The sequence below is a fragment of the Burkholderia sp. MSMB1078WGS genome, assembly GCF_001528895.1.
Lineage (GTDB): Bacteria > Pseudomonadota > Gammaproteobacteria > Burkholderiales > Burkholderiaceae > Burkholderia.
The window spans coordinates 1-56,748 of record NZ_LPDI01000038.1; the positions used below are offsets into that span (position 1 = coordinate 1).

The following is a 56,748-nucleotide window of genomic DNA, read 5'->3' on the forward strand; positions in this document are numbered from 1 at the left end:
TCACGACGGTGCAGGATGTCGCGCAGACGGTGCTGTTCCTGTCGGCATTCCCGAGCGCTGCGCTCACGGGCCAGTCGTTCATCGTCAGCCACGGCTGGTTCATGCAGTAACGCCGGCGCTTTCCCGGCGGCAGGCGCGTTTCCGCGCCGCCGCCATTCTTGCGATGGCGTGCCGTCGTCGACCGACGCCACGCCATCCATCACCGCCGTCCACGGCGGGATTTCTCGGAGCAACTGATGAAACCGCACGCGCGTACAGAAAAGCAGGCCGTCGATGCGGCGGACCTGCACCACGAAGCCGGTGCGCCGGCCGCTGCGCGGTCGCTGCCGTACGAAACGATCGCGCTCGTCCTGCAAGGCGGCGGCGCGCTCGGCGCGTATCAGGCCGGCGTATTCGAAGGGCTGCACGAAGCAGGCATTCCGCTCGACTGGATCGCCGGCATCTCGATCGGCGCGCTCAACACCGCGCTGATCGCCGGCAACGCGCCCGAGCATCGCGTCGAGCGCCTGCGCGAATTCTGGGAAACGATCTGCCAGCCGGCGTTCTTTCCGGCGATTCCGGCCGCGTTCGAATTCGCGCTGTTCAACAGCATCGATCAAATCCGCACGTTCTTCACCGCGTCGCAGGCCGCCAGCGCGATGATGCAGGGCCAGCAGGGCTTTTTCGTGCCGCGCTTTCCGCCGCCGCTGCCCGGCGTGTCCGACCATCCGGAAAAAATCAGCTGGTACGACACGTCGGCGCTGCGCACGACGCTGCTGAAACTGTGCGACTTCGACCGGATCAATTCGGGCGAGACGCGCGTGTCGGTCGGCGCCGTCAACGTCGGCACCGGCAACTTCGTGTACTTCGACAACTCGCGCATCCGTCTCGCGCCCGAGCATTTCATGGCGTCCGGTGCGTTGCCGCCCGCATTCCCGCCCGTCGAGATCGACGGCGAGTACTACTGGGACGGCGGTGTCGTGTCGAACACGCCGCTGATGGAAGTGCTCCGTGCCCGGCCGCGCCGCGACACGCTCGCGTTCCAGGTCGACCTATGGAGCGCCCGCGGGCCGCTGCCGCGCACGATGGCCGACGTCGCCGAGCGCACGAAGGACGTGCAGTATTCGAGCCGCACGCGTTTCGTCACCGATACGCTGCAGCGCGAACAGCGCTACCGCAACGTGCTGCGTCACGTGCTCGACCAGGTGCCGGAAGAGCAGCGCAAGAACGACCCGTGGTGCGTCGAGGCCGAAGAGATGTCGAGCGGGAAGAAGTACAACATCCAGCACCTGATCTACCAGCAGAAAGCGTACGAGCATCACTACAAGGACTATCAGTTCGGTCTGTCGACGATGCGCGACCACTGGTCTGCCGGTCTCGACGACATCCGCAAGACGCTCGCGGTGAAGGACGGCCTCGCGCTGCCCGTCAACGACGCGGGCTTCGTCACGCACGACATTCACCGCCGCCGGTAATGCCGCGTGCGACGGGCCGGCGCGCCGCATGCGCCGGCCCGGCCTCCTTTCCGATTCGACATGCCGATCTTCATTGCGCTATTCGCGCTCATCGCCCTGGGATGGGGCGCCGTTCACCTGTTCCACGTCATCGCCGCGCAGTTCGGCCAGCCGGTCGCGATCGCGGCCGCCGTGCTGGCCGCCGCGCTCCTGATCGCACTGATCGCGTGGTGGCTCAAGCGCCGTCGCGACATCGCACCGAACACGAAGGAACAAGGCTGGACGCATATCGTGCATCGCGCGTGGGGCGAGTTGCGCGTGTCCGCGACGCAAGGGCTGCTGTGGCTGTCGCATGACGGCGCGGACGGCCGCTATACGCTGTCGCAGCTCGACGGTTGCGAGGCCGCACCGATCGACGGCCGCTGGCATCTCGTCGTGCGCGTGCGCGACGCCGTGCGCGGCGAATGGAAGCTGCCGATGATGGACAAGCGCGATGCGCAGCGCTGGGCGCGCGTGCTGATGCTCGCGAAGGACAACCGGCTCTGAACGCGCGTTCGGGCCGCACGGCCCGGCCGCGCGACGGCCTGCTATCGCGCGCCGAGCGCCCGCAGCGCATCGAGCACGTGCTGCGTCGCCCGTTCGACCGGGCCGGCTCGATGGGCAATCCCCAGCTCGCGCCACAACGCCGGACGTAACGGCCGCATGACGATGCGCGCATCCGGCAACGGGGCGCCCGCCTCGTGCGGCAGCAGCGTCGCGCCGTAACCTGCGGCGACCAGGCTCTTGATCGCATCGTTGTAGTTGAGCGCGATCCGCGGCTCGGGCCGGTGTCCGCCGAGCGCGAACCATTCGGTCGTGAGCCGCGACAGGCGCGTCGTCGCATCGTTGAGAATCAGCGGCCGCGCGGCCAGATACGCCGGCGTCACCCGGGCCGGAAGCGGCCAGTCCGCGGGCAGGAAAGCCATCACCGGATCGCGGCGCCATGGGCGGATCGTCAGCCCCGCGACCGGCGCTTGCGGCAGCGCGACCAACCCGACATCGAGCGTGCCTTGTGCAATGCGCGACAGCGTGTCGTGCGACGTGAGCACCGCGATCTGCACATCGATATCCGGATGCTTCGCACGCAATCCGGCCACCGCCTGCGGCAACAGATGCGCGATCGCCCCGGTGGATGCGCCGAGGCGTACGCGCCCGGTCAACCCCTGCACCTGCCGCTGCACGTCGTCCAGCGTGGATTCGACTTCTGCCAGCAGGCGCCGCGCCCGCTCCACCAGCACTTCGCCGATCACGGAGGGGCGCACGTTGCCGCGGGTGCGCGACAGCAGCGGCGCGCCAACGCGGCTTTCGAGCTCGGCAACATGCAGGCTGACGGTCGGCGGAGCAAGATGAAGCCATTGCGCCGCCGCCACGAAGGAGCCCTGGTCCGCGATCGCGACCAGCGTACGCAGGCGGTCCAGACTGATTTCGCGCATCACACACCTCTCGTTCAGGAAAGCTGAATCGGACGGTCAGCAAATTCAACTTTTCCTATTCTAGGCTTTCGGTGGACGATACGGCTTCCCCCGACGACCGAACGCGACGAACACGACCATCATGAGCTTCCCCACTGTCTTCATCGACGGCGACCAGGGCACGACCGGGTTGCAGATTCACGCGCGTCTGCGCGACCGCAGCGACGTGCGGCTGCTCACGCTTCCCGCCGCCGAACGCAAGGCCCCCGCGCGGCGCGCCGACGCACTCAACGCGTGCGATATCGCCATCCTGTGCCTGCCCGACGCGGCCGCGCGCGAAGCGGTCGGCTTCATCCGGAATCCGGCGGTACGCGTGATCGACGCCAGTTCAGCGCATCGCACGCAGCCCGAATGGGTCTACGGCTTTCCCGAGATGGCCGACGGACAGGCGCGACACATTGCGCAGGCCAAGCGCGTGACCAATCCGGGCTGCTATCCGACGGGCGCGATCGGCCTGCTTCGCCCGCTGCTGCAAGCCGGGCTGCTGCCGCGCGACTACCCGGTGAGCATCCATGCGGTGTCCGGTTACTCGGGCGGCGGGAGGGCCGCCGTCGATGCATTCGAATCGGGCGACGCCGCCGCACGCGCGTTGCCGCTGCAGGTCTACGGCCTCGCACTCGAGCACAAGCACGTGCCCGAGATCCGGCAACACGCGGGGCTCGCACACCGCCCGTTCTTCGTGCCGGCCTACGGTGCCTATCGGCAAGGCATCGTGCTCACCATCCCGATCGAGCTGCGCCTGCTTCCGGCCGGGGTGACGGGCGAGCGGTTACATGCCTGTCTCGCGCATCACTACGCGGATGCGCGTCACGTCGACGTGATGCCGCTCGCGGACGCACGCGCGGCAACGCATCTCGATCCGCAAGCGTTGAACGGCACCAATGATCTGCGGCTCGGCGTGTTCGTCAACGCAGACGGCACCCAGGTGCTGCTGTCCGCCGTGTTCGACAATCTCGGCAAAGGGGCATCCGGCGCCGCCGTGCAGAATCTCGACTTGATGCTCGGCGCGCGACACGCGGCGTGACGCGCCCGCAGGCATCGTCGACGGTGCCTGCGCACGCCCCCGTAAAAGCTCACCTTTAGCCGGTTTCAGGCCGTATCGTCACCCGCGGCGGCATCCAGGCCGGCCAACGCCTCCACCAGAAAATCCACGCACACGCGCACCTTCGCCGACGCCGCGACGCGTTCCGGATACACGGCCCAGATGTTCGCGGGCTGGATCGCATCGGGCAGTACGCGACACAATGCGCCGCCCTCGATCAGCGGCCGGGCCTCCCAGATCGAGCGCAGCACGATGCCGCGCCCGGCCAGCGCCCATTGCACGGCCACCTCGCCATGGTTCGTCGACAGCGCGCCGCCGACCTTCACCGTAGCCGTTTCGCCGCGCACGTTCAGTCGCCATACGCCGAACGGATGATCGCGCTCCTTGATCGCGAGACAGTCGTGCGAGGCCAGATCCGCGAGCGAGCGCGGCGTCCCGCGGCGGGCGAGATAGTCGGGCGACGCGCACAGCACGCGATGGTTCGCGGCAAGGCGGCGCGCGATCAGGTGATCGGCGATTTCGTCGCCGATGCGCACGTCGAGGTCGTAGCCCTCGCCGGCAACATCGACGAGCCGGTCGAACAGATCGAGCCGCACGTTCAGTTGCGGATAACGCGCGCTGAAGTCGAGCAGCGCCGGCGCGACGACGTGCCGGCCGAAGCCGAAGCTGCTCGACATGCGCAGCGTGCCGCGCGGCACCGTGCGCGTGGTCGACACGTCCTCGACGAGATGATCGACGTCGTCGAGAATCTTTTCGGCGCGCGCGAGCACGCGTTCGCCGGCTTCGGTGACCGTCATGCGGCGTGTCGACCGATGCAGCAGGCGCGTGCCGAGCTGCGCCTCGAGCATCGCGACGCGCTTGCTGACGTACGCGGGCGACACCGCGAGCTGTTCGGCGGCCGCGCTGAAGCTCGCGAGGCGGACGACCACGCTGAACACGCGCAGGTCGTCGAGGTTCGGCGATTTATTCACGATTCGTGGAAAGTCGATTAACTTTTGCGCGATTTTAATCCATATGGAAATAAATAGAATGACGTGACGGGCCGCTGCCTTCCCGGCAGCCGGCCGAACAGCCAAGGAGATTTGCATGACCGACAGGACTTACAGGATTGCCGTGATCCCCGGCGACGGCATCGGCCGCGAAGTGATGCCCGAGGGCGTGCGCGTGCTCGACGCCGTGACCGCGCGCTTCGGCGTGCGTTTCGACTTCGTCGAGATCGACTGGGCGAGCTGCGACTACTACGCGCAGCACGGCACGATGATGCCGGACGACTGGAAAGCGCAACTGTCGGGCATGGACGCGATCCTGTTCGGCGCGGTCGGCTGGCCGGCGACGGTGCCCGATCATATTTCGCTGTGGGGCTCGCTGCTGAAATTCCGCCGCGAATTCGACCAGTACATCAACCTGCGGCCCGCGCGCCTGTTCGACGGCGTACCGTCGCCGCTCGCCGGCCGCCGCGCGGGCGACATCGATTTCATGATCGTGCGCGAGAACACCGAGGGCGAATATTCGTCGGTCGGCGGCACGATGTTCGAAGGCACCGAGCGCGAAGTCGTGATGCAGCAGTCGATCTTCACGCGGCACGGCACCGAGCGCGTGCTGAAATTCGCGTTCGAGCTCGCGCAGCGGCGCGCGAAGCGCGTCACCGTCGCGACGAAAAGCAACGGCATCGCGATCAGCATGCCGTGGTGGGATGCGCGCGCGGCCGAGATGGCCGAACGCTATCCGGAGATCGCGGTCGACAAGCAACACATCGACATCCTGTGCGCGCGGTTCGTCCTGCAGCCGGACCGCTTCGACGTCGTCGTCGCGTCGAACCTGTTCGGCGACATCCTGTCGGATCTCGGGCCGGCCTGTACGGGCACGATCGGCATCGCGCCGTCGGCGAACCTGAACCCCGACCGTACGTTCCCGTCGCTGTTCGAACCCGTGCACGGTTCGGCGCCCGACATCGCGGGGCAGTACATCGCAAATCCGATCGCGATGATCTGGTCGGCCGCGATGATGCTCGACTTCCTCGGTAACGGCACGGGCCGCGAACGCGACGCGCACGATGCGATCGTCGCCGCGATCGAGGACGTGCTGCGCACGGGGCCGCGTACGCGCGATCTCAGCGGCAACGCCGGCACGCAGGAAGTGGGCGAGGCGATCGCCGCGCGGATTGCGGGTTGAGTGAGGGTTGTGCCCGGCGTTCGCGCCGGGTTGCGCTGCGCTCAAGCAGCCGTCTGCGGTGAGCGACACGCGATGCGGTTACGCACTTGTGCGGACTCCACCGTTGCGTCGGCGGTGAAGTCGAGCGATGAGCAACGACACATCGCAACGCGCACGGCTCGTGCGGTTTTCCTTGAAAAGTCGAAAGACGATCCGATCGGTGAGTTGCACGTCGCGCTCGCACACACCGATCGTCGATGCACGATCGCTTCGGCGCGATCGGTGAGATGCATCGCGCAGGGAAGCACACCGCAGCACTTCGACGCATGCCTCGCTTTACTCATGCGATGTCGCGTCGATCTGTTCAATGCACACAGCTCGACGCGACATTTCACCTCGTCCCGAAAAATCTCACCTTCAGCGGGCGGCTCCCGAATTTCCTCACCATTGAACCCGGCCGATGCGTTCGCCGATCCGTTGAACGTGTACGAGCATCACAGCCCGAGGTCGGACAACCCCGGATGATCGTCCGGACGACGGCCGAGCGGCCAGTGATAAAGACGGTCCGCCTCGCGAATCGGCAGATCATTGATGCTCGCGTGACGATGCGCCATCAGGCCGTTTTCATCGAACTCCCAGTTCTCGTTGCCGTACGAACGGAACCAGTTGCCCGCGTCGTCATGCCACTCGTACGCAAAGCGCACCGCGATGCGGTTGCCGCCGAACGCCCATAGCTCCTTGATCAGCCGGTAGTCGAGTTCGCGCGTCCACTTTCGCTGCAGCAGCCCGACGATCTCGTCGCGGCCCGTCACGAACTCCGCGCGATTGCGCCAGCGGCTTTGCGGCGTATAGGCGAGCGACACGCGTTGCGGGTCGCGCGTGTTCCACGCGTCCTCGGCGGCGCGCACCTTCTGGCGCGCCGTTTCGAGCGTGAAAGGCGGAACGGGCGGACGAACTTCGGGGGAGGCGGACATGGGTTGCTCCTGTTCAGGGTTCGGGCTGCGAATGCACACAGCCGGTTCGGATGCGCTGCGTCGGCTACCGCGATACGGTATCGAGCAGCAGTTCAGCGGTCGCGCGCGCATCGCGCGCGGCGTTTGCATCGCCACTGACGAGCGCCACGCCGATCGCGCCGTCGATCAACACGAGCCACTGACGCGCGAGGCGTGCGAGCCCGCGGCGCTCGATGCCGGTTTCGTCGGCATGGGCGTCGAAGCGCTCGCGCACGAACGCCAGCAGGCGTGCCTTGTGCATGCGGGCCACGACGCGCACGGGATCGTCGGCGTCGGGTATCTCGCCCGATGCATTCAGGAACGCGCAGCCGTGAAAGTCGGGCTGCCCGAACCAGTCGCGCAGCACGTCGAACATGCCGAGCAGTTGCGCGCGCGACGTCTTGCCGCGCGCCAGCGTCGCGTCGACGAACCAGTGCATCCAGCGCTCGTCGCGACGTTCGAGCGCGGCGACCACCAGCGCCTCTTTCGATTCGAAATGCGAATAAAAGCTCTTTCGTGCCGCACCGGATCGCTTGACGATCGCATCGACACCGGTCGCATGGATGCCGCCTGAATAGATCAGCGCTTCGGCCGCGTCGAGCAGCCGGTCGCGAACGCCGGGTTCGCCGGCGGAATCGAGAGGTGTGTTCATGGGTTTACGGTAGAACGATTGTTCTCCGCCGTCAATACCCGGATGAAAAGTCCCTGCTGGTGGGAGGGGCGAATCGTGCCCGACGCGCCGGCGCGTCATGTCGAGCCTTCGGCCCGACACGAGCGGATCGAAGGGTGAACGGATCAGGTAGCGGCCTACGCACCGATCGAGGACGATCGATGTGGATGGCATCGTGCATTAGTGAGTCGCGACGCTGCATGCGACTCACTGTTGATGTGCCGGATCGGCACGATATCGCACACGGTGGCGTGCGAGCGCTCGCACGCCAAGTAAAGCTGGGGAGGGTGTGGAAGGGGAGAAACGGGCGCCGAATGGCGTGACGGAAAGCAGCGACGCGTGTATCGACGGGTGAAGCGAACATGCAATTGCACGTCACCGACGTGGGATCGCGTGGCGATTCGGCGCGCAGACACGGCTCCCGAATATTCTCACCTCAAGCGTTGAATCGCGCTTCCGAGGTTCGACGGTGCGCGTACGAACGAACACGGGGCAGGCGGCGAACGCGCCGCGCTGCCCCGTCTCGACACGCGACTCAGACCGTCCAGTCGAGAATCACCTTGCCGCTTTCGCCGGACAGCATCGCGGCGAAGCCTTGTTCGTAATCGTCGGCCGCGAAGCGATGCGTGATGATCGGCGACAAGTCGAGGCCGCTTTGCAGCATCGCGACCATCTTGTACCAGGTCTCGAACATTTCGCGACCGTAGATGCCCTTGATCTCGAGCCCCTTGAAGATCACCTGATTCCAGTCGATCGCCGTCTGCGCGGGCGGGATGCCGAGCAGCGCCACCTTGCCGCCGTGGTTCATCGCCTCGAGCAGGCTCGTGAACGCGCTCGGCACGCCGGACATCTCGAGACCGACGTCGAAGCCTTCGGTCATGTGCAGGTCGGCCATCACGTCGCGCAGCGACTCGCGCGCGACGTTGACCGCGCGCGTCGCGCCCATCTTGCGCGCGAGCGCCAACCGATAGTCGTTGATGTCGGTGATGACGACGTTGCGCGCGCCGACGTGCTTCGCGATCGCGACGGCCATGATGCCGATCGGGCCCGCGCCGGTGATCAGCACGTCTTCGCCGACGAGATTGAACGACAGCGCCGTATGCGTCGCGTTGCCGAACGGATCGAAGATCGACGCGAGATCGTCGGAGATCTCGGGCGGAATCTTGAACGCGTTGAACGCCGGAATCGCCAGGTATTCGGCGAACGCGCCTTCGCGGTTCACGCCGACGCCGACCGTGTTGCGGCACAGATGCCTGCGCCCGGCGCGACAGTTGCGGCAAAAACCGCAGGTGATGTGGCCTTCGCCGGACACGCGATCGCCGATCGCGAAACCGCGCACTTCCTGCCCCATCTCGACGATCTCGCCGACGTATTCGTGGCCGACATGCATCGGCACCGGAATCGTCTTCTGCGCCCAGTCGTCCCACTTCCAGATATGGATGTCGGTGCCGCAGATCGCCGTGCGACGGATCTTGATCAGCACGTCGTTGTGGCCGACTTCGGGGCGCTTCACGCGCGTGAGCGTGAGGCCGGGGCCGCGTTCGAGCTTTGCCAGTGCTTTCATGGTCGCGCCTCCGTCAGACGATGCCGAGCGACTTGCCGACGCGCACGAACGCGGCAACCGCCTGGTCGATCTGTTCGGGCGTATGCGCGGCGCTCATCTGCGTGCGGATGCGCGCCCGGCCGCGCGGCACGACGGGGAACGAGAAGCCGATCACGTAGACGCCCTCGCCGAGCAGCTTGTCGGCCATGTTCGTCGCGAGCTGCGCGTCGCCGAGCATCACCGGGATGATCGGATGCGCGCCGGGCACGAGCGTGAAGCCGGCTTCGGTCATCTGCTTGCGGAACCGCGCGCCGTTCTCGCGCACGCGCTCGCGCAGCTTCGCGCCCTCGTCGCTGCCGAGCAGTTCCAGCACCTTCAGCGACGCCGCGGCGATGCTCGGCGTGAGCGTGTTCGAGAACAGATATGGGCGCGAGCGCTGGCGCAGCAGCTCGATCACCTCGCGACGCGCGGCGACATAGCCGCCCGAGGCGCCGCCGAGCGCCTTGCCGAGCGTGCCGGTGATGATGTCGACACGGCCTTCGACGCCGCAGTGTTCGGGCGTGCCGCGGCCGTGCGTGCCGATGAAGCCGACCGCATGCGAATCGTCGACCATCACGAGCGCGCCGTAACGATCGGCGAGATCGCAGATGCCTTTGAGGTCGGCGATGATGCCGTCCATCGAGAACACGCCGTCGGTCGCGATCAGCTTGTGGCGCGCGCCTGCGGCATCGGCTTCCTTGAGCTTCGCCTCGAGGTCGGAAAGATCGTTGTTCTTGTAGCGCAGACGCTTCGCCTTGCACAGGCGAATGCCGTCGATGATGCTCGCGTGATTCAGCTCGTCGCTGATCACAGCGTCGTTCTCGTCGAGCAGCGTCTCGAACAGCCCGCCGTTCGCGTCGAAGCAGCTCGAATAGAGGATGCTGTCCTCGGTGCCGAGAAACGCGGCCAGCGCGCTTTCCAGTTGCTTGTGAACGGTTTGCGTGCCGCAGATGAAGCGCACCGATGCCATGCCGAAGCCGTCCTGGTCGAGGCCGGCTTTCGCCGCGTCGATCAGGCGCGGATCGTTCGCCAGACCCAGATAGTTGTTCGCGCAGAAATTGAGCACGCCGGCGCCGCCGGCGAGCCGCACGGCTGCCGCCTGGGGACTCGCGATCTCGCGCTCGGTCTTGTAAAAACCGTCCGCGCGGATCTGGTCGAGCGTCCCGCGCACCTGGGCGAGAAAGGCATCACGCATCGCAAAGCTCCTGACAGGGATTCGCATTCCGCAGCGCACGGCTCGTGGCGGCGCTGCGGCCTGCTACTGTTATAGTCGGTCGTTCGGTTGACCGCATTTATCCGATATTCCGAACTAGAATTCGAAATATCGAACAACTCTAAGCGAACGGAATTCAAATGGCAAGTTCCTCCGGATCGCGGCGCACGCGTGCCGACGCCGCCCCGCAGCCGCCGGCCGCGACCCCGCCGCGCGTGGGCGAGCAAATCCAGCGCCTGCGCAACGAACGCAAGCTGACGCTCGACGACCTGTCGCGCGCGGCCGGCGTATCGAAATCGATGCTCTCCGAGATCGAACGCGACAAGGCCAACCCGACGATCGCCGTCGCGTGGCGGCTGACGAACGCGCTCGGCATCACGCTCGACGAACTGTTCTCGCAGCCGAAGGCGCCCGAGACGATCCGCGTGGACGGCCCGCACGACATTCCGACGCTTGCGGGCCACGACGGCCGGTACCAGTTGCGCGTATGGGGCCCGATCGATCTCGCCGGCAAGTTCGAGTGGTACGAGCTGACGCTGCCGGGCGGCGGCGCACTGGTATCGAACGCGCACGAACCCGGCACGCGCGAGCACCTCACCGTGCTGCAGGGCGCGATGGAAATCGAAGCCGCCGCGGCCAGCCGGCGCCTGAAGGCGGGCGACACCGCGCGCTACCCGGCCGACGAGCCGCATGCGATCCGCAATCCCGGCAAGACCGAAGCACGGGCCTTGTTGATCGTGATACATCGCTGACGGCGCGTATAGCCGGCCAAAAGGCCAATCGCGGGCCAGTTGCGGAAAGTACTGTATGTTTGTACAGTAAACGGACATTCCGCCATGCAAGGGCCGGAGCTGGCGCACCGAGGCGCCCGCCCCGGTCGACAGGAGCCTGCAATGACAGAAGAACAAGACTTGGCCGCGCTCAGCTTCAAGGCTGCCGCGCACGACCTCGAATTGATCGTTCGCCATATCGCCGGACGCTACATCCGTCAGCGCGTGCCGCTGACGTGGCGCCTGCTGCACGCGATCGAAGCCGAAGCGCTCGCCGATCTCGGCTTCGCCAGCCGGCACGACGCTGGCATGCGTCAACTGTTCGAACGGCCGTCGGACATGACGTTTCCCGAAACGGACGATCCGATCGACTTCGGGCGCTCGAATGCGTTGCCCGCGGTCTTTTCATTCGCCGTTCTCGCTTACGAAGCCGCGGCAACGACGCACGATACCGCGCGTCCCGCGCGCGCTCACCGCCAATCCAAGGCGTGGGGCGACTGATGGCCCAGCCCCGGCCGCGGCGCACTGCGGCCGGCTCACCCGTTTGCCGCCCGATACGTTGCGGAAAGGGCTACCATATACGCAACTAACGGAATTAATGCCATGTCCCTTCCCGCCTCTCCCGACACCACCGCCCCGCCGGAAGAAAAGGATCTGTTCGACCGCGATGCGTCCGACTGGGTCGTCTCGCCCGAAACCGCGTTCGACGCGTGGCTGGCGATGCAGGACTATCGCCGCTCGTCGGCCGATGTCTATCGCGCGCAATGGGGCGCGTTTCTCGCGTGGATGCGTGCACATCAAAAGAACCTGGCGACGGTCGATACGCCGACCATCGCGAACTTCGTCGGCGAGTTGCCGATCAAGAAAACGCAGCGGATGCGCTATCTTCGGCTGATCGAGCGTGTGCTCGATCATGTCCGCCGCACCGAGTACGCATCGACCAACCCGGCCCGCTTCATTGCTCAGGATGGCGAAGCGAACTGGCGAAAGGCCCGCGACAACGAACCGACCGGTTTCCTCACGCCGGCGGAACGCGCGACGTTGCTCGCGTATCTGTTTTCGCCGATCGGCGTATCGGGTTCCGCGTACTGGAAGGAACGCCGTGATCGGGCGCTCGTCGCCGCGTTTCTCGGTGCCGGCATCAAAACCGGAGAAGCGCGCGCACTTACGATTAGTTGCATCAATACGAGCACGACGTCGCTGCGGATCGAGTCGACGCATCCGGATTACGCACGCGAAACCCATCTGGCTTCGTTCGCGATCGCCTTGCTCGAAGCCTGGCTCACCGAACGCAAACGCCAGCAGATTCCGGGGGAGCTCGTCTTCCCCGCATCGCATGCCGGGCGGCCGATGCACAAGGCGACGATGCTGCGCGCGATCGACGCGATCGTCGAATCGGCCGGGCTCACGTCGTCACGCACCGCGCGTGCAAGCCCGCAAACATTGCGCAATACCTACGCGGCCGAGCTGTTCGAACACGACGTGCCGCCCGAGCGCGTCGGCAAATGGCTGGGCTTCATGCGGCCGATCTCGTCGAATCGCCTGCATCGCGCATGGAAAAACTGGCGTGACGGGCTGGCCGACGGCAGCGGTGATGCGTCCGACCGCGACGAAACTCACTGATCGGAAACGGCTGCTCACGCGAATCGATCCGTGAGCAGCCTTGCGTGGCGCAGCCTCACCCTTTCACAACTCCCGAAAATCCTCACCGCGGGCTTCCCGGATCCTCTCACCTGTGCGGCGTTGCCGGCCTTCGGGTCAGGTATGCGCGAAACGCGCGGCGGCTTCGAAGCGGGACGGCCATGCGCCCGACGCGTGCTCGCACTCGGGGCACGTGACTTCGAAACCCTCGTCGCCATGTGACAGTTCCGGTTCGCCATCGCAATGCGGACACCGGGTCGGCGCCGGAATCTCGTGATCCAGCGAGGTGCCGATCGCGGCATACGCATCCGCATCCAGTTGTCCGGCGTCGGCCAGGCGCCGCAGCAGCTCGGCGATTTCCGGATTCATTCCGCGGTTCGCACGCAACGAGCTCATGTCGCGCGTTGCGCGGTCCAGTTCGTCGCTCTGGGCGCGCAACTGTTCTTCGAGCCGGTCGGCACGCGCCTTCGCCGAACTCAATTGCTGCAGGAAATCGAACTCCTTGCGCTGAACGTCGCGCAACCCGCTCTGGTAGGTCGACGCCATGCTGCGCAACGAGTCCAGTTCGACCAGCATCGGTTTGACACGGCGTTCGGCTTCGGCCACCGCATCCTTGATTTGCTGCGCGTAGTGCTCGGTGCGCTGCTGCAATTCGGCTTGCAGCGCATCGATGCGGTCGCGCAGCGCGGCGTTCTGTGCCTGTTCGGCATCGATCCGGCTGGCAGCCGCGGCCAGTTCCTTTTCCAGTCGGGCGACTGTGGTGAGCAATGTGGCTTCGCTTGCCGAACCGTGGGTGGTTTGCGACGCAAGCTGCACCTCGAGTTCGGTCACCCGCGCCTGCAATTGCTCGTTTCTCGCTTCACCGCGCGCGAGCGCTCCCTCGAGCGTTTCCTGGCGAACGGTTGCGTCCCGCAATCGCTGCTCGGCGTCCGCCATGTCGGCGCGAACCTGTTCCCGATCTCCATCGAGGCTGTCGCGCGCGGCTTTCAATGCCTCTTCGTAGAGTGCGCCGAGCAACGCGCCGGCCTTTTCCTCGACGGCTTTAGGAATCGCCGCGCCGTCGAGCCTGATTTTGGACGCGGAACGGATGCGTTCCCAGAAGTGATCGATGTCTTTCGGGATGTCGCTAGCGCTGCCGGTCTGGGTGAGATCGCGGACGTTCGCGGCCGACGGCCGGATACCGAGATCGAAGAACAAGCGCTTGCACGCGTGCAGCGACAATTCCTGGCGCCGTGCACCGCTGGCGCGCAGCGATTCCAGTTCTTGCCGAATGACTTGACGCATTTCGTCCAGGGTCATGGTCACACTCACAGACAATGAAATGTGGCAATCATAACGAAATACGTATTTATTGATACTTGTTTCGAGGGTCCGTTGTGAATTTACGTCGCTTTGCACAGAAATCGGGTTTGCGAGCCGATCTTGCTGACGGAGGCCAGGGATTCCGTGAAACAAAGCGAAGAAAGTCGGCCAAGCCCTTGTTCTACAAGAAATTTCCGGCGGGCCCCCAATTTGCGCATTTGTTTCACATGACGGCGAATCCGGTTGCCCGTGGGTGTTCAGGGGTTGGGGTGTCTGTGGAAAACTCGTTGGCCGATGTCTTGAGAGTATTAGAAGTAAACACCCTTGAACCCTTAGTTAAAAACGTTAACGCCACGGCACAGCCTTATGGGGCAAGGCTTTCCGGCCGACAAGGTGAAGTTTTACGGGAGCCAAGGTGATCTTCTGCGGGAGCTGACGTGATGGGGTTCAGGGAGCTGCGTGAGCCGTTGCGGGAAAGGTCGTGAGCGGATTCGGGATCACAGTAAAACACGAGTTTTCCCTCAGGTGAGGGTTTTCGGGGCCACACAGCCACGAAACCCGCGCGGCGCCTGACTGCACAGTTTTCTGCCTGTGCAGACATAGGTGAGAATTTGCAGGACCTGATTTGCGCCCCGATTCTGCCCATCTTTTGGGCAGATTTGGCGAAAGGTGAGGTTTCACGGGACTCCACGGGAATTTGCTGTGAGGATTTCCGGGAGGCGGACGCCATTTTGCACAGCAAAAGTGCGCTCCAGAGCCTGTGATGCCCCAAAGGTGAGGTTTTTCGGGAGGGAAATCCGGGTTTTCCTGCTCCGATCTCCTTAAGGTGAGCTTTTTCGGGGCATGGGCCACAGGCCGTGACTTGGCTCACAGGTGAGGTTTTTCGGGAGTCGTATTTGCTGAAAAAATGGTCAAAGGTGAGGCTTTTCGGGACCTGTGACCGGCCGAATTCGCCGAAAAGCCCGCCAGGACTGGAAGAAATCCCGTTTTTGCTGTGCCACCTTTTGGCACAGGTGAGATTTTTCGGGGGCCGACATATGGTTGTCGTATGAAGGATCTTGGTCGAAAGGTGAGGCTTTTCGGGGGAACCCTGCGCTGCACAGCCAAATGCCTTCCATGCATAAGTATCGGAACGGATTGGGATTTTTGATACCGCGCCGGTTACGGTGAGGATTTTCGGGAGCCATTTCCGTGCCCGCTGCTGTGCCGCATTTTCTCCGAAAGGTGAGCGTTTTCGGGAGCCGTTGGCAGCCAGTCCCGCGTGTGTCGGGCCTTCGTCCGCATCCGGTCGAATCAACAGACTGTGCCTGAGGTGAGCATTTTCGGGACCGGACACGATTCGGCACTGTACAATGCGCGCCCGGACTGGCCGAGCGCCCGCCGATCGGGCCGCACGTGCCGGTTTCGCCGGCGGTTTTCCGCGTGTCGAAGCCGAACCGTCTTCCGGGGAGCCGCGCCTGTACATGCATACAGGCCGATGTGCGGCGCGGGGCGAGGAACGGCTGTGCAATTGCGACCCTGCGTCGGACTCACGGCTGTGAAGTCGCAAAATTACGACAAATCGAAAGGTGAGCCGATACGGGAGCCAATTTCGCACGTGTCGTGCACAGGTGAAATTCTGTGAATCGGCGCATGCCGCGGCACGTCTGGAAGAGTCCGGAACGCCGCACTGGCGGACCGGTGAGCCTTTTCGGGAGCGGTTCGGGTGAGCGTCGTTTTGCCGGCACGCTTCACCGGCTATGGTGAGCATGTCGTTCTGGACGCACATCACCGCAGGCGCTATCCTTCCGGGAAACTTCTCCTCCGACCCGACGTATGGCCACGACGAAGCGCGCCAAGAAAACCGATGTGGATGTGGTGAGTGCCAGTTCAGCCGAATTGCGAAAGGCCGTCGAGGCGATCGCCATTCAGCCGAAGAGCGGCAAGATCACGCTCCTCACTCGCAAGCTGTTCAATGTCCTGCTGGCCGTCGCGCAGCAGGCCGACGACTCGGGCGACACGTATCGCGCGCTGCTGTCGGACATCGTCGCCAACTCCGCTTTCGATTCGAACGACACCGCGTTGGTGAAGGAACACCTGCGCCGCATGGTGTCGGTGCAGGTCGAATGGAGCACGGGAACCTCGAGCCAGAAGCCGGGCCGCAAGTGGGGGATCTCCACGCTGATCGCCGATGCGGAAATTCTCGAGGATCCGACTACCCGCCGCGTGTGGGTCGAATTCTCGTTCGCACCGAAGATCAAGAAGAAACTGCTCGACCCGGTTCAGTATGCGCGCCTGAGCCTGCAGTTCCAGAGCCAGCTGCGCAGCAGCGCCGGCCTCGCGCTGTACGAGATCTGCGTGCGCTACCTGACGAACCCGAGCCACCTGACGATGCGCGAGCCGTGGGAATGGTGGCGGCCCATCCTGTCGGGCACGCCCGACACGGAAGCCGGCGACGAAGCGAAGCGCGAGTACAAGTACTTCAAGCGCGACTACCTGCGGCCCGCGATCGCGGAAGTCAACGCGGTCACCAATATCTTCGTCGAGCTGATCGAGCATCGCGAAGGGCGTCGGGTTGCCGAGATCCAGTTCCGCGTGACCGAACGCAAGCAGCCGATGCTCGCGCTCGACGAACACCCGAACGTGTTCGACAGCACGCTGGTCGACCGGATGGTGAAACTCGGGATTCCGCTGAAGGAAGCGCAGACGCTCTATGCGGACAGCGAGGAAAACCGGATTCGCGCCGCACTGCAGATGACCGAGCAGCGGATGCGCAGCACGACGCTGCCGCCGGTACGCAGTGCGCCGGCGCTGTTCAAGGATGCGCTGAAGAAGGGGTATGCGCCGCCGGTCGAGTCGGTCGACGCGCTGCCGGCCGGCACGCCGTCCGCGAAGGTCGCGGCGGCGCAACCGGACGATCTGAAGGCGCGCCTGCTGAGCGAGTTCGCGGCGTTCCGTCGCAAGGAAGCGAAGGTGCTGTACGAGGAGCAGGGCGACGCGGAGCGCGAAGTGGCGCGCGAGTCGTTCGAATCGGAGGCATTGCCGACGATGGGCTCGCATCTGCGCGACGACTGGCGCAAGCGCGGCCTCGATTCCAAGCTGGCCGAGACGGCCTTTTTCGACTGGCTGGCGCAGAAGACCTGGGGCGAGCCGACGGATGGCGATCTGCTGTCGTTCACGCTGAACCAGTCGCGGGCCGCTTGAGGCCCGCTCAGGCCCGCTGACGGGCCGCCGCCGGTCCTAACCCTCGGGTGGGGCCGGCGTCCTCACCAAGCCCCGCCGGCCGCCTCCATCATTCCGACAACAGCATCCGCTCGAGCTGCTCGAGGATCGCGTCGCGCTTGTCTTTCGGGAGGCCGCGCAGGCGCAGTTCGATGCGGTCTTCGCCATATGACTTCAGGTCTCCGACCGACTTGCCGCCAAGCTTGATCTCGAGACGCTGCGCATAGCGCTGACGGCCCGCGGCCTTCGGCGTCTCCTGTGCCGCGACGCGGCCCTTGACGATGTCCGACACCTGACGCGTGCTGAGATCGTCCGACACGATCTTGTTGATCAGCCGCAGCGTCGCCTCGGTGCCGCGCGCATTGTGATAGCGGCCGACCTGATACGCCATGTTCGACCCGAAGCGGTCGGGGCGCGCGACCATTTCCTGCATGATCGCTTCCGGCAACTTGCCGATCGACAGCGCGACGGCCACCGTCGACTCGTCGAGGCCCAGATGCTCGGAGAGTTCTTTCTGGCTCTGGAAATGCTTTTCGTCGAGGAAGCGGCGCCACACGACGGCGTTGTCGAACACCGTCTGCGAATCGCGCTGAACGTTGAGATCGTAGCCGAGCTTGTAGCTCTGGATGCCGATCGGCACGTCGATCACGATTGCCTTGACCGACTCCTTGTTCGCTTCCTTCAGCGCCCGCACGCGACGGCCGCCGTCGCTCACGAAATACGTGCCCGGATTGTCGTAATCGGGGATCACGTGGATCGCCTGCTGCTGCCCCTGCTTCGCGAGGTTGACCGCGAGTTCGGCAATCGACGACTTCAGGTAGAAGTGCCGCGGGTTGAACGGGCTGTGCTTGATCGCCTTCAGCGGCAGCTCGATCACCTGCCCTGGCGCATAGCGATTCTCGAGGCGCCACGCGCGATATTGCTGCGATTCGTCGATCGACGGATCGATCGTGAATTCCGGAGCAGGCGGCGGTGCGATGTCTTTCTTCGCGGATTTGGTCGGCGCCGCGGCGGGCGTCTCGGACTTGACGATGCCGTCGATCGCATTGAGGCGATCAAGCGCCGTGCGCTTCTCGCTCGTCGTGATATCCGGGCGCGCTTGGAATCCTTTGGCGAATTGGGAGGGTTTCATGTGACTCCTTTATGCGCATAAAGTCAGGGCAGCATGGCGACGATTTCGTCGGCACATGCGCGAATTTCGGCCGCGGCCAGCTTGCCGCCGCGATCGTTCATCTGCAGTACGGTCTGACCGAGCGCCATTGCTTGCTTGTACGCTTCCCGAGTCGGAATCTGCGTCTTCAGCAGCGGGAAGCCGAGCTCCTCGAGTGCACGCTTGAGCTCGCGGGTCAGCATGCGCTTCTCTTCGGTCTTGTTCAGCAGGAAGACCGCGCGGAGGTCTTCGTTCATCACCTGTGCCTGCTGAATCAGTTTGACCAGCCCGACGCTCGACCAGTAATCGGCCGGCGACGACGATGTCGGGATCACGGCAATCGATGCGGCCAGCAGGACGACGCCGGAGACTTTCTCGGTGATCGACGGCGGGCAGTCCACGACGATGATGTCGTAGTCGTTGATGAACTTCTTGATCTCGCGATGGATCTGGCCGTCGGCTTCGGCAAGATTGACGACCGGAAACGGGATGCCGTTGTCGCTGTCGCCGGATGCGCTCGACCAGTGAACCAACGTGTTTTGACGGTCTGCGTCGATGACGAGGACGCGCTTCCCCTTTTCATGGAACGCGGCGCCGAGATGCATGGCAATCGTGCTTTTGCCGACGCCGCCTTTTTGTTGAGTGACTGCAATGATTTCCGCGGCCAATTTTCACTCCTGTTTGGGTCGTTGGAATTCTACAGGACGATATTTGAATTTCAATGAAATTGTCGTTCAACAACTACGCATTGGCCATTCGGTCTATCGGTTTATGCGCATAAACGAGGTGATGGCGATTGAGGCGCGGTTGAGTGTTGTGCTGGCGACGACGAGGCGGATGTCGAAGGCAGACCGCTCGATGTTGACCCTCGTGACTATTGTGTAGGAGCGCTGCTCGTCGCGAAGATGCCTCGGTGCGCTGCCCTTTCGCTGGACGAGCGGCGTTACCTGCGAGCCGGGAGTTTGTGCGCATAAAGTCGGTGGAGGGCCGAGGCGAGCAACGCCGTCGCGGGAGCGCCCGGCATTCGCAAGGGAGAGGAGTGATCTGCGAGCCCGAGCGTGATGCGTGCCCACAAGGGGTGTGGTTGAGAGGAACGACACGCATCGAGGCAACGTCCGATCGGGACGCAGCGTTTATGCGCATAAACCGGACGCAACGGGGCTCACGAAGAAGTGCCCGCACACGGAAACCTCGCTTGGGTCAGTCGCGCGACGATGCCGTGGCAGGCCGGCCTATCGATACAGCGATTGCCGGGTGCTGTATCGCTTCGACATGTGCCCCGCGACCCGATCCGGCGTCGCGCCAGTACCTCGCTCGACGATCACGGGCTTTATGCGCATAAACCAACCGCCTTGCTCGCCATCATGCATGCCCTTCCGAAAAGGCAGCGCTCACGGAGCATTGGCTGGACTAACCGCGATTCCTCGTCCGCGGAACATGCCGTCCCGACTTTATGCGCATAAACAGAACCACTCTTTGAGACGTCTTCCCGGACCTGACGCACGCCCCTCTCCCGATCACCGCGCATCGCCAAACCGACCCGTCTCAGCGACCTGTCGAAAGGAAAGCCACCCTGATCTCGGTCGAACCACCCCACCGAGCTCCCCGATACAGACTGGCTACAATACAGGGCTCCACCATCCAGGCTTGAATGATGATCACGATCTACCACAACCCCCGATGCTCGAAGTCCCGCGAGACGCTGACGTTGGTCGAGTCGCTGAATACCGCCGACGCGCCGCTGAACGTCGTCGAGTACCTGAAGACGCCGCCGACGGTGGAGGAACTGGAAACGCTGCATCGGCAGCTCGGCCGTCCGGTTCGCGACATGCTGCGCGACGGCGAGGAGCCGTACAAGACGTTGAACCTGGCCCGCGCGGATTTGACCGACGCCGAAGCCTACGCGGCGATCGTCGCTCATCCGATTTTGCTGCAACGCCCCATCGTCGTGTATCGAGGCAAGGCGGCCATCGGTCGCCCGCCCGAGTCGGTGAAGGCGCTGTTCGAATAATTCTTGGCCGGCGTATTTTTCTTATTGCATCAACGTGGCTCAGCCCAACCCGGCACACGCAACGGCAGTCCAGGCCGACGCGATCGCCGGGCAACCTGCTCGCCGCCGCCGGAACGATACGTCGACACCGGATGCCTAGCCTCCACCGGGCGATCCATCGTCGTCGTCCGGGCCTCGCCCCGCCGCCGCTTTCGCAGCCGTCCGCAGCAGCGCGATCTGTTCGCGATAGGCGCGGCATCCGCTGCAGGTCGGCAAATGCACGCGCACCTGCAGGCGCTCGTGCAGCGTCAGATGCCGGTCGAGCGCATCCGACAGCAGTCGTGTCACGTCAGTACATTTCCCCGGCAGCATCTTCGGTCGTCATTCCTTTTTCGCTCAGGCAGGTTCGCAGGCGCGTACGCGCCCGGTACAGCAGCACGCTGCAGTGATTCGTCGTCAACGTCAACTCGCTGCAGATGTCTGCGATCTCGACGTCGAGAAATTCGCGCATCATGAACACGCGTCCGATCTGCTCGGGCAGATGGTCGAGGCAGACCTGGAACAGCGTCCAGAACTGCTGTTGCTGCAACAGCGTTTCGGGCTTCGGCCATGGTCGCGGTTTCGCATGCGCGGCCCAGTGTCCGTTGTCCTTGAACAGTTCGCGATCGAGTACGGATTCGCCGTCGAGCTCCGCATCGAGCGCGCTCACGCTCACCATCCGCTGCCGTGCGCGCAGCACGTCGATCAGCTTGTTGCGCAGGATGCCGAATACCCAGGTCTTGTGGGCCGACAGCCCGGCGAAATCGCCGGCATGCGACCACGCGGCGGCCAGCGCTTCCTGCACGGCGTCTTCGGCCGCGTCGGCATCGCGGAGCTGGAGTCGTGCGAAGCGCAGCAGGTCGCGCCGCAGCTGCGCGAGATAGATGGGGTCGTCGTATGCGGACGGCATGTCTGGTTGGCAGTGTCTCGAAGCGAATCGCGCGAGCGTCGCGCAGCGGGCGCGTCGCGGTGCGAGCAGCTTACTGGGCGCGGTGCCGGCCTGCAACGCAATGTTCCGTCACGAATTCACGAAACCGGCCGCCGCGCTGCGCTATGCTTGCCGAACCTTGTCGCGCGTTGTCGCGCGCGTCGACGTTGGCGCGCGGCGGCAATCTGTAACGTCGGAACATAACGGTCGAGTTATCCACAATTTCTGTGGAAAACCTTGTGGAAAGTCGGCCGGACGGCCCCGTGGGACGGCTCGCGGGCTGGCTTGCCTATAAACAGACCTTTGTCGCCCGTTCGGAAGCAATCGATCCGATTCCTCACTCACCGGAAGGAGAATGCCATGTCCTATCGTATTGCAGTCGTCGTCGGCAGCCTGCGCAGCGCTTCGACGAACCGCGCGCTCGCGCACGCCGTGATCTCGCTCGCCCCCGCCGATTTTTCGTTCGAGTTCGTCGAGATCGGCGAACTGCCGCTGTACAGCCAGGACTACGACGCGGATTTCCCCGAAGTCGCGAAACGCTTCAAGCAATCGATCGAAGCCGCCGACGCGCTGCTGTTCGTCACGCCTGAATACAACCGGTCGATTCCGGGCGTGCTGAAGAATGCGCTCGACTGGGGCTCGCGCCCGTGGGGTTCCAACTCGTGGTCGGGCAAGCCGGGCGCGGTGCTCGGCACGTCGCCGGGTGCAGTCGGTACCGCGCTCGCGCAGCAGCACCTGCGCAACGTGCTCGCGTACCTCGACGTGAAGACGCTCGGTCAGCCCGAGATGTTCATCAAGCACGATCCGGCGCGCATCGACGACCAGGGGCAGATCGTCAGCGAGGACACCCGCAAGTTCCTGCAGGGCTTCGTCGATCGCTATGCGGGCTGGGTGCGCCTGCTGAAATCGGCCTGACGTCGTCGGGCCGATCGATGCGCCCGTTCACGCCGTCGCGTCGGCGTCGGCGCCGGCGCCGGCCGCACACGGCCGGTCACGCGCCGGTGTGTCGTGCGTCGCGCGCTTCGCGGATGCCCAGCAGGATCTCGTCGAGCAGCGCGATGTCGAACGGCTTCGACAGCACGCGGACGTTGACGGTGCGCGTACGGTCGAGCTCCTCCGCATAACCCGTGACGAGAATCACGGGCAGCTTCCCCGGCCGTTTTTCGACCGCTTCGGCGAGGTCGATACCGTTCAGGCGGCCCGGCATGTGGATGTCCGAAATCACGAGATCGAACGTGTCGTTCGCCGCGGCGCCTTCGATCAGGCGCAACGCGTCGTCGGCGGTGGGCGCATAGGTCACGCGATGACCGAGCAGCGACAGCAGCGCTTCCGTGCCGGCCGCGACTTCGCCGTTGTCCTCGACGAGCAGCACGTGCAAGCCCGCGAGTGCCCCGCTGCCCGCGTCGTGCGCGCCGGCCGCCGGCCGCGCGACGACGTCCTCGGCGCGCGCGCGCGGCAGGTACAGACGCACCGACGTACCCGCGCCGACCGCGCTGTCGATCGTCGCGAGGCCGCCCGAGCGTTCGCAGAACGCGAATACCTGCGGCAGGCCGAGCCCCGTCCCCATCCCCTGCGGCTTCGTCGTGAACAGCGGTTCGAATGCGCGGGCGAGCACGTCGGGCGCCATGCCCGAACCCGTGTCGTCGAGCGAGATCTGCACGAAATCGCCGGTCAGCGGAAAGCCGTCCTCGCGGCGCAGCGTGACGTTGCGCGCGCCGACCGTGAAGCGGCCGCCCGTCGCCATCGCATCGCGCGCGTTGACCGCGAGGTTGATCACCGCGAGCTCGAGCTCAGCGACATCGACGCGGATCGGCCAGACGCCCGGCTCGATCGCGACGACCAGCGACGACTTCGATCCGAGCGACGTCTTCAGCAGTTCGCGGCACGTGCCGAGCCATTGCCCGACGTCGATCGTCTCGTTGTGCAGCGGCTGCTTGCGTGCGACGCCGAGCAACTGGCGCGTGAGCGACTGCCCGTTCTTCAGTGCGCGTTCGATCGCGTCGAGCTCCTTGTCGAGATGCTGCACGCCTCGCCGCCGCGCGATCTGCACGTTGCTCGAGATGATCATCAGCAGATTGTTGAAGTCGTGCGCGACGCTGCCGACGAGATTGCCGAGCGCCTGCATCTTGCGCGACTGCCGGTAGGCCGATTCGATCGAGCGCCGCATCGATGCTTCGGCCTGCCAGCGATCCCATGCTTGCTCTTCGGCCTTCAGCCGCTTGAGCGATAGCCAGATCACGGACCACAGCGCGACCGACGGCGCGAACATCGAGATGAACAGCACGCTCAGGTGTTCGTACCATTCATGCCAGATCGCCGACGTGCGGTACGCGCAGCTCACGTAGACGGGATAGCTGCCGACCTGGCGATACGCGACGATCTCGCTGCTCGTGCCGTCGTGGCGCACGCGCACGACACCCGCGCGCGGATCGTTGTGCGGATTGCCGAACGTGACCGAGCGATCGGTGTGCGCAAGCGACGGCGGCGGCGGATACGATGCGATCACAGCGCCGTCGGAGCGCGCGAGCGCCATCGTCATCGGCGTGCTCGCGCCGCCGAGCAGGTCGCGGTAGAACGCGTTGAAATACGACGACTTCAGCGCGATCGACACCATGCCGGCGAACGAGCCGTCGCTATGGCGTCGCGCGACGCCCGTGTTGAACACGGGAATGTTCTCGAGCTTGAGCGGCCCCATCATCAGCCGCGAGATGTGTTCGATGACCTTGCCGTCGCGGATGCCGGCGAAGTCGTCGCGATTCACGATCGACGCATACGGCGCCGGATAGTAGAGGCTGTTGGCGAGCAGCATTCCGCTCGCGCCGAAGATCGACACGGCCGCCACCTGCGGATAGCCGCCGCCGATCGTGTTCAGCGCTTCGTGGATGTCGGATTCCTTGCTGCGCACGGTCGCGTCGTCCATGTCCTGCACGAGGTCGACGATGCGCGCATCGAGCGTTTCGCTCAGGTCGAACACCTTGAGCGCATGCTCCTCGGCGACGCGCACCGTGCGCATCGTCACGTCGCTCGCGGCGGCCTCGCGCGCCTTCAGGTCGTTGTACGCCATCACCACCACGTAGATGCACGGCAGCACGATGGCCGCGACGAGCAGCACGATCAGCGTCACGCGGCGCACCGCGAAATCGTGCTCGGGGGCGCCGGACGCGTAGCTGCCGTCGTCCTGCCAGTCGTCGGCGGGCGGGGGGGCGGAAGCTTGGGAGGCGGCAGGCCGTTCGGACGTCATCGAGGAAAGGGGGTGAAGCAGAGGTGCCTGCCATCATAAACGAGTTGCGGTGGCCCGCCGTGCGGCGCCGTACGCACGCGATCCGTCGAATCCACCCGCCGGAAACCGTCAGATTGAAAACGCGACGAATCCGGCAGCGCAAACGTACACAAGGAAAAATTTTGCGTGCTTATCTCGAAAATGGTCGCAGCTGTTTTCGGAATGGCGCGCGATCGGATCGATTCTGTTCGAAATGGTGAAAATGGCGAGTTGCATCGCCTCCGGTTTACTCCGAGAATCGCGCCTTGCTTTCCCCTATGACAGATATATGCGCCCGCCGGCGATTGCCGCGCGGTGCGTCGCGCGCACCTGCGTCGCGGCGCCCGTGCGCGGCTGCGAGGCGGTTGCCCCGCGCCCGAAACGCATGGCACTCAAGAAATGCGCCGCGCGGTCGTTAACGCGAGAGAGACCATTCCGTATACCGCATCGCCCCATGCCTTTGCCGATTGTAATTGCCGACGATTCGCTGCTCGCTCGCAAACTTCTGACAAAGGCGCTGCCGGGAGATTGGGACGTTGACGTCGCGTATGCAGCGAATGGTCGCGAGGCCTTGGCGCTCTATCGTGACGGCAAAGCTTCCGTGATGTTTCTGGACCTGACGATGCCCGACATGAGCGGATATCAGGTCCTGGAAACACTGCGCCACGAAGATCTGAACACGTTCGTGATCGTGGTATCCGCCGATATCCAGCCGCAGGCGCAAGCACGCGTGCGTGAATTGGGCGCGATCGCATTCGTTGCCAAACCCGTGACGTCGGAGGCATTGCTGCCCATTCTCAAGGAGTATGGGTTGTATGCCTGAATCGGTGTTCACGGCGGAGCAACGCGACGCGTTGCAGGAAATCGCCAACCTTGCAATGGGCCGCGCCGCCGCGCGGCTTGCGTTGCTGCTCGGGCACTTCATCGAGCTGTCGGTGCCGCGCGTGCGCGTCGTGAAAGCGGCCGACGCGGGCGCCGCGCTGCGCGAGATGACGGGCATCCACGACAACGTGACCGCGGTGCGCCAGGGCTTCCGTTCCGACATCAAGGGCGAGGCGATCGTGCTGTGCCGCACGGCGGGCGTCGCGCGGCTCATGTCGGTCGTCGACCGCACGTTCGGCGACGGCGTGTACGGCGGGATGGCGACGCCGGACGAGCTCGTGTTCGACGTCGCCAACGTGCTGATGGGCGCCTGCGTCGCGTCGATCCTCGACGAACTCGGCCGCAAGCCGGTGTTCTTTCCGCCGGGGCTGCTCGGCGCGAACGTGTCGTTCGACGACGTCTTCCAGCCGAACGAGCTGGGGTGGAGCGTCGCGCTGCTGCTCGAGGTGAACTTCGGGCTCGAGGATCACACGTTCCGCGCGCATTTCGTGATGTTGATGGCCGAGGATTCGATCCGGCTGATGGGCGACGCGCTCGACGCGTTGCTGTCCGCGCTATGACGGCCGCCGCCCCGTCGCTGAGCGACCTCGTGATCGAGCGGGTCGGCTTCGGCCTGTTCGTGCTCGACCGTTCGATGACCGTCCTGATGTGGAATCGCTTCATGCAGGACCACAGCGGCATCCCGGCCGCCGACGTGATCGGCCGCAACCTGTTCGACTGCTTTCCCGACCTGCCGCGCGCGTGGCTGTCGCGCAAGCTCGAGAGCGTGTTTCAGCTCGGCAGCTTCGCCTTCAGCTCGTGGGAGCAGCGGCCCTACCTGTTCCGCTTCGAGCACGACCGGCCGATCACGGGCGGCGTCGACTACATGCAGCAGGACTGCACGTTCATGCCGCTCACGCGCGGCCGTGACGTCGAAGCCGTGTGCGTGACGATCTCGGACGTCACGCACGTGAGCGTGATGCAAAGAGAGCGCGAGGAAGCGGTCGCGAAGCTGCGCGAACACGCGAATCGCGACGGGCTGACCGGCATCGCGAACCGGCGCTTCTTCGAGGCGCGGCTCGGCGACGAATTCTTGCGCTGGCAGCGCTACGGCGGCGACCTGTCGGTGCTGCTGTTCGACCTCGACCACTTCAAGACGATCAACGACCGCTTCGGGCATGCGGCGGGCGACGCCGTGCTGCGCGAGACGGCGCGCCGGGTCGCGTCGATCGTACGCGCGCAGGATACGTTCGGCCGTTTCGGCGGCGAGGAATTCGCGCTGCTGCTGCCGTGCACGAATCTCGACGAGGCGATGCGGGTGGCCGACAAGGTGCGCGAGGCGATCGGCAGCATGCCGGTCGATGCCGAGGGCGTCGGCGTGCCGGTCACGGCGAGCGTCGGCGCCGCGTGCGCGAAAGCCGGCGCGCTGAGCTGCGACGTGCTCGTCAACGAGGCAGACGCCGCGCTCTATCGTGCGAAGCGGCTCGGGCGCGATCGGTCGGTCGCGTACGCCTGACCGACCGCGCCCGTTCCGCTCAGCTTTTCGCGATGTCGGCGAGCACGCCGGCCAGCACGGCCGGCTGCGACACGAACGGCGAATGACTGCTGTCGAGCTGGTGCACGTGGGTCGGGTTGCCGGGCGCGAACGCGTCGGCTTCGTCGATGAAGCGCTGCTGCAGCGCGGGCAGGATCACGCGATCCTGCAGGCACTTGATGTAGTGACGGTCGATCGCGCCCCAGCGTGCGGCGGTGGTCGGGATCGCGGTTGCGAACGGCGTGGCCGGCACGTCGCAGCTCATCAGGTTCGTGACCGCGTCGAAGTCGGCCTGCGGCGCGTCGTCGTACAGCGCGCGCTGCATCGATTCGCGATACGCGGCGTCGCCGCTGTGCGGATCGATGCGCAGTGCACCGGCCACGCGCGGGCTCGCGAGCATCAGCGGGCCGAGCAACTCGCCCTTGTTTTCCGGCGCGCGCACGTAGTCGAGGCCCGGCACGCCCGACGCGGGCATGAAGGCCGCGAGATAGACGAGCTTCGCGATCTTCTCCGGCGCGCGTTCGGCGGCCGCCGTGATCGCGAGGCCGCCCATGCTGTGCCCGACCAGCACGACCTTGCCGCGGCCGAGCGCGTACGCGTCGTCGACGGCCTGCATCACCTGCGTCGCGTAGTCGTCGAGCGTCGTGTTCGCGACCGGCGACGGCTCGGCGCCGAACGCGTCCTTGTCGAGCGGCCGTGGGAAATACGACGCGGGAAAGCGGGCATGGATGCCGTGCGCGGGCAGGTCACGCGCGATCGACAGGTAGCCGCGCGCGGCGAGCGCGGCCGCCACGTGGGCGTAGCACCACGCGCCATGCCACGCGCCGTGCACGAGCACGAAAACGGGGGGATCGGACTGCGGGGTGGCGGTGTCGTTCGTCTCCATGGTGTCCGTATTTTTTCGAGAAAGGTGTCATCTTAGACGAACCCGCCGGCATCGAGACGCGATCGCGCGCCCGCGTTTCTCGACCGGCAACGAACCGTCCCGTTGTGTCGCGCAGGCGACATTTCGTCCTGATCCGATTTGAATTTGTGCCGAAGCGCGCTAATTTGTTGCTTTACCTGCGATTGCGCCCCATGAACGTCGACTATCTCTTCTACCGGAAGCCGAACAAACCCGGCCCCTATTCGCTCGACGATCTGGGCGACGTCGCGCCGCCGATCGGCCCGGGCGACCTGGTGCGCGCGGGCATCGCGCGCGTGTTCGAACAGATCGACTGGCAGGAATCGCCCGACGTGCCGGGCGCGTGGTTCGGTACGGGCGGCGCGGTTTTCCAGTTCACCGTCGAGCCCGACGGGCGCGTGACGAGCTTCATGGGCTCGCGCCTCGAGCGCCGCTCGATGCTCCAGCTCACGCGCGAAATGGGGCTCATCGCGCTCGATCTGCAGCGCGACATCGTTTACGGCTGACGCGCCGCGCGGCGTCGATTCGCCGAAGCGGGCCGCACGGGCGCCCAGACGGCGCCCGACACCCCGCCCCACATGGCGCGCGTCCGCCATCGAACTTCAAAGATTGCTATACTTTCGGCCAATTCCGGCTTCCGGCCGGTAATTTGTGCCTGTCTGCGTCGATCGTTCGCATATCTCGCACGCATTTGACGCCCTGACCATCCCAGCCGGGCATGGCTTCTTCAATCGCCCCGCGTGGGTGTCTCCGTGGAGCTCGTCTTGGCCGTTTCCCATTCCGTCGTGGACGAACAAGAAACCGACGCCGCTGCCGTCACATCGGGCAGCTCCTTCTATCTGGCGATGCGCATCCTGCCGGCCGTGCAGCGCGATGCGATGTTCCAGGTCTACGCGTTTTGCCGCGCGGTCGACGACATCGCCGACAGCGACCTGCCGCGCGCCGAGCGCAACGCGGGCCTCGATCGCTGGCGCGCGGACATCGACGCATGCTTCGCCGGCCGCCCGCCGCGCCACCTGGCCGCGCTCGATCGCGAGATCCGCGCGTTCAACCTGCAGCGCGCCGATTTCCACGCGATGATCGACGGAATGGCGATGGACGCGGAGCAAGACATCTGCGCGCCCGACGAGCCGACGCTCGACCTCTTCTGCGATCGCGTGGCGAGCGCGGCCGGCCGGCTGTCGGTGCGCATTTTCGGGATGCCGGAAGCCGAAGGGATCGCGCTGTCGCACCACCTCGGCCGCGCGCTGCAACTGACGAACATCCTGCGCGACATCGACGACGACGCGGCGATCAACCGGTGCTACCTGCCGCGCGAACTGCTCGCGCGCGAAGGCATCGCGATCACGGATCCGGCGACGATCGTGCGCGATCCGGCGCTGCCGCGGGTGTGCGCGACGCTCGTCGAGCGCGCGCTCGAGCACTTCCGTCAGGCCGACGCGGTGATGGACACCTGCCCGCGTGCGCAGGTGAAGGCGCCGCGCATCATGTCGGGTGCCTATCGCTGCATTCTCGACGCCGCGATCGCACGCGGCTTTGCCGCGCCGCGCGCGCCGCTGCGCAAGCCGAAGGCGCGCATGCTGATGATCGCCGCGCGCTACGCGCTGTTCTGAGTCGACCGACGCGATGCCCAGAACCGTCCACGTGATCGGCGCAGGACTCGCGGGCCTGTCGGCCGCGGTCGAGCTGCAACGTCGCGGGCGGCGCATCGTGCTGCACGACGCGCACGCACACGCGGGCGGCCGCTGCCGCTCGTGGTTCGACGGGACGCTGAACACGACGCTCGACAGCGGGCTGCACACGGTTTTCGCGGGACAGCCCGCGACGCAGCGCTACCTGCGCGCGATCGGCGCGGCCGATCAGCTCGCGGGGCCCGCGCTGGCTGAATTCCCGGTCATGGACATCGCGTCGCAGCAGCGCTGGACGCTGCGTTTCGGCAACGGCCGCTGGCCGTCGTGGCTGTTCGATGCCGCGTCGCGCGCGCCGGGCACGACGCCGCTCGACTACCTCGCGCTCGCCCCGCTCGCGTTCGCGCGCACGGGCCGCTCGCTCGCGCAGACGATGCGATGCGACGGCGTGCTGTGGGATCGCTGGCTGCGGCCGTTTTTCCTCGGGGTGCTGAATATCGAGCCGCGCCACGCGAGCGCCGAGCTCGCGCGCGCCGCGCTGTGCGGCACGTTTGCGGCGGGCGGGCCCGGCTGCCGTCCGCTCGTCGCGCGTCGCGGGCTCGGCAGCGCGTTCGTCGAACCGGCGCTGCGGATGCTGCAGCACGGCGGTGCACAGATTCGCCTGAATTCGCGGCTCGACGCGTTCGAATTCGGCGCGTACGGCAATGCGGTGGATGCGGTGTCGGTCGGCGGCGAGCGCATCGATCTCGCGCCGGGCGACGCGGTCGTGCTGGCCGTGCCGCCCGAAGTCGCGCAGCCGCTCGTGCCCGAACTCACCGCGCCCGACACGTTCAGCGCGGTCGTGACCGCGTATTTCGCGGTCGAGAAGCCGGCCGGCGATCCGCTGCAGACGACCGTCGTCAACGGTGTCGTCGATGCGGTGCGGACCGGCGACGGCCTGCTCGCGGCGACGATCCGCGATGCGGGCCGCTGGCTCGACATGCCGCGCGACACACTCGCGCGGCGCATCTGGGAAGACGTCGCGCGCGTGAGCGGCGCGAACCCGGAAACCATCCCCGCGTGGCAGCTCGTCGTCGAGCCGCGCGCGGGCTTTGCGGCGGTGCCGTCGCAGGAAATGAAACGTCCGGCCGTGCGTACGCGCTGGACCAATCTTGTACTCGCGGGCGACTGGATTGCCACCGGCTTGCCCGCCACGATCGAGGGCGCGATCCGCTCCGGCCAGCTGGCCGCGGACGTGCTCCAGACGCAATAAACAGAGGGACCGATGAACGATCTCACCGAAATGGCTACCTTGTCCGCCGGCGCCGTGCCGGCCGGCGTCGACGCGGCTGTCGCGCGTGCGACCGACGCGCTGCTGGCCGCGCAGCAACCGGACGGGCACTGGGTCTACGAACTCGAAGCCGATTCGACGATTCCCGCCGAATACGTGCTGCTCGTCCACTATCTTGGCGAGACGCCGAACCTCGAGCTCGAACGGAAGATCGGCAAATATCTGCGCCGCATCCAGCAGGCCGACGGCGGCTGGCCGCTGTTCACCGATGGTGCGCCGAACATCAGCGCGAGCGTGAAGGCGTATTTCGCGCTGAAGGTGATCGGCGACGACGAGAACGCCGAGCACATGCAGCGCGCGCGCAAGGCGATCCATGCGATGGGCGGCGCCGAGATGTCGAACGTGTTCACGCGCATCCAGCTCGCGCTGTACGGGGCGATTCCGTGGCGCGCGGTGCCGATGATGCCGGTCGAGATCATGCTGCTGCCGCAGTGGTTCCCGTTTCACCTGTCGAAAGTGTCGTACTGGGCGCGCACCGTGATCGTGCCGCTGCTGGTGCTGAACGCGAAGCGTCCGCTCGCGAAGAACCCGCGCGGCGTGCGCATCGACGAGCTGTTCATCGATCCGCCCGTCAACGCCGGGCTGCTGCCGCGCCAGGGGCACCAGAGCGCCGGCTGGTTCGCGTTCTTCCGCGTGGTCGACCATGCGCTGCGCGCGGTCGACGGCCTGTTCCCGAGCTATACGCGCGAACGCGCGATCCGTCAGGCCGTGTCGTTCGTCGACGAGCGCCTGAACGGCGAGGATGGCCTCGGCGCGATCTATCCGGCGATGGCCAACGCGGTGATGATGTACGACGTGCTCGGCTATGCGGAAGACCATCCGAACCGCGCGCTCGCGCGCAAGTCGGTCGAGAAGCTGCTCGTCGTGCATGACGACGAAGCGTATTGCCAGCCGTGCCTGTCGCCGGTATGGGACACGTCGCTCGCCGCGCATGCGCTGCTCGAAACCGGCGATGCGCGTGCGCAGGAAGCCGTGCTGCGCGGCCTCGAATGGCTGCGCCCGCTGCAGATCCTCGACGTGCGCGGCGACTGGATCTCGCGCCGCCCGAACGTTCGGCCCGGCGGCTGGGCGTTCCAGTACGCGAACGCGTACTACCCGGACGTCGACGATACGGCCGTGGTGGTGATGGCGATGGATCGCGCGCAGAAGCTCACGCAGTCGGACACGTATCGCGAATCGATGGCGCGTGCGCGCGAATGGGTCGTCGGCATGCAGAGCAGCGACGGCGGCTGGGGGGCGTTCGAACCGGAAAACACGCAGTACTACCTGAACAACATCCCGTTTTCCGATCACGGCGCGCTGCTCGATCCGCCGACGGCCGACGTATCGGGCCGCTGCCTGTCGATGCTGTCGCAGCTCGGCGAGACGCCGCTGAACAGCGAGCCGGCCCGCCGCGCGCTCGATTACATGCTGAAGGAACAGGAGCCGGACGGCAGCTGGTACGGCCGCTGGGGGATGAACTACGTGTACGGCACGTGGACCGCGCTGTGCTCGCTGAACGCGGCCGGCCTGACGCCGGACGATCCGCGCATGAAGCGCGCTGCGCAGTGGCTGCTGTTGATCCAGAACAAGGACGGCGGCTGGGGCGAGGACGGCGACAGCTACAAGCTGAACTACCGCGGATTCGAACAGGCACCGAGCACGGCGTCGCAGACGGCGTGGGCGCTGCTCGGCCTGATGGCGGCCGGCGAAGTGAACAATCCGGCCGTCGCGCGCGGAATCGACTACCTGGTCGCCCGGCAGAACGAAGAAGGCTTGTGGGACGAGACGCGCTTCACCGCGACCGGCTTCCCGCGCGTGTTCTACCTGCGCTACCACGGCTATCGCAAGTTCTTCCCGCTGTGGGCGCTCGCGCGCTACCGCAACCTGAAGCGCGCGAACGAGACGCGCGTCACGGTCGGGATGTAACGCGTGGGCATGTCACGGCACAACGGCGCATTGCCTGTCATCGCGGTGACGGGGATGGCGTTCGAGGCGCGCATCGCGCGCGGCCACGGCGTCGAGGCCGTGTTCGCCGCGCGGGCCGACCGGCTCGAGCGCGCATTGACCGATGCGACCGCGCACGGTTGCGCGGGCATCGTCAGCTTCGGCACGGCGGGCGGCCTCGCGCCGGATCTGGCGCCGGGCGCGCTCGTGATCGCGAACGCGATCGACGGGCCGTTCGGCCGCGTGGAGACCGATGCGGGCTGGAGCACGCGGCTCGTCGCCGCGCTGCACGACACGCCGTTGTGGGCGCGGGTCGCGCGCGGCACGGTCGCGGCCGTCGGGGCGCCGGTCGTCGGCGAACAGGACAAGGCGTCGCTGCATCGCGCGAAAGGCGCGCTGGCCGTCGACATGGAGTCGCACATCGCCGCCGCGTTCGCGGCCGCGCGCGGCGTGCCGTTCGCGGTGTGTCGCGCGATCGTCGATCCGGCGTGGCGCACGCTGCCGCGTGCGGCAACGGCTGGCCTGCGCGACGACGGCAGCACGGCGATCCTGCCGATCCTGCGCGAATTGCTGAAGCAGCCGTCGCAGCTCGGTCCGCTGCTGCAGGTCGCCAGCGACGCGCGCGCGGCGCGCACGACCCTGATCCAGGCGCGGCACGCGTTCGAGCGGGCGGGCGCGATGCGGATCGTCTGAGCGGCACGCACCGCCGCCCTCTTCCCCCGCTTTCCGGTCCGCCGTTTCGCGCGGACAAAAAAAGAGCGCTGCACACATGCAGCGCTCTTTGCTTTTGCGCGGCCGCCGTTGCGGCGTTACTGCGCGGCCGGGCTGCTCGCGGGCAGCGTCGGCATCGCCGGCGCGATCGGCGCGCCGTTGGCGGCCGGCGTTGTCGTCGCGCCGGCCGAAGCGGCCGCCGGTGCTGCCGCCGACGCAGCGACCGGCGCGGCAGCCGGTGCGCTTGCGGGCATCGCATTGTCCGCGCCCGGATCGTCGTATTGCGGCAATCCCGGCGCGGCCGGTGCGTTGTTCGGCGCGGCGCCCGATGCGCCGCCCGCATCGCCCGGATCCTCGTAGTTCGGCAGCCCCGGCACGCCCGGCGCGGCCGCCGGCACGGCACCCGATTCGCCCGGTTCGTTGTAGCTCGGCGGCGCGGCCGACGCCGACTGACCCCGGTACGTCAACGACTTGCGCTGCTGCAGGTACGCGTCGCGCACGAACGAATACGGGTCGAGCGCGGCCTGCTTCAGCAGGTCGGTCGCGCCGAGCAGGTCCGAGCGCGCGCTGATGAACTGCGCGATGTACATCGGATTGCGCGCGGCCGGCTCGATGTAGTTCAGCAGGTTGAAGCGCACGTCCACCGCGCGGCCGACGCCGTCGCGGATCGTGCTCGGCCCGAACACGGGCAGCACGAGGTACGGGCCGGACGGCATGCCCCAGCGCGCCATCGTCAGTCCGAAATCCTGATGATGCTTCGGCAGCCCGGCCGGCGTCGCGATGTCGATCAGGCCGGCGACGCCGAACAGCGAGTTCATCGCCACGCGCATCAGATCCTGCGTCGCATCGGTGATGCGCAACTGCAGCAGGTTGTTCGCCATGTTGCCGAGATCGCCGAGGTTCGAGAAGAAGTTGCTGATCGCGGTGCGCACCGGCGTCGGCGTGATCTTCTGGTAACCCTTCGCGATCGGCACCGCGATGTTCGAATCGACCGTGTCGTTGAACTTGTACATCGCCCGGTTCATCGGCTCGAGCGGGTCGTTGGGATTGCGGTTCGGTCCCGTCGCGCAGCCGGTCAGCATCGCGCTGGCGGCGACGGTCGCCGCAATGATTCGCACCTTATTCATTGATTCCTTGCGATTGGTTCTTGGCGCGTTTGACGCGCGGTTTGCCCATCAGGACGGGCTGGAACACCACGGCGCCGATCAGCGTACAGGTCAGGGCCAGCGCGAGCAGCTTGCCCATGCTCGACGTGCCCGGATGGTGCGACAGCCACAGGCTGCCGAATGCGGTCGCCGTCGTCGCGGCGCTGAACAGCACGGCGTGCGTGAGGCTCGAATGCAGCAGCCCCGTCTGCCCCGCGCGCCACGCCATCACGAAATACACCTTGAACGCGACGCCGACGCCGAGCATCAGCGGCAGCGCGATGATGTTCGCGAAGTTCAGCGACATGCCGAGCACGACGCACATCTCGAGCGTCACGATGCCCGACACGAGCAGCGGCACCAGCGTGCGCAGCACGTCGCCGAAGCGGCGCAGCGTGACCCACAGCAGGATCGTGATCGAGATGATCGACCACAGCGCCGCGTGCAGGAACGCGTTGATGATCGTGTCGGCCGAATGCAGGATCGAGATCGGCCCGCCGGTCGCGCCGGGTTCCGCGGCCTTCACGGCCTTGGCGAAACGGCGCAGCATCGTGTCGTCGTTCGGGTCGACGCCCTTCGGCACCTTCGGCGAGATCTGCACGAGCGCGTGGCCGTCCGGCGCGACCCAGTCGCGCACGACCTGCGGCGGCAGAGATTCGCGCGTGATGTCCTGCGGCTGCAGCAGCGACGCGAGCTGGTTGAGCGCGATGCGCAGCGTATCGGAGAACGCACGTTCGGCACGGTCGCGCGTCGCGCTGTCGGCGGCGGCGAGCTTCGCGAGCGACGCGGACAGGTGCTGCGCGGCCGCGGCGCCCGGGCCCGGGTGATCTTCGGCCGCGTAGCTCAGCAGGTCGGACACGCGCTTGAGCGCCGCCACGCGTTGCGCGTCGGTCGCGGGCGGCGCGGCCGGCTGCGTCAGCGCGGGCAGTAGCTCGCTCGCGGCCGCGGCGATCGCCGCGCGCTTGGCCGGCTGGTCGGCGGGGATGAAGGTCGACAGCGTGGTCGTGCGGCCGACTTCGGGCAGCGCGTCGAGGCGCTTCGCAGCTGCATCGGCTTGCGCGAGCGACGGCGCGAGCAGCGTGACGTCGTTGACGGCGGCTTGCGGCGAATCCTTCAGCGCGAGCAGCGTCGCCATCGATTCGCTGTTCGGATCCTTCAGGTGCAGCGGGTTGAAGTCGAAATGCAGGAACGCGAGTAGCGGCAGCGCGCCGATCACGACCGCGAGCGTGCCGATCAGGATCGGCTTGCGATGGCGATCGAGGTAATCGTCGACCGGCGCGAGCCACGGAAAGCCCGGCGTCTTCGATTCGCCCGGCGGCGCGAACAGACGCAGCAACGCCGGCAGCAGCGTGAGCGTGGTCAGCAGTGCGACGAACATCCCGACGCCCGCGATCAGGCCGAGCTCGGATACGCCGCGATAGGCGGTGGGAATGAACGAGAAGAAGCTCGCCGCGACGGCCGCGGTGGCCAGCGCGAGCGGCATGCCCATCGAGTGGGCGGCGCCGATCAGCGCGTGATCGATGCGCGCGTCGCGGAAGCGTTCCTCGCGGTACTTCACGCCGTACTGAATCGAGAAGTCGACGCCGAGGCCGACGAACAGCACCATGAACGCGACCGAGATCATGTTCAGCGAGCCGACCATCGCGAGGCCGAGCGCGGCCGTCACGACGAGGCCGACGAACAGCGTGACGAGCACCGAGCCGATCATCCGCTTCGAGCGCAGCGCCAGCCACAGGATGACGAGCACGGCGAGCAGCGTGAGCGCGCCGTTGAGCGCGGCGCCGTCTTCGACCGATGCGAATTCGTCGTCGGCGAGCGGCTGTTCGCCGGTCAGGCGCACGGCCGCGCCATAGCGTTTTTCGAGGTCGAGCGAGCGGGCCGCGTCGCGGATCACCTGGCTCGTTGCCGCGCCGGCCTTCAGCGCGCCGTAGTTGACCACCGGCTGCACGGTGACGAACGCGCGCGCGGGCTGCCGCGCGGCATCGTTGTCGACCAGCGCGCGCCACGAGAACGCGGCCGGCTTGCCGGCCAGCACGTCGTCGACCGTCGCCGCGCTGCGCGCGAGCAGCTTCGCCATCGCGGGCAGCTTCACCTGGCCGGTCAGGAGCGGCTGGCCGAGCGTGGTGGACAGCGTGGTGGCGAGCCCGGCGAGGCTCGGGTTCTTCGCGAGTTCGTTGACGAGCGGGCGCGCGCTCGCGAGTTGCGCGGTCGTATCGGAGACCTCCTGCGGCGACAGGAACAGCAGCCCGTTGTGCTCGAAGAACGGCCCGCCGCCCGGTTCGGCGACGGGGCCGATGCGGCCGGCGGCGGCGTCCTTCTGCAGTGCTTCGGTCAGCGCATGCGCGGCGGCCGTCGCGAATTCGGGCGCGGGCGCCTCGACGACCGCGAGGATCGTGCCGTTGCGTTGCGGGAACGCTTTATCGACGGCCTTGCCGAGCGCGGCCCATTGCGGTTCCGCATCGACGAGCTTGCTGATGTCGGTGTTGATCTTGAAATGCTGCGCGACGTAGACGCCGCTGAAGGCGGCGATGACGAGCGACAGGACGACGACCCAGACGGGGCGGCGCACCGACCACGCAACGAGTCGGACGATGAGAGATGTCACCATGTGGCGGTGGGGAGCGGCTGGCTAGGGCAAAGTAGCCAAGTATACCGGCGCGGCGTGGCGACGGTCGTGACGTCGTGGAGATTCGGGGCGGGAAGGATATTTGCTCCAGACGTGGCAAACGGATCGCGCGACCGGCTCATTTGTATGGGGATATTTACATAATCGGCGCGGCGGTGCGTCGACACTCGCTCGCCCGCCTGTGACAAACGGCGCTGAAAGGTAACAGTCGGTCACCGGGCGGCACCGCGGCGTCAGGCCCGGTATACTTTGCTCCACCGGCCGATGCAAAGCGCCGGCCGTTTTTTCCCATCGAGTGCGAAATTCGTATGAAACGTCATTTGTTTGCTTTCGTCGCGGCGGCCGCCGTGTCGGTTTCCGCTTTCGCGCAGAGCGCGCCGGTCGATGTCGTCCGCACCGCGGTCGAGGGCACCGTCAATGCGATGAAGGCCGATCCGGCCGCGCGCGGCGGTGACATGGCGAAAATCACCCAAGTCGTCGAGCAGCGTTTCCTGCCCGTGACGAACTTCGAGCGCACGACCCGCATTGCGGTCGGCGACGCGTGGAAGCAGGCCACGCCGCAACAGCAGCAGGAGCTGTACAAGCAGTTCCGGTTGCTGATGACGCGCACCTACGCCGCGTCGCTCGCGCAGCTCGGCAACCAGGACGCGAAGTTCTCGTTCAAGGCCGGCGGCGCGTCGGGCGCCGACGCGCTCGTGCAGTCGACGGTCACGACGCCGGGCGACAGCCAGTCGGTCGGCTATCGTCTGGGCAAGGTCGGCAACGACTGGAAGATCTACGACATCGACATGTCGGGTGCGTGGCTGATCCAGGTCTACCAGGGCCAGTTCAAGAGCCAGATCGCGACGGGCGGGATCGACGGGCTGATCGCGTATCTGCAGAAGCACAATTCGCGGACGAACTGACGGCCGCTGCAACGCCGCGGTTCGGAGGCACGAAGGGCGCCCAGAGGGCGCCTTTTTTCATCGCGGCGCGTCGACTGCGCGTCATGCGCCGACGCCGGGCATCCGCACGCAATCGTCGACCACCGCATCGACGAACGCGGCGCGATCCGTTTCCGGCGCCGCGATGATGTGATCGGTCGCGCCTTTCGCGGCGGATCGGCCCGACAGGCGCGCTTACCGCCGCCGATGCTCGACCGCGAACTTGATCAGCTCGGCCTGCCCTTCGATCTCCAGCTTGCGTTTCAGGTTGAGCCGGTGCGTCTCGACCGTGCGCACCGACAGCCCCGTCTGTTGCGCGATCTGCTTGCTCGACAGCCCTTCGGCCAGCGCGTCGAGGATGTCGCGTTCGCGCGGCGTCAATCGATCCAGCGGCGACGCGGTCGCGCTGGCCTGGATCATCCGCGCGGCCAGCCCTTCGCTGAAGAACGTCTGCCCGGCCAGCACCGCGCCGATCGCACGGACGATCTCGCTCGCGGGCGAATCCTTCAGCAGATAGCCGCTCGCGCCGGCGCGCACCGCCTGCGTCACGTACTCGATGTTGTCGTGCATCGACAGCATCAGCACGCGAATGCCCGGAAAACGCTCGTGGAACACGCCGGCGAGCGTGATGCCGTTCATGCCGTTCATGCCGACGTCCATCAGCGCGAGATCGGGTTCGAGCGACGCGGCCAGCGCGAGCGCCTCGTCCGCGTTGCCGGCCTCGCCGACCACCGACAGGTCGGCCGCTTCGAGCCGCATCCGCAAGCCGTCGCGCACGAGCGGGTGATCGTCGACGAGCAGCAGTCGGGCGGCGGGACGGGCGGTATCGGGGGCGCTCATGGGCAAAGGTCTCCGGTTGGGGGGCGCGTGCTCAGGCGGCGGCGCGCTGCAGCGGCACACGTGCGGCCACGACGGTATGGCCGACCTGCGACGTGATTGACAGCGTGCCGCCGAGCGCGTCGAGGCGCTCGCGCATGTTGCGCAGGCCGATACCGCGGCGCGCGTCGGCCTGCGAGCGTTCGGCGTCGAAGCCGCAGCCGTTGTCGGCGATCGTCAGCGTGACGGTTTGCGCGCCGACGTCGAGCGTGACGGCCGCGCGCGACGCCCGCGCATGATGCACGATGTTGCTCAGCGCTTCCTGCGCGATCCGGAACAGCGCGGTGTTGACGGCTTCGGGCAGCGGCCGCGTGCCGCTGTGCGCGACCTGCGTATAGCCGATATCGATGCCGCTTTCGGCGCCCAGCTCGCGCACGAGTTGCTCGAGCGCGGCCGCGAGGCCGAGATCGTCGAGCATCGACGGCCGCAGCGCATGCGAGATGCGCCGGACTTCGCGCAGCGTGTCGCCGAGCCGCCCGACGCCCGACGCGAGCGCCTGCTCGGCTTCGGGCATGCGCGACGTGCCGCGCTCGAAGCGCGCGAGCGCGGATTCGAGCATCAGCTTCGCGGACACCATCATCTGGCTGATCCCGTCGTGCAGTTCGCGCGACAGCCGCGCCCGCTCCTGCTCCTGCGATTCGACGACGCGCTGCGCGAGCAGCTTGAGTTTCGCATCGGCGCTGCGCGACTCGCTGACGTTCAGCACCAGCGCGCACACGGCGATCGCCGCCGCGCCGGTGAGTGCGATTGCGGTGAGCCAGCTCATCGTGCGCTCGATGTTCGCGGACGCGCGCGCGTCGATGCGCTGCAGTGCGGTGTCGACGTCGTCGAGATAGATGCCGGTGCCGACCATCCAGCCCCAGCGCTCGAGCGCGACGACGTAGCCGAGCTTCGGCGCGACGCGGCCCGTCGACGGCCGCTGCCATGCGTAGCGCACGTAGCCGCCGCCCTGCGAGGCCGCGCCGATCAGCTTCTGGATGGTCAGCGCGCCTTGCGGATCGCGCATCGACCAGAAGTTGTGGCCGACACGCTCGGGCTCGCGCGGATGCATCAGCGAATTGCCGTGCAGGTCGTAGACGAAGAAATAGCCGTCGCGGCCGAAATCCATCTTCTGCAGCATCGCGAGCGCCTGCGTGCGCAGCAGCGCGTCGTCGCGCGCGTTGCGGCCGCTCGCGTCGTAGAGCGGCATGATCGCGCTGGTCGCGAGCTCGACGTAGTGTTTCAGTTCGACTTCCTTGCTCGACAGGTACGCGGCCTGGATCGTCGCATGCTGGGTGCGCGCGAGCGACGTCGCCTGCTGGCGCACGCCGAAGCCGATGCCGGCGATCGCGAGCAGGAACGGCACGATGGCCAGAAGGAAGATCTTTGCCTTGAGTCTCATGGTGGTGCGAAGCGGCGCGGCCGGCCAAGCGCGGCCGGCTAGGCGCGGTCGGCCAAGCGCGGTCGGCCAAGCGCGGTCGGCCAAGCGCGGCCAGCCAGGCGCCGCGGGCCGGGTGCATCGGCCGCGCGGCGGCGTATCGAGCCGGTATTGTCGACGATTTTGCATGCGGACGGCGGCCGCCCCCGCTGCCTGGACGCTCAGGCCCGCCGCGATTCGAGATCGTCGGCCAGCGTGGCCGCCTGCACGACGACGCGATTGCGCCCGCCTTCCTTCGCCCGATACAGCGCATCGTCGGCACGCTTGAGCGCGGCCTGGATGTTGTCGTCGCGTTCGGGATAGCTGGTCGTCACGCCGATGCTCACCGTCAGCCGGCCGACCGTGCCGGCGTCGTGCCGGATGCCGAGATCGATGATGCCCGTGCGGATCGTTTCGGCGATCGTTACCGCGCCGGCCGTGTCGATGTCCGGCAGCACCACGACGAATTCCTCGCCGCCGTAGCGCGCCGCATAGTCGGCCGGGCGGCGCAGGCAGCCGGCGACGCAGTGGCCGACCGCGGCGAGCGCGTCGTCGCCGGCCTGGTGGCCCTGCGTGTCGTTGTAGCGCTTGAAGTCGTCGACGTCGATGAACAGCAGCGACAGCGCATGTTGCGAGCGCGCGGCGCGGCGCCATTCGCGCGCGAGCGTGACGTCGAGCATCCGGCGGTTGTCGAGGCCCGTCAGGCCGTCGGTGCGCGCGAGCGCCTGCAGCTCGGTTTCCGCGCGATGACGCTTGCGCAATTGCACGTCGAGCAGCAGCGACAGGCCGACGAAGCCGATCGCGAGCGCGGCCATCGCGGAGCCGATCGGGATCGCACGGTCGTACCATGCGGCGTAGGTGTCCGCTTCCGAGCGCGCGACCATGACGATGAGAGGCAGGTGTTCGAGGTGCCGGAAAACGTACAGGCGCCGCACGCCGTCGATCGACGCGGTATCGGCGAAGCTGCCTTCGCTGGCGGTCATGAAGTGCCGGAACGTGCTCGCGCGGCTGATGTCGCGGCCGACGATTTTGGGGTCGTACGGCTCGCGCGCGACCATCTTGCCGTCCGTGTTGATCAGCGCGACCGAGCCGCGATCGCCGAGCGACAGGCGCGAGAACAGGTTCTGGAAATATTCGAGCCGGATCGACATCACCGCGACGCCGCCGAACGAGCCGTCGGGCCGCGTAATGCGTCGGCTGAGCGCGATGCTCGGCGAGCCGCCGCGCAGCCGCGAATGATACGGATCGCTGACATACAGGCCGACGTCGGGCCGGTCGCGGTGCACGGTGAAGTACGGCTCGTTGCCGAAGTTGGCCTTGCGCGGCACGTCGCTCTTGCCGTCGACCGCGATGTCGCCTTTCGCGTCGAGCACGTAGATGCCGCCGAGGTACTTGGCCGTCGTCGCGCGGTCGAACAGCACCTGGCGGCGCATCGGCATCGGCAATGCGACGACCGCGGGGTCGTTCATGCCTTCGACGACGGCCTGCAGCGAAAGCGAATAGATCTCGATGTTGCGTTCGATGTCCCACGACGCCATCAGCGCGAGGTTCTGTTGCATGCTGCGCGAGCGGTCGCGCGCGTCGATCCGGCCTTCGTACAGCACGATTCCGCACAGGAGCAGCAGGATCAGCGCGATCAGCAGCCCCGTATAGAAAATCAGGTGCGGCAGCAGGAACCGGCGCAGATGAGCGGCGACACGACTCGTCAGGCCGGATTCGCTGGGCATTGCGTAGTCGGTTTCTGCCATGGTCCGTGGATCGGGGGCATCGTCGCCGCGCGGCGGGCCGATGCGATTGTTCGTATGACTACCGGTGGCGATCCGGTGCGCAGCCCTTCCCGTGGATGCGTTGCGTTCAGCGGAGAAAACGGGTACCGATTATCGGCAATCGCGGCCGGATAAACCGATGAATCCTGTATTCACAGGTAACGTCTGCTGCAATTCGACGATCCGATGAATCGCGCGATGCGAATGCCACGGAGTATAACGCGCGTGTTTGCGTGCGCGGAAAATGTCGCAACCTGTTGATCAGGGTCAAATTACGGCGTAATCCGGCGCTTGCCGATATCGGGCGGAGCGTTGCGGCGCAAGGCTTTGCGGGGCGGCGGGACAGGTCGCGCGGCAAACGGTTGCGGATACCGGCGGATTAACGGCCGGCGGCATCGTCCGAGAAAGCGCGCGACAGGCGCCCATTATCGGTTTCAACGGTCGGGTGAACGCGAATATGAAAACGGGCAGCCGCGAGGCTGCCCGTTTCGCAAGACCGGCGTGCAGCCGGCGCCCGGCATGCGGGAGCGCCCGCATGCGCAGAATCATGCGCCGTGCTGTTGCGCCTTGAACGCGAGCCGGAACCGGTGCAGCAGCGGCTCGGTATAGCCGCTCGGCTGCGACGTGCCTTGCAGCGCGAGCGCGCACGCGGCCTGGAACGCGGTCGACTGGTCGTAGCCGGGCGCCATCGGGCGATAGTTCGGGTCGCCGGCGTTCTGCTGGTCGACGACGCGGGCCATCCGCTTGAACACGTCGAGCACGAACGCCTCGGTGATCACGCCGTGGCGCAGCCAGTTCGCGATGTGCTGGCTCGAAATGCGCAGCGTCGCGCGATCTTCCATCAGGCCGACGTCGTGGATATCCGGCACCTTCGAGCAGCCGACGCCCTGTTCGACCCAGCGCACGACGTAGCCGAGGATGCCCTGCGCGTTGTTCTCGACCTCGCTCAGGATCTCGGCCTCGCTCCACGCGGCGCGCTCGACGACCGGCACCGTCAGCAGCCCTTCGAGCAGCGCGTCGCGCTCGCTCGCGTACGGCGTCTTCTCGAGTTCCTGCTGGACGGCCTGCACGTCGACGAGGTGGTAGTGCAGCGCGTGCAGCGTCGCGGCGGTTGGCGACGGCACCCACGCGGTGTTCGCGCCGGCGCGCGGATGCGCGATCTTCTGCTCGAGCATCGCGTGCATCAGGTCCGGCATCGCCCACATGCCCTTGCCGATCTGCGCGCGGCCGCGCAGGCCGGCCGACAGGCCCGCGAGCACGTTGTTGCGCTCGTACGACTGGATCCACGCCGACGATTTCATGTCGCCCTTGCGGATCATCGGGCCCGCTTCCATCGCGGTGTGCATCTCGTCGCCGGTGCGGTCGAGGAAGCCGGTGTTGATGAACGCGACGCGCGCGGCGGCCGCGGCGATACATGCGGCGAGGTTCACGCTGGTGCGGCGCTCCTCGTCCATGATGCCCATCTTCAGCGTGTTGCGCGGCAGGCCGTACAGATCCTCGATGCGCGCGAACAGCGTGTCGGCGAACGCGACTTCGGCCGGGCCGTGCATTTTCGGCTTCACGATGTAGATCGAGCCCGTGCGCGAATTGCGCTTGGCCTTCAGGTCGTGCAGCGCGCACAGCGTCGTGACGACGCCGTCGAGAATCCCTTCCGGAATCTCGTTGCCGTCGCGGTCGAGCACCGCGCCGTTGGTCATCAGGTGGCCGACGTTGCGCACGAACAGCAGCGAGCGGCCGTGCAGCGACAGCGTGCCGCCGGCCGGCGTCGTGTACTCGCGATCGGCGTTCAGGCGGCGCGTGAAGATCTTGCCGCCCTTCGCGACTTCCTCGGCGAGCGTGCCCTGCATCAGGCCGAGCCAGTTGCGGTAGAGCTGGACCTTGTCGTCGGCGTCGACCGCCGCGACCGAATCCTCGCAGTCGATGATCGTGCTGACCGCGGCTTCGAGCACGACGTCCTTCACGTTCGCGAGATCGGCGCGACCGATCGGCGTCGACGCATCGATCTGGATCTCGAGGTGCAGGCCGTTGTGCTTCAGCAGGATCGCGGACGGCGCGTCGGCCGCACCCTGGTAGCCGACGAACTGCGCGGGCTGCGCGAGATGCACGACGCCCTTGCCGGTTTCGACCGCAAGCTGGCCGTCCTGCACGCGGTAGCGCAGTGCGTCGCGGTGCGAGCCGCTCGCGAGCGGCGCGGCGTTGTCGAGCACGCCGCGCGCGTAGTCGATCACGCGCTGGCCGCGCGTCGGGTTGTAGGCCGACGTGCGTTCGGCGCCGCCGTCTTCCGGCAACGCGTCGGTACCGTACAGCGCGTCGTACAGGCTGCCCCAGCGCGCGTTCGCGGCGTTCAGCGCATAGCGCGCGTTCGACAGCGGCACGACGAGCTGCGGGCCGGCCTGCGTGGCGATCTCGCTGTCGACGTTCGCGGTGGCTGCCGCGACGTTCGACGGGACCGGCACGAGATAGCCGATTCGTTCGAGGAATGCGCGATACGCGGCATGGTCGCGTACCGGGCCGGGGTGCGCGCGATGCCACGCGTCGAGTTCCTGCTGCAGGCGGTCGCGCTCGGCGAGCAGCTCGCGGTTGCGCGGCGCGAGATCGTGCACCAGGGCCGAGAAACCGCTCCAGAACGCGGCCTTGTCGATGCCGGTGCCCGGCAGCGCTTCGTTTTCAATGAACTGGCTCAGCGCTGGCGCGACTTGCAGTCCTGCTTGGTCGATCATCGTGAATCCTCCCGGGGAATGAAAAACGCGTGCGCGGCTTGGCTGGTTATTCCGCGACGCTGCGTGTGCCGGCGCGGGCGATCTGCGCGTCCTGTTCGGACTTTACGCCAGACACGCCGATCGCGCCCGTTATCCGGCCGCCGACCGTAACCGGCACGCCGCCTTCGAGCAATCCCGTCAGCGGCGCACTCAGAAACGCGGTGCGGCCACCGTTGATCATATCCTCATACGCCTTCGTGTCGCGACGGCCGAGCGCCGCCGCACGCGCCTTGTCCTGCGCAAGGTAGCTGCTGGCCGGCGATGCGCCGTTCAGCCGCGCGAACGCGAGCAGGTGCCCGCCATCGTCGACGACGGCGATCGACACGGCCCAGCCGTGGCGTTCCGCTTCCTCGCGGGCAGCGGCGAGCATGCGCTCGGCATCGGCCAGTTCGAGTTCGGGTTTCGTTTGCATGGCTTTCCTCCGGAATCGGCGGTCAGTCGACCAGCCGGTTGTCGGCGAGCTCGATCCAGTGACGCGCGGGCGTGCGGCCCGCGCCGTTCAGACGAGTCTGGCAGCCGACGTTGGCGATGACAATCAGGTCGGGCTGCGCGGCTTCCAGCGCATCGAGCTTGTTGTCGCGGAGTGTCGTCGCGAGTTCGGGTTGCGTCAGCGAATGGGGGCCGGCCGAGCCGCCCATATCCGCCAGGACGAGGCGCGCTGGTGCAGTGTGCTCGTCGACGCGATCCGGTCGCTCGACACGGTCCCGACGCGGGGCGGTGGACATGCGGTTGCGCGGCGGCGCGGGTGGGGCGCAACCGGGACGGTAACCGCTAGAATTGCGGTTTTCGCCCGGAATACGTCCATGTCTTTTGCCTCGCTTGGCCTGATCGAGCCGTTGCTGCGCAATGTGCAGAGCCTCAATTACCAGACACCCACGCCGGTGCAGGCCAAGGCGATTCCCGCCGTGCTCGGCGGCAAGGACGTCATGGCCGCCGCGCAGACCGGCACCGGCAAGACGGCCGGCTTTGCGCTGCCGCTGTTGCAACGGCTGGTGCAACACGGCCCGGCGGTGTCCAGCAACCGTGCGCGCGTGCTGGTGCTGGTGCCCACGCGAGAACTGGCCGAACAGGTGCTGCAGAGCTTCGTTGCGTACGGCAAAGGGCTCGATCTGCGATTTCTGGCCGCGTACGGCGGCGTGAGCATCAATCCTCAGATGATGAAGCTGCGCAAGGGCGTGGACGTGCTCGTTGCCACGCCGGGCCGCTTGCTCGACCTCCATCGCCAGAACGCCGTGCAGTTCGATCAGGTGCAGACGCTGGTGCTGGACGAAGCCGACCGCATGCTGGATCTCGGCTTCGCGCGCGAACTCGACGCGGTCTTCGCCGCGTTGCCCGCCAAGCGCCAGACGCTGCTGTTCTCGGCCACGTTCTCCGACGAGATCCGCACGATGGCGGCGGGCATTCTGCGCAGCCCGGTCGACATCAGCGTCAGCCCGCCCAACGCCACGGCGAGCAAGATCAAGCAATGGGTGGTGCCGGTCGACAAGCGGAACAAGCCGGATCTCTTCATGCACCTGGTGGCCCAAAACAAGTGGGAGCATGCGCTGGTATTCGTCAAGACCCGCAATGGCGTCGATTATCTGGCGCTCATGCTGGAGAAAGCGGGCTACGCGGTCGATACGATCCACGGCGACAAGCCGCAACCCGCACGTTTGCGCGCGCTGGAGCGTTTCAAGACGGGTGAAGTGCAGATGCTGGTCGCCACCGACGTGGCGGCGCGCGGGCTGGATATCGACGATCTGCCGCTGGTGATCAACGTCGATCTGCCGATCGTCGCGCAAGACTACGTGCACCGTATCGGCCGTACCGGCCGTGCGGGCGCCAGCGGTGTCGCGGTGTCGCTCGTGTGCGCCGATGAAGCGCCGCAATTGGCCGCGATCGAAGCGCTGATCCGGCAGACGCTGCGTCGGGAAGAAGAGCCGGGTTTCGAAGCCGAACACCGCGTGCCGGAAACCAGCGCGACGGGTCAGATCGTCAAGAAGCCGAAAAAGCCGAAGAAGCCCAAGGTGCAGCAAGCCGTGCCGGTCGCCAAACCGGGGCCGGGCAAGAAGCCGCATACGCAGGGCGGCGAAGGCAAGCGCAAGTCCGGGGCGCAGCATGCGACGGCCACGGGTGCCGGCAAGGGTCCCGACTACACCATCGGCAGCCCGTTCAGCGTGCAGAAGCCGCGCAGCAAACCGGCGGCCAAGCCGCCGGCGGGGAAGGCTGCGGGCAAATCTGCCGGCGGGCGTGGCAAACCTGGCAAACCGTCCAGGTAGACTGAACCCTTCCCTTTCAACGTGCCCGATACGATCGAACCGTCCGATGCAGTGAACGCATACGGGCGGTTCGGAACCGCGCTGCCGGTTTTCTCGCTCGCGACCTGAAACCGCGTGCGATAGCGGCTTCCCCGCGTGACCCATGATGGGCGATGACTGAAGTGAGAGATGGAATGACGACGACATTCGACGAGGCGACAACGGCGGCGATTGCCGCATTTGCCCAACTGGATTTCTACACGGCTGTGCAAGCGATGCGCGCCGAGGCCGATTACGACCACGAACGAGACCAGTGGATCTCGCGCTATATCGACGAGCACGGCGGCGGCGTGGACGATGCGGAATACGACGCCCTGCACGCGCAGGCGCAGGCAACGCCGGAATACGCGGAGTTCATCGAGGGGGTCCGGCGGGAAATTCTGGAGTACTTCGGCGTAACCGACGATCAACTGGACTGCATGGTCGTGCTGCGCGAAGACGACAGCGATGCGCTGTGGGCGGAAGTCAACCGGCAGCGTAGCGCGCTGGGAACCGGTGAAGTGCGCGGCGATCTCTGACCGGGCCCGTCATTCGTCGGCAGGTTGGGGGCGCCATTTGAAGATCGGCTCCGAGCCACGTATCGAATGCTCGCCTGTCAATCAATCTTCTCGCGCCAGTCGTAGCAGGATATCGGCGAGGGCTCGAATTTTCGGTTGTGCCGCCCGTTGGGGCGGATAGACGAGGAAGTAGGAAAGGCCGTCTTCAGCCACATCCTCGAACGGTGTCACGAGCGATCCGGCACGGAGTCGGTCTCGCGCCATTCGCGGGTCGCCGATTGCAATGCCGTGTCCTTCCGTCGATGCCGCGAGCGTCAATTCGAGGGTATCGAATACGAGCCCGCGTCCCGCATCGATCTGGCGTGCCCCCACGTGATCGAGCCAGCATCGCCACTCTGCGCGGCTGGGCCCGGGATGGAGCAAATCGACATGCGCAAGGTCGGCAACGGATCGCAGCGATGTCGCCAATGCGGGCGCGCACATTGGCGTGAGCCGCTCGGGAAACAGCGGTACCGCGTCCATACCGGTCCACTGCCCCGTGCCCCGCACGATGATGGCGTCGACGTCGGACGTGGCGAAATCCGGCGTGTCGTCCGCGGATGTCGAGAGACGCAGCTCCGTCCCGCTCATCGCGCGATGAATGTCCGGCAGCCGTGGGAGCAACCAGCGAACGGCGAACGTGGACGGCAACTTCAACGTGAGCACCGAGGTCGCCCGTGCATAGGCATCCGCATGCCTGACCAATCGCGCGAGCACGTCGACCGCGACCGTCAGCAGTGCATTGCCTTCCGGCGTCAACGTCAGCCCCGATACATGGCGCACGAACAGTGCGCATCGGTAATGCGTTTCCAGCTGCTGTATCTGGCGGCTCACTGCGCCTTGCGTGCGGCATAGATGATCCGCGGCCTTGCTGACGCTGCCCAGCTGCGCCGCGGCGACGAACGACTGAATCGCCGCCAGCGGCGGGAGCGGGCGCGTCAGATCGGCCAGCGGATATGCATGCGCCGCATACCCGGGTTGCAAATTTTTCGATTGTTCGGTCATCGGTGCGTCGCTATCGTGCGTCTAGCGGATGCCCTGTTCTCGCGAATGAACGGGGTCGTCGACGAATGATCGGAGGATAATTTTGGGCTCAACGTCGGAATCACTCTACACGGAACAGGTTCGCGCTTACCTTCGGGAACTGGAGCGAGGCGACGTCTGCGCCATTTGCGCGCTATTTACGCCGGACGCGCAGATTTTCTCGCCATTTCTCGGCTGGATGCACCCCGAGCCCTTCTTTTCGAAGGTCGCTGCCGCATCGGGAGAAAGCAGGATTACACCGATCGATATCTGCGTCAGCACGAGCGGGGCTCGACGTGCGACAGGTTACTTCATCTACGACTGGGGCCTGAAAGACGGTTCGGTGGCGCGCTTCGAGTGCGTCGACGTGTTCGAGTTCGACACGGCGGGGCTCATCGAACGGATGATCATCGTGTACGACACCCATCCGATTCGCAGTACGGTCGGCGACAAGTATGCCTAGTTGAATCGATGTCGGGCAAAGTCGTGCCCTGACGCCCACGCGCGTCGAACCCCCGGCGAGCGACGAGTGTAATCGGTCGATGGCGTTGAAGCCTGGACGGCGGGCCAGGTTCGCCAGGGGACCCTACCCGAATCCGCAACAGAATCCGCAAAAAAAGCCCGCCGAAGCGGGCAACCTCACGATGCGGAGGGGGAGATACGAAGACGCAGCCGGCGCGCGTTCAGCCTTTCGTCGCGCCGAACGTGAGCCCCGCGACGAAATGCTTCTGCATCGCGAAGAACATCGCGACCGACGGCAGCGCGGCGAGAATCGACCCGGCCGATACGAGATTCCACGACGTCGTCCATTGCCCCTTCAGCGCCGCGACACCCGCCGTGATCGGCGCCGCCTCGTCGCCTTGCGTGAGGCACAGCGCCCAGAAGTAATCGTTCCACACGAACGTGAACACGAGAATCGCGAGTGCGGCCAGCGCCGGCCGGATCAACGGCAGCACGATTCGCCAGAACACCGTCCATTCGCCCGCGCCTTCGATGCGCGCCGCCTCGATCAGCTCGAACGGCAACTGCTTGATGAAGTTGCGCAGGAACAGCGTGCAGAAGCCCGTCTGGAACGCGACGTGAAACAGGATCAGCGCTTCGACGGTATTGAACACGCCGAGCCGCAGCGACAGGTCGCGCACCGGAATCATCAACACCTGCACCGGCACGAAATTGCCGGCGACGAACGTGCCGAACAGCGCGGTATTGCCGCGAAACCGATAGGTGGCGAGCGCGAAGCCGGCCATCGCCGCGAGCGCGATCGAGCCGATGACCGACGGCACGGTGATCTGCACGCTGTTCCAGAAGTAATGCAGCATCGGCGACGTGGTCAGCGCGTCGCGATAGTTCTCGATCATCGCGAAGCGGCGCGGCCAGCCCCAGTAATGACCTTCGACGAGTTCCTCGGTCGAGCGCACCGACGTGACGAACACCGCGATCATCGGCAGCAGCCAGACGAGCAGCGCGACGGGCAGCGACAGCTTGTACAGCCGGCGCGATACCGGCTTCCAGTGGGCAACGGGTGTCGGAAACATGATGAGCGCACTCCCGAAAGGTCACTGCTCGTTGCGCAGCATGCGGCGCAACTGGAACACGATGTAGACGAGCATGATCGCGAACAGCACGACCGCGATCGACGCGGAATAGCCGAGCCGGTAGTACTTGATCGCCTGGTCGTACATGTAATACGCGAGCACGGTCGAGCTTTCGAACGGGCCGCCGCCCGTCATCACCGAGATCAGGTCGAAGCTGCGCAGCGCGCCGATCACCGTGACGACGATCGCCATGAAGGTGGTCGGCCGCAGTTGCGGCAGCACGACGTGCCATAGCAGCGCGAATCCGCGCGCGCCTTCCATCCGCGCGGCCTCGATCTGTTCCGGGTTGACCGACGTGAGCCCGGTCAGGTACAGGATCATGCAGTACGCCGTTTGCGGCCACAGCGCGGCGAACACGATCCCGAACGTCGCATAGCGCGCGTCGCCGAGTACCGGGATGCCATGCCCGGCGAGCAGCGCGAGCAGCCCGAAGGTCGGATCGTAGAACCACGAGAAGATCAGCCCGACGACCACGCCCGACAGCACGAACGGCGCGAAGAACAGCGATTTCACGAGCCGGATGCCACCGACCGCCTGGTTCAGGTACAGCGCGAGGGCGAGGCCGAGCGGCGGCGCGAGCATGAACAGCGCGAGCCAGATCACGTTGTTGCGCAGCGCCGTGTAGAACGTCGGCGCGTGCAGCAGCTCCGCATAGTTCGCGAGACCGACGAAGGTGCGTTCGGTCATCCCGTCCCAGTTGTACAGGCTCAGCCACAGCGTCGACAGGATCGGCCAGATCACATAGACGGCTACCATCGCGCAGGCCGGCGCGAGAAAGAGCCACGCGGCGCGCCGTTGCCGCCGCACGGCGGGCGACGGGCGGCGCGCGGGCAGCGTGGTGGCGGATGGGCCGCGCGGCGGCGCGGTGCCGGCGGGCGGGGGGGACGCGATCGGACTGGACACGGCAAGCCTCCTGAACGGACACGGCGGCGCGCGGCCGCCGGTTGGGTCACGCGGTCACTTCTTGTAGATCCGCTTGCGGGTCTGTTCGAGCTGTGCGAGCACCGTATCGAGCTGCGCGGGATTCGCGAGGAACTGCTGCATGCCCTTCATCCCTTCGTCGGCCATTTCCTTGGTCATGTCGCGATCGTAGAACTGCGCGACGCCGCCCTTCGTGTCGGCGAGGATCCGGAAGCCGATGCGCGAGATCGGATCGGCCGGCTCCGGCGACTTGCTGTTGGCCGACAGCGAGCCGAGCCCTTCGGCCAGCTTCGCGCCGATCTCCGGCGTTTCGACGAACGCGAGGAACGTGTGCGCGTCGGCCTTGTTCTTCGCCTTGGTCGGGATGTGCAGCGATTCGACCGGGCCGTCCTCCGCGGTCGGCACCTTCGGGTCGATGATCGGGAAGCGGTAGTAGCCCATTTCCTGCTTGACGTTCGGCGGGAAACCCGCCGCGATGAAGGTGCCCATCAGCATCATCGCGGCCTTGCCCTGGAACAGGAACGGCTGCGCGCCGTCGAGATCGTAGGACAGCGCGTTGTCGATGAAGTAACCGGCATCGATCAGCGATTTCCACGTCGTGTAGACCTTCTTCACGCGCGGGTCGGTGTACGGCACGTCGCCGGCCATCAGTTGCTGGTGGAACGCGTTGCCGTTCAGCCGCAGGTCGAGATAATCGAACCAGCCGGCGAGCGTCCACGCATCGCGGCCGCCGATCGCCACCGGCGTGATGCCCGCGGCCTTGAGCTTCTTGCACGCATCGAGAAACTGGTCCCACGTCTTCGGTTCGTCGGCGATGCCGACCTTGCGGAACAGATCCTTGCGGTAGAACAGCCCCCACGAGTAATAGACGGTCGGCGCCGCGTACTGCTTGCCGTTGTACGACGATGCGCTGCGCGTCGACGCGTACATCGCATCCCAGCCGTTCTTCGTCCAGTCGCCGCTCAGATCCTCGAACAGCCCGCGCTTCGCGTAGTACGCCATCCGTTCGCCCGCGTGCCAGTTCACGACGTCCGGCGCGACGGTCGTGAGCCACGCGGGGAGCTGTACCTTGTACGCTTCCTCGTCGACGAAGGTCGGCTTCACGTCGATGTCGGGATGCGCCTTGTGGAACGCTTCGATCGTCGACTGCCACACGGCGCGCTGGCTCGCGCCCTTGAACGCGATGTTGATCGTCAGCGTGCCGGCATCGGCGGGCGCCGTCGTGCCGAGCGACGCGAAGGCGACGGCGGCGGCCGTGGCGAGCCGGGCGGCGGCGCGAAGGGGGCGATGTGTCATGGTGTCTCCAGTCCTGTGTGTCGTTGTGCGTGACCGGCGCGTTGCGGCGCCGGGGGAGGTTACGAACGGCTTCGATACACGGCGACGCCTTGCGGCTCGACCTGTGCGGCGCCGACCACGAACGCGGACGGCGGCACCGCGTCGATCGTGTGCGGTGTGCTCGCGTAATTGAACACGTAAGTCAGCCCGCCGCGCCGGCTCACGCGTACGGCGTCGCCGAGCGGCGTCGGCGCGAGGCCGGCTTCTGCCGCGACATCGGCGAACAGTCGCGTGGTGGTTGCATCGTCGAACGGTGCGGCCCAGTAGTGCAGCGTACCGTGCGTGATGCACGCCGGATGGCCGTCGGCGAAGCGCGCGTGCACGACGCTGCGCGTGTCGTCGTGCAGCTCGACGAGGTCGCGCCAGTGACGCGCGTCGCCCGCGAACGGCGCGCCGTCGCGCAACGTGCCGTCGATCCGTTCGGTCACGTTCGGCCGCAGCGATTCGACGCGCCATACCCGCACGGGCAGGATCGACGCGAGTGGGCCGGGCGGCAGCGCCGGCGGAACCTGCAGGTCGGCGGTCTTCGAGCCGGTGCGCGGCCCGAACACCGCATGCGCGCCCGACGCGGCGAGCCGCGACGCGAAATCGTCCGGTACGATCGGCAGCGGCGGCACGACGACGAGGCGGTAGCCGTCGAGCGGCGCGTGCGCCGACACGATGTCGACGTCGAGGCCGAGCGAGCGCAGCGCCGAGTAGTACTCGAACGCGAAACGCGGATAGTGGAAATCGGCGCCCTGCGGCTGCACTTCGAACAGCCACTTCGCCTCGTAGTCGAAGACCAGCGCGACCGGTGCGCGCACCGGGCCGTCCGCGTCCGCGCCGGCGTCGTGCACGGCCACGATCTCGCGCGCGACGCGCTGCGCTTCGCGGCCGCCTTCGTCGAGCTGGTCGTCGGGGGTGTGCAGTCCCGCGTGCATCTGTTCCTGCGCGAACGGCGCCTGCCGCCAGCGGAAGTACGACACGCAGCCGGCGCCGTGCGCGAACGCTTCCCAGCTCCACAGCCGCACCATGCCCGGCAGCGGCGCGGGGTTCCAGTGCGCCCAGTTCACGGGGCCCGGCTGCTGTTCCATCACCCAGAACGGCAGTTTCGACATGCCGCGGTACAGGTCGTGATTGAACGACGCGAAATCGGGATGGCCGGTGCGCAGCCAGCGCGCCTTCACGTCGGGCGCGAACCACAGCTCCTCGAGCGCGCCGAGCGGGTAGCTGTCCCACGTCGCGACGTCGAGGTCGCGCGCGACTTCGTAGTGATCGAACTCGGTGAACAGCTGCATGAAGTTGTGCGCGACCGGGCGGCCCGGCGAGTGTGCGCGGATCACGTCGACCTGCATTCGGTGATAGCGCGCGAGTTCGTCGGACGCGAAGCGCCGGTAGTCGAGGCGATGCGACGGATGGGCTTCGGTCACGGTGCCCACGGGCGCATCCACTTCGTCGAAATGGCGATACTCCATGCTCCAGAACACGGTGCCCCACGCACGGTTGAGCGCGTCGATCGTGCCGTAGCGCGCCTGCAGCCATTCGCGGAAGCGCACGAGCGCGGCCGGCGAGTAGCTGACGACGGTCTGGTGGCAACCCAGCTCGTTGTCGGTCTGCCAGTAGCGCACGGCCGGGTGGCGGCCATAGCGTTCGGCGACCGCCGTGCAGATCTGGCGCGACGCTTCGAGATAGGTCGGCGACGAGAAATCGTAGTGGCGGCGCGAGCCGAACGCGCGCGGCCGGCCGTCGGCGCCGATCGCGAGGATGTCGGGATGGCGGTCGACCAGCCATTTCGGCGGCGTGGCGGTCGGCGTGCACATCACGATCTCGAGGCCGGCCGCCCCGAGCACGTCGACCGCACGGTCGAGCCAGCCCCAGTCGTATTCGCCCGGCGACGGCTCGATACGGCTCCACGCGAATTCGGCGATCCGCACCTGCGCGATGCCGAGCGTTTTCATCCGGCGGGCGTCGTCGGCCCACATCGATTCCGGCCAGTGTTCCGGGTAGTAGCAGACTCCGAGGCGCATGCCGATCCTTATGCGTAGTGGTGAACGTGGACGTCGGCGCACACGGGCACCGCGCGGCCGTCTTCGGTGAACAGATGGCAGGCCGCGGCCGGCGCGTGCACGTGCACGCGTTCGCCGGTGTGCACCTGCGCGTCGCCCGGCACCTTCGCGATCAGCGGCGTCGCACTGGGCTGGCCGCACGGATCGAGGTGCACGTAGGTCTGTTCGCCCAGGCGCTCGACGAGCGCGACGTCGCGCGCGAGCGTCGTCGCATCGGGCGCGGCGCCGAGCGTCAGGTGCTCGGGGCGGATGCCGAGCGTCACGGCGGCGCCGGCGCCGAGCGCCGAGCCGTCGCGCGGCAGCACGAAGATTTCGCCGGACGGCACGAGCGAGACGGTCGTGCGATGCGCGTCGCACGCGGTCACGACGGCCGGCAGGAAGTTCATGCGCGGCGAGCCGATGAAGCCCGCGACGAAGCGGCTGGCCGGGTGATGGTAGAGGTCGAGCGGCGCGCCGACCTGCGCGATGCTGCCGTGCCGCGCGGTATCCGCGCCGGCGTGCAGCAGCACGATCTTGTCGGCGAGCGTCATCGCCTCGGTCTGGTCGTGCGTCACGTAGACGACGCTCGCGCGTTCGAACTGCCGATGCAGCCGCGCGATCTCGATGCGGGTCTGGCCGCGCAACGCCGCGTCGAGATTCGACAGCGGTTCGTCGAACAGGAACACGCCGGGCTCGCGCACGATCGCGCGGCCGATCGCGACGCGCTGCCGCTGGCCGCCCGACAGCGCCTTCGGCTTGCGTTCGAGCAGCGTGTCGAGCTGCAGGATCCGTGCGGCGTCGCGCACCTTCCGGTCGATCTCGGCCTTCGGCACGCGCGCGAGCTTCAGCCCGAACGCCATGTTCTCGTACACCGTCATGTGCGGAAACAGCGCGTAGCTCTGGAACACCATCGCCACGCCGCGCTCGGCCGCCGGCACGTCGTCGACGCGGCGGCCGTCGATCGACAGCTCGCCCGCGCTCAGATCCTCCAGCCCGGCGATCATGCGCAGCAGCGTCGATTTCCCGCATCCGGACGGCCCGAGAAACACGCAGAACTCGTGCGCGCCGATCTCCAGATCGACGTCGCGAATGACCGGCGCATGCTCGCCATAGGCTTTCTGCACGCGCCGCATCGAGATGCTCGCCATTGTCTCCGCTCCATGTTCTAATGCGCCATACTGCGTGATTAAGCGCTTAATCATCGCGATCAAAAAAAGAGGCGATGTGATCGCGGCCGAGTCGCGCCCGTCGGTCGGGCGGCAAGGTGTGCGGCGATAGTGCGCCGCTTCGCTGAGCGAAGCAAATACTGGATCGACGTCTCATATAGTGGGCAAACGATGGCAACTCTGGATGAAGTGGCGCGCCGCGCCGGCGTGACGGCCGCGACGGTGTCGAACGTGCTGCGCGACCGCGGCCGGGTCGGCGACGCGACGCGGGCGCGGGTGCTCGAAGCAGTCGACGCGCTCGGGTATCGGCCGCACCTCGCCGCGCGGGCGCTGGCGGAAGGGCGTGCGCCGACGGTCGCGTTGATGGTATCGAGCATCGCGAACCCGTTCTACCCGGAGTTCGCGCTCGCGGTCGAGCGTGCGGTGCGGCGCAACGGGCAGTTCCTGATCGTCTGCAATACGAACGAAGATCCGTTGCAGGGGCGCGCGTATCTCGACCAGATCGCCGGCACGATCTCCGAAGGCATTCTCGTGACCAATGCGAACCTGCACCTGCCGGATCTGCTCGACGTCGCGCGGCGCGGCGTGCCGG

The 56,748-nt window shown here is 66.5% G+C and carries 49 protein-coding genes and 2 pseudogenes (1 of these 51 only partly in view); 24 read left to right on the forward strand and 27 right to left on the reverse strand.

Going from position 1 to position 56,748, the window contains the following annotated elements; genetic code table 11:
- The 3 genes and pseudogenes from WT24_RS34245 to WT24_RS08660 all read left to right on the forward strand — a co-directional run.
- Positions 1-110, forward strand: a pseudogene (locus WT24_RS34245) (3-hydroxybutyrate dehydrogenase); the annotation flags it as partial.
- A 126-nt stretch (positions 111-236) separates the two neighbouring features.
- Complete coding sequence (locus WT24_RS08655) at positions 237-1,454, forward strand: patatin-like phospholipase family protein (protein ID WP_034205797.1); 1,218 nt, start codon at positions 237-239, stop codon at positions 1,452-1,454.
- A 60-nt stretch (positions 1,455-1,514) separates the two neighbouring features.
- On the forward strand, positions 1,515-1,979 hold the full coding sequence (locus WT24_RS08660) for a hypothetical protein (RefSeq protein WP_059786260.1): 465 nt from the start codon (positions 1,515-1,517) through the stop codon (positions 1,977-1,979).
- Between the two features lie 41 nt (positions 1,980-2,020).
- On the opposite strand, the gene WT24_RS08665 is transcribed toward WT24_RS08660, so the two are convergent.
- Positions 2,021-2,905 carry a LysR family transcriptional regulator gene (locus tag WT24_RS08665; protein ID WP_059792624.1) on the reverse strand — a complete coding sequence of 295 codons (885 nt, stop codon included), beginning with the start codon at positions 2,903-2,905 and terminating at the stop codon, positions 2,021-2,023.
- A 121-nt stretch (positions 2,906-3,026) separates the two neighbouring features.
- On the opposite strand from WT24_RS08665, the gene argC reads away from it, so the two are divergent.
- On the forward strand, positions 3,027-3,968 hold the full coding sequence (gene argC, locus WT24_RS08670; protein WP_060032760.1) for an N-acetyl-gamma-glutamyl-phosphate reductase: 942 nt from the start codon (positions 3,027-3,029) through the stop codon (positions 3,966-3,968).
- 65 nt (positions 3,969-4,033) lie between these two features.
- On the opposite strand, the gene WT24_RS08675 is transcribed toward argC, so the two are convergent.
- Entirely contained in the window at positions 4,034-4,957 is a 924-nt protein-coding gene (locus tag WT24_RS08675) for a LysR substrate-binding domain-containing protein (protein ID WP_034205801.1), read from the reverse strand.
- Positions 4,958-5,072: 115 nt separating this feature from the next.
- On the opposite strand from WT24_RS08675, the gene WT24_RS08680 reads away from it, so the two are divergent.
- On the forward strand, positions 5,073-6,158 hold the full coding sequence (locus WT24_RS08680; RefSeq protein WP_060032762.1) for a tartrate dehydrogenase: 1,086 nt from the start codon (positions 5,073-5,075) through the stop codon (positions 6,156-6,158).
- 473 nt (positions 6,159-6,631) lie between these two features.
- On the opposite strand, the gene WT24_RS08685 is transcribed toward WT24_RS08680, so the two are convergent.
- The 4 genes from WT24_RS08685 to WT24_RS08700 form a co-directional block, all read right to left on the reverse strand.
- Positions 6,632-7,111 (reverse strand): nuclear transport factor 2 family protein, encoded by a 480-nt coding sequence (locus WT24_RS08685; protein WP_027781811.1) that lies wholly within the window; start codon positions 7,109-7,111, stop codon positions 6,632-6,634.
- Between the two features lie 64 nt (positions 7,112-7,175).
- Positions 7,176-7,781: a TetR/AcrR family transcriptional regulator gene (locus tag WT24_RS08690; protein ID WP_060032764.1), complete on the reverse strand. Its 606-nt coding sequence runs from the start codon at positions 7,779-7,781 to the stop codon at positions 7,176-7,178.
- Positions 7,782-8,334: 553 nt separating this feature from the next.
- The gene (gene tdh, locus WT24_RS08695; protein ID WP_059499612.1) at positions 8,335-9,363 is read right to left on the reverse strand and encodes an L-threonine 3-dehydrogenase; all 1,029 of its coding nucleotides are present in this window, start codon (positions 9,361-9,363) and stop codon (positions 8,335-8,337) included.
- A gap of 13 nt (positions 9,364-9,376) precedes the next feature.
- On the reverse strand, positions 9,377-10,576 hold the full coding sequence (locus WT24_RS08700; RefSeq protein ID WP_059499611.1) for a glycine C-acetyltransferase: 1,200 nt from the start codon (positions 10,574-10,576) through the stop codon (positions 9,377-9,379).
- A gap of 158 nt (positions 10,577-10,734) precedes the next feature.
- Between WT24_RS08700 and WT24_RS08705 the strand changes: the two genes are divergently transcribed.
- The 3 genes from WT24_RS08705 to WT24_RS08715 all read left to right on the forward strand — a co-directional run bounded on the left by WT24_RS08705 (position 10,735) and on the right by WT24_RS08715 (position 12,987).
- Positions 10,735-11,346: a helix-turn-helix domain-containing protein gene (locus WT24_RS08705; RefSeq protein ID WP_034205807.1), complete on the forward strand. Its 612-nt coding sequence runs from the start codon at positions 10,735-10,737 to the stop codon at positions 11,344-11,346.
- Between the two features lie 141 nt (positions 11,347-11,487).
- A complete protein-coding gene (locus WT24_RS08710; protein WP_059499609.1) occupies positions 11,488-11,865 on the forward strand; it encodes a DUF2471 family protein in 378 nt (125 codons plus the stop codon).
- Positions 11,866-11,967: 102 nt separating this feature from the next.
- Positions 11,968-12,987 carry a tyrosine-type recombinase/integrase gene (locus WT24_RS08715; RefSeq protein ID WP_060032767.1) on the forward strand — a complete coding sequence of 340 codons (1,020 nt, stop codon included), beginning with the start codon at positions 11,968-11,970 and terminating at the stop codon, positions 12,985-12,987.
- Positions 12,988-13,122: 135 nt separating this feature from the next.
- On the opposite strand, the gene WT24_RS08720 is transcribed toward WT24_RS08715, so the two are convergent.
- On the reverse strand, positions 13,123-14,304 hold the full coding sequence (locus WT24_RS08720) for a DNA-binding protein (RefSeq protein ID WP_060032770.1): 1,182 nt from the start codon (positions 14,302-14,304) through the stop codon (positions 13,123-13,125).
- 1,818 nt (positions 14,305-16,122) lie between these two features.
- Here WT24_RS08720 and WT24_RS08725 point away from each other — a divergent pair.
- Positions 16,123-17,490, forward strand: a complete 1,368-nt coding sequence (locus tag WT24_RS08725) for a replication initiation protein (protein ID WP_006480193.1) — start codon at positions 16,123-16,125, stop codon at positions 17,488-17,490.
- Between the two features lie 88 nt (positions 17,491-17,578).
- On the opposite strand, the gene WT24_RS08730 is transcribed toward WT24_RS08725, so the two are convergent.
- On the reverse strand, positions 17,579-18,640 hold the full coding sequence (locus WT24_RS08730) for a ParB/RepB/Spo0J family partition protein (RefSeq protein ID WP_034205811.1): 1,062 nt from the start codon (positions 18,638-18,640) through the stop codon (positions 17,579-17,581).
- A 23-nt stretch (positions 18,641-18,663) separates the two neighbouring features.
- Positions 18,664-19,326 carry a ParA family partition ATPase gene (parA, locus tag WT24_RS08735; protein ID WP_006480195.1) on the reverse strand — a complete coding sequence of 221 codons (663 nt, stop codon included), beginning with the start codon at positions 19,324-19,326 and terminating at the stop codon, positions 18,664-18,666.
- A gap of 986 nt (positions 19,327-20,312) precedes the next feature.
- Between parA and arsC the strand changes: the two genes are divergently transcribed.
- Positions 20,313-20,669, forward strand: coding sequence for an arsenate reductase (glutaredoxin) (arsC, locus tag WT24_RS08740; protein WP_060033227.1), 357 nt, complete (start codon positions 20,313-20,315; stop codon positions 20,667-20,669).
- 135 nt (positions 20,670-20,804) lie between these two features.
- Here arsC and WT24_RS08745 read toward each other — a convergent pair whose 3' ends face one another.
- Together WT24_RS08745 and WT24_RS08750 are read right to left on the reverse strand one after the other, a co-directional pair.
- Positions 20,805-21,020, reverse strand: coding sequence for a zf-HC2 domain-containing protein (locus WT24_RS08745; RefSeq protein ID WP_059499606.1), 216 nt, complete (start codon positions 21,018-21,020; stop codon positions 20,805-20,807).
- A complete protein-coding gene (locus tag WT24_RS08750; protein ID WP_060032774.1) occupies positions 20,998-21,597 on the reverse strand; it encodes an RNA polymerase factor sigma-70 in 600 nt (199 codons plus the stop codon). The genes WT24_RS08745 and WT24_RS08750 overlap by 23 nt, the downstream gene beginning before the upstream one ends.
- A gap of 378 nt (positions 21,598-21,975) precedes the next feature.
- Between WT24_RS08750 and WT24_RS08755 the strand changes: the two genes are divergently transcribed.
- A complete protein-coding gene (locus tag WT24_RS08755; RefSeq protein ID WP_059499604.1) occupies positions 21,976-22,530 on the forward strand; it encodes an NADPH-dependent FMN reductase in 555 nt (184 codons plus the stop codon).
- A 76-nt stretch (positions 22,531-22,606) separates the two neighbouring features.
- Here the strand turns inward: WT24_RS08755 and WT24_RS08760 are convergent, their stop codons facing one another.
- Positions 22,607-24,856 (reverse strand): hybrid sensor histidine kinase/response regulator, encoded by a 2,250-nt coding sequence (locus WT24_RS08760; protein ID WP_059499603.1) that lies wholly within the window; start codon positions 24,854-24,856, stop codon positions 22,607-22,609.
- A gap of 472 nt (positions 24,857-25,328) precedes the next feature.
- Here WT24_RS08760 and WT24_RS08765 point away from each other — a divergent pair, with 472 nt between their 5' ends.
- The 3 genes from WT24_RS08765 to WT24_RS08775 are packed head-to-tail and all read left to right on the forward strand — an operon-like array spanning position 25,329 to position 27,251.
- Positions 25,329-25,697, forward strand: coding sequence for a response regulator (locus tag WT24_RS08765; protein WP_011548759.1), 369 nt, complete (start codon positions 25,329-25,331; stop codon positions 25,695-25,697).
- On the forward strand, positions 25,690-26,316 hold the full coding sequence (locus WT24_RS08770) for a chemotaxis protein CheC (protein WP_034205817.1): 627 nt from the start codon (positions 25,690-25,692) through the stop codon (positions 26,314-26,316). The genes WT24_RS08765 and WT24_RS08770 overlap by 8 nt, the downstream gene beginning before the upstream one ends.
- Positions 26,313-27,251, forward strand: coding sequence for a GGDEF domain-containing protein (locus tag WT24_RS08775; RefSeq protein WP_059499602.1), 939 nt, complete (start codon positions 26,313-26,315; stop codon positions 27,249-27,251). Before WT24_RS08770 ends, WT24_RS08775 begins: the two co-directional genes overlap by 4 nt.
- Positions 27,252-27,270: 19 nt before the next feature.
- On the opposite strand, the gene WT24_RS08780 is transcribed toward WT24_RS08775, so the two are convergent.
- Positions 27,271-28,155, reverse strand: a complete 885-nt coding sequence (locus WT24_RS08780; RefSeq protein WP_060032777.1) for an alpha/beta fold hydrolase — start codon at positions 28,153-28,155, stop codon at positions 27,271-27,273.
- Positions 28,156-28,346: 191 nt separating this feature from the next.
- Here WT24_RS08780 and WT24_RS08785 point away from each other — a divergent pair, with 191 nt between their 5' ends.
- The 5 genes from WT24_RS08785 (at position 28,347) to WT24_RS08805 (ending at position 33,750) form a co-directional block, all read left to right on the forward strand.
- On the forward strand, positions 28,347-28,679 hold the full coding sequence (locus WT24_RS08785) for a hypothetical protein (RefSeq protein WP_059499600.1): 333 nt from the start codon (positions 28,347-28,349) through the stop codon (positions 28,677-28,679).
- A 258-nt stretch (positions 28,680-28,937) separates the two neighbouring features.
- Positions 28,938-29,786 (forward strand): presqualene diphosphate synthase HpnD, encoded by an 849-nt coding sequence (hpnD, locus tag WT24_RS08790; protein ID WP_059499632.1) that lies wholly within the window; start codon positions 28,938-28,940, stop codon positions 29,784-29,786.
- A gap of 13 nt (positions 29,787-29,799) precedes the next feature.
- Positions 29,800-31,053: a hydroxysqualene dehydroxylase HpnE gene (hpnE, locus tag WT24_RS08795; RefSeq protein WP_060032780.1), complete on the forward strand. Its 1,254-nt coding sequence runs from the start codon at positions 29,800-29,802 to the stop codon at positions 31,051-31,053.
- A 12-nt stretch (positions 31,054-31,065) separates the two neighbouring features.
- Positions 31,066-33,039: a squalene--hopene cyclase gene (shc, locus tag WT24_RS08800; RefSeq protein WP_060032784.1), complete on the forward strand. Its 1,974-nt coding sequence runs from the start codon at positions 31,066-31,068 to the stop codon at positions 33,037-33,039.
- Between the two features lie 9 nt (positions 33,040-33,048).
- Entirely contained in the window at positions 33,049-33,750 is a 702-nt protein-coding gene (locus tag WT24_RS08805; protein ID WP_060032787.1) for a phosphorylase, read from the forward strand.
- Between the two features lie 116 nt (positions 33,751-33,866).
- Here WT24_RS08805 and WT24_RS08810 read toward each other — a convergent pair whose 3' ends face one another.
- Both WT24_RS08810 and WT24_RS08815 read right to left on the reverse strand, forming a co-directional pair.
- Positions 33,867-34,895 (reverse strand): VacJ family lipoprotein, encoded by a 1,029-nt coding sequence (locus tag WT24_RS08810; RefSeq protein WP_060032789.1) that lies wholly within the window; start codon positions 34,893-34,895, stop codon positions 33,867-33,869.
- Positions 34,888-37,521, reverse strand: a complete 2,634-nt coding sequence (locus WT24_RS08815; RefSeq protein ID WP_060032792.1) for an MMPL family transporter — start codon at positions 37,519-37,521, stop codon at positions 34,888-34,890. Before WT24_RS08815 ends, WT24_RS08810 begins: the two co-directional genes overlap by 8 nt.
- 326 nt (positions 37,522-37,847) lie before the next feature.
- Here WT24_RS08815 and WT24_RS08820 point away from each other — a divergent pair, with 326 nt between their 5' ends.
- Entirely contained in the window at positions 37,848-38,444 is a 597-nt protein-coding gene (locus WT24_RS08820) for a phospholipid-binding protein MlaC (RefSeq protein WP_034205827.1), read from the forward strand.
- A 213-nt stretch (positions 38,445-38,657) separates the two neighbouring features.
- On the opposite strand, the gene WT24_RS08825 is transcribed toward WT24_RS08820, so the two are convergent.
- From WT24_RS08825 to glcF, 6 genes and pseudogenes are all read right to left on the reverse strand, one after another.
- A complete protein-coding gene (locus tag WT24_RS08825; RefSeq protein ID WP_006485936.1) occupies positions 38,658-39,302 on the reverse strand; it encodes a response regulator transcription factor in 645 nt (214 codons plus the stop codon).
- 31 nt (positions 39,303-39,333) lie between these two features.
- Complete coding sequence (locus tag WT24_RS08830) at positions 39,334-40,719, reverse strand: cache domain-containing protein (RefSeq protein WP_060032794.1); 1,386 nt, start codon at positions 40,717-40,719, stop codon at positions 39,334-39,336.
- 197 nt (positions 40,720-40,916) lie between these two features.
- Positions 40,917-42,482, reverse strand: a complete 1,566-nt coding sequence (locus tag WT24_RS08835; RefSeq protein WP_059792652.1) for a diguanylate cyclase — start codon at positions 42,480-42,482, stop codon at positions 40,917-40,919.
- Between the two features lie 563 nt (positions 42,483-43,045).
- On the reverse strand, positions 43,046-45,220 hold the full coding sequence (locus tag WT24_RS08840; protein WP_060032796.1) for a malate synthase G: 2,175 nt from the start codon (positions 45,218-45,220) through the stop codon (positions 43,046-43,048).
- A gap of 46 nt (positions 45,221-45,266) precedes the next feature.
- Positions 45,267-45,671, reverse strand: a complete 405-nt coding sequence (locus tag WT24_RS08845; RefSeq protein ID WP_059499591.1) for a heme-binding protein — start codon at positions 45,669-45,671, stop codon at positions 45,267-45,269.
- Positions 45,672-45,693: 22 nt separating this feature from the next.
- A pseudogene (glcF, locus tag WT24_RS08850) lies at positions 45,694-45,891 on the reverse strand (glycolate oxidase subunit GlcF); the annotation flags it as partial.
- A 171-nt stretch (positions 45,892-46,062) separates the two neighbouring features.
- Here glcF and WT24_RS08855 point away from each other — a divergent pair.
- Both WT24_RS08855 and WT24_RS08860 read left to right on the forward strand, forming a co-directional pair.
- Entirely contained in the window at positions 46,063-47,517 is a 1,455-nt protein-coding gene (locus WT24_RS08855) for a DEAD/DEAH box helicase (protein WP_059792658.1), read from the forward strand.
- Positions 47,518-47,690: 173 nt separating this feature from the next.
- Positions 47,691-48,074, forward strand: coding sequence for a hypothetical protein (locus WT24_RS08860; protein WP_060032799.1), 384 nt, complete (start codon positions 47,691-47,693; stop codon positions 48,072-48,074).
- An 81-nt stretch (positions 48,075-48,155) separates the two neighbouring features.
- On the opposite strand, the gene WT24_RS08865 is transcribed toward WT24_RS08860, so the two are convergent.
- A complete protein-coding gene (locus WT24_RS08865; protein WP_060032802.1) occupies positions 48,156-49,097 on the reverse strand; it encodes a LysR substrate-binding domain-containing protein in 942 nt (313 codons plus the stop codon).
- An 82-nt stretch (positions 49,098-49,179) separates the two neighbouring features.
- On the opposite strand from WT24_RS08865, the gene WT24_RS08870 reads away from it, so the two are divergent.
- Entirely contained in the window at positions 49,180-49,578 is a 399-nt protein-coding gene (locus WT24_RS08870; protein WP_179949330.1) for a nuclear transport factor 2 family protein, read from the forward strand.
- Positions 49,579-49,798: 220 nt separating this feature from the next.
- Here WT24_RS08870 and WT24_RS08875 read toward each other — a convergent pair whose 3' ends face one another.
- Genes WT24_RS08875 through WT24_RS08895 form a run of 5 tightly spaced genes read right to left on the reverse strand, consistent with a single transcriptional unit; the run spans position 49,799 to position 56,138 of the window.
- Entirely contained in the window at positions 49,799-50,650 is an 852-nt protein-coding gene (locus tag WT24_RS08875) for a carbohydrate ABC transporter permease (RefSeq protein WP_027781771.1), read from the reverse strand.
- A 21-nt stretch (positions 50,651-50,671) separates the two neighbouring features.
- Positions 50,672-51,613 (reverse strand): carbohydrate ABC transporter permease, encoded by a 942-nt coding sequence (locus WT24_RS08880; protein WP_059499585.1) that lies wholly within the window; start codon positions 51,611-51,613, stop codon positions 50,672-50,674.
- Positions 51,614-51,667: 54 nt separating this feature from the next.
- Entirely contained in the window at positions 51,668-52,927 is a 1,260-nt protein-coding gene (locus WT24_RS08885) for an ABC transporter substrate-binding protein (protein WP_060032804.1), read from the reverse strand.
- 59 nt (positions 52,928-52,986) lie between these two features.
- A complete protein-coding gene (locus WT24_RS08890; RefSeq protein ID WP_059499583.1) occupies positions 52,987-54,972 on the reverse strand; it encodes a beta-galactosidase in 1,986 nt (661 codons plus the stop codon).
- Positions 54,973-54,980: 8 nt separating this feature from the next.
- Positions 54,981-56,138, reverse strand: a complete 1,158-nt coding sequence (locus WT24_RS08895) for an ABC transporter ATP-binding protein (protein ID WP_059499582.1) — start codon at positions 56,136-56,138, stop codon at positions 54,981-54,983.
- A gap of 189 nt (positions 56,139-56,327) precedes the next feature.
- On the opposite strand from WT24_RS08895, the gene WT24_RS08900 reads away from it, so the two are divergent.
- Positions 56,328-56,748, forward strand: partial view of a LacI family DNA-binding transcriptional regulator gene (locus WT24_RS08900; protein WP_059499581.1) — the 5' portion only. The gene runs 605 nt beyond the window's last position; the window shows 421 of its 1,026 coding nt (coding positions 1-421); its start codon is at positions 56,328-56,330; its stop codon lies off the right edge, out of view.

Excerpts from the sequence above, each read along its gene's own strand:
- WT24_RS08655 (WP_034205797.1), top strand. The coding sequence starts at position 237 with ATGAAACCGCACGCGCGTACAGAAAAGCAGGCCGTCGATGCGGCGGAC.
- WT24_RS08660 (WP_059786260.1), top strand. The coding sequence starts at position 1,515 with ATGCCGATCTTCATTGCGCTATTCGCGCTCATCGCCCTGGGATGGGGC.
- WT24_RS08665 (WP_059792624.1), bottom strand. The coding sequence starts at position 2,905 with ATGCGCGAAATCAGTCTGGACCGCCTGCGTACGCTGGTCGCGATCGCG.
- argC (WP_060032760.1), top strand. The coding sequence starts at position 3,027 with ATGAGCTTCCCCACTGTCTTCATCGACGGCGACCAGGGCACGACCGGG.
- WT24_RS08680 (WP_060032762.1), top strand. The coding sequence starts at position 5,073 with ATGACCGACAGGACTTACAGGATTGCCGTGATCCCCGGCGACGGCATC.
- WT24_RS08685 (WP_027781811.1), bottom strand. The coding sequence starts at position 7,111 with ATGTCCGCCTCCCCCGAAGTTCGTCCGCCCGTTCCGCCTTTCACGCTC.
- WT24_RS08690 (WP_060032764.1), bottom strand. The coding sequence starts at position 7,781 with ATGAACACACCTCTCGATTCCGCCGGCGAACCCGGCGTTCGCGACCGG.
- tdh (WP_059499612.1), bottom strand. The coding sequence starts at position 9,363 with ATGAAAGCACTGGCAAAGCTCGAACGCGGCCCCGGCCTCACGCTCACG.
- WT24_RS08700 (WP_059499611.1), bottom strand. The coding sequence starts at position 10,576 with ATGCGTGATGCCTTTCTCGCCCAGGTGCGCGGGACGCTCGACCAGATC.
- WT24_RS08705 (WP_034205807.1), top strand. The coding sequence starts at position 10,735 with ATGGCAAGTTCCTCCGGATCGCGGCGCACGCGTGCCGACGCCGCCCCG.
- WT24_RS08710 (WP_059499609.1), top strand. The coding sequence starts at position 11,488 with ATGACAGAAGAACAAGACTTGGCCGCGCTCAGCTTCAAGGCTGCCGCG.
- WT24_RS08715 (WP_060032767.1), top strand. The coding sequence starts at position 11,968 with ATGTCCCTTCCCGCCTCTCCCGACACCACCGCCCCGCCGGAAGAAAAG.
- WT24_RS08720 (WP_060032770.1), bottom strand. The coding sequence starts at position 14,304 with ATGACCCTGGACGAAATGCGTCAAGTCATTCGGCAAGAACTGGAATCG.
- WT24_RS08725 (WP_006480193.1), top strand. The coding sequence starts at position 16,123 with ATGGCCACGACGAAGCGCGCCAAGAAAACCGATGTGGATGTGGTGAGT.
- WT24_RS08730 (WP_034205811.1), bottom strand. The coding sequence starts at position 18,640 with ATGAAACCCTCCCAATTCGCCAAAGGATTCCAAGCGCGCCCGGATATC.
- arsC (WP_060033227.1), top strand. The coding sequence starts at position 20,313 with ATGATCACGATCTACCACAACCCCCGATGCTCGAAGTCCCGCGAGACG.
- WT24_RS08745 (WP_059499606.1), bottom strand. The coding sequence starts at position 21,020 with ATGCTGCCGGGGAAATGTACTGACGTGACACGACTGCTGTCGGATGCG.
- WT24_RS08750 (WP_060032774.1), bottom strand. The coding sequence starts at position 21,597 with ATGCCGTCCGCATACGACGACCCCATCTATCTCGCGCAGCTGCGGCGC.
- WT24_RS08755 (WP_059499604.1), top strand. The coding sequence starts at position 21,976 with ATGTCCTATCGTATTGCAGTCGTCGTCGGCAGCCTGCGCAGCGCTTCG.
- WT24_RS08760 (WP_059499603.1), bottom strand. The coding sequence starts at position 24,856 with ATGACGTCCGAACGGCCTGCCGCCTCCCAAGCTTCCGCCCCCCCGCCC.
- WT24_RS08765 (WP_011548759.1), top strand. The coding sequence starts at position 25,329 with ATGCCTTTGCCGATTGTAATTGCCGACGATTCGCTGCTCGCTCGCAAA.
- WT24_RS08770 (WP_034205817.1), top strand. The coding sequence starts at position 25,690 with ATGCCTGAATCGGTGTTCACGGCGGAGCAACGCGACGCGTTGCAGGAA.
- WT24_RS08775 (WP_059499602.1), top strand. The coding sequence starts at position 26,313 with ATGACGGCCGCCGCCCCGTCGCTGAGCGACCTCGTGATCGAGCGGGTC.
- WT24_RS08780 (WP_060032777.1), bottom strand. The coding sequence starts at position 28,155 with ATGGAGACGAACGACACCGCCACCCCGCAGTCCGATCCCCCCGTTTTC.
- WT24_RS08785 (WP_059499600.1), top strand. The coding sequence starts at position 28,347 with ATGAACGTCGACTATCTCTTCTACCGGAAGCCGAACAAACCCGGCCCC.
- hpnE (WP_060032780.1), top strand. The coding sequence starts at position 29,800 with ATGCCCAGAACCGTCCACGTGATCGGCGCAGGACTCGCGGGCCTGTCG.
- shc (WP_060032784.1), top strand. The coding sequence starts at position 31,066 with ATGAACGATCTCACCGAAATGGCTACCTTGTCCGCCGGCGCCGTGCCG.
- WT24_RS08805 (WP_060032787.1), top strand. The coding sequence starts at position 33,049 with ATGTCACGGCACAACGGCGCATTGCCTGTCATCGCGGTGACGGGGATG.
- WT24_RS08810 (WP_060032789.1), bottom strand. The coding sequence starts at position 34,895 with ATGAATAAGGTGCGAATCATTGCGGCGACCGTCGCCGCCAGCGCGATG.
- WT24_RS08815 (WP_060032792.1), bottom strand. The coding sequence starts at position 37,521 with ATGGTGACATCTCTCATCGTCCGACTCGTTGCGTGGTCGGTGCGCCGC.
- WT24_RS08820 (WP_034205827.1), top strand. The coding sequence starts at position 37,848 with ATGAAACGTCATTTGTTTGCTTTCGTCGCGGCGGCCGCCGTGTCGGTT.
- WT24_RS08825 (WP_006485936.1), bottom strand. The coding sequence starts at position 39,302 with ATGAGCGCCCCCGATACCGCCCGTCCCGCCGCCCGACTGCTGCTCGTC.
- WT24_RS08830 (WP_060032794.1), bottom strand. The coding sequence starts at position 40,719 with ATGAGACTCAAGGCAAAGATCTTCCTTCTGGCCATCGTGCCGTTCCTG.
- WT24_RS08835 (WP_059792652.1), bottom strand. The coding sequence starts at position 42,482 with ATGGCAGAAACCGACTACGCAATGCCCAGCGAATCCGGCCTGACGAGT.
- WT24_RS08840 (WP_060032796.1), bottom strand. The coding sequence starts at position 45,220 with ATGATCGACCAAGCAGGACTGCAAGTCGCGCCAGCGCTGAGCCAGTTC.
- WT24_RS08845 (WP_059499591.1), bottom strand. The coding sequence starts at position 45,671 with ATGCAAACGAAACCCGAACTCGAACTGGCCGATGCCGAGCGCATGCTC.
- WT24_RS08855 (WP_059792658.1), top strand. The coding sequence starts at position 46,063 with ATGTCTTTTGCCTCGCTTGGCCTGATCGAGCCGTTGCTGCGCAATGTG.
- WT24_RS08860 (WP_060032799.1), top strand. The coding sequence starts at position 47,691 with ATGACGACGACATTCGACGAGGCGACAACGGCGGCGATTGCCGCATTT.
- WT24_RS08865 (WP_060032802.1), bottom strand. The coding sequence starts at position 49,097 with ATGACCGAACAATCGAAAAATTTGCAACCCGGGTATGCGGCGCATGCA.
- WT24_RS08875 (WP_027781771.1), bottom strand. The coding sequence starts at position 50,650 with ATGTTTCCGACACCCGTTGCCCACTGGAAGCCGGTATCGCGCCGGCTG.
- WT24_RS08885 (WP_060032804.1), bottom strand. The coding sequence starts at position 52,927 with ATGACACATCGCCCCCTTCGCGCCGCCGCCCGGCTCGCCACGGCCGCC.
- WT24_RS08890 (WP_059499583.1), bottom strand. The coding sequence starts at position 54,972 with ATGCGCCTCGGAGTCTGCTACTACCCGGAACACTGGCCGGAATCGATG.
- WT24_RS08895 (WP_059499582.1), bottom strand. The coding sequence starts at position 56,138 with ATGGCGAGCATCTCGATGCGGCGCGTGCAGAAAGCCTATGGCGAGCAT.